Below are 56,855 nucleotides of genomic sequence, written 5' to 3'. Positions count from 1 at the left end.
CACGTTTTCAATCATGTTGGTGTCGATGACCGTACCAAAGCTGTGCATAAAGTAGTTGGCGGCGGCGCTGGCGAGAATCAGCACAATCAGCAGCGGTTTGCGTATCCACGGCCAGGCCAGCAGCGAGAAGATCAGATAAAACGCCGCAACCAGCACCACTGGCATGCTGGCGGCGAACAGGTAATCATGCACGCGGGTGTAGGGGATAATTTCCCACGCGCGCAGTAAAAACAGGGCATTGAGGACAAAAGCAAAGAACAACGCGGCCAGTAAATTAAAGCTGTTGTCGTGACACTGTAACTTAGAGATCAGTTTCATGGAGACTCATCGGAATAACGGAATATGACAATCGTATGAATTGAAGATGAGGAAAACCTTAACCGCGTCTCCTTACCTGATTGATTCCCTGACTATTGCCACGGTGTCGCAAGCTGGCGTGGTTGTCGCCGTGTACAGTACCAGTAATAACGGTTTATGCCTTGCACTATGTCACTAAGCTGTTATCAATAAGAGTGGATAGGTTCATTGCGGAGGTGATGTGGCTGAGCAATTAGAGTTTTTTCCGGTTCCGAGCCCCTGTCGCGGTATCTGCCAGAGCGATGCGCGCGGCTATTGCCGTGGCTGTCTGCGCAGCCGGGAGGAGCGCTTCAACTGGATGAAATTCAGCGATGCGCAAAAACGCGAGGTGCTGCGCCTGTGTCGCCAGCGCCTGTTGCGCCTGCAGCGTCAGCAAAAAGTGGATGAAAATCCTGATCCACAGCAACCGGAGCTGTTTTAAGAAAACGCGCCGTACGCATTTGGTTATACTCGCGCTTTCGCTATTGCGCAGAAGGGAGTTTAACCATGTTACAACCGCAACCTATTGCCCCGCAGGGACCCGCTTTTTCGCCGCTGATCGCCGGTTACTGGCGGCTGATGGAGTGGGGCATGACGCCGCAGCAGCTGGTGCAGTTTATTGAGCATCATCTGGCATTGGGCATCACCACCGTTGACCACGCCGACATCTATGGCGACTATCGCTGTGAAGCCGCGTTCGGCGAAGCGCTGCGCCTGGCACCGCAGCTGCGTCAGCAACTGCAAATCGTCACCAAGTGCGGCATTGCTACCCGCGCGAAACCGGAACATAAAATCGGTCACTACATCACCGAAGCCAGCCACATCCTGCACAGTGCGGAAAACTCGCTGCGCCACTTTGCCACCGATTATCTCGATCTGCTGTTGATTCACCGTCCGGATCCGTTAATGGATGCGGATGAAATCGCCGACGCCTTCCTGCAGCTGCATCAGAGTGGCAAGGTGCGTTATTTTGGCGTGTCCAACTTTACCGCTGCGCAGTTCACGCTCTTGCAATCCCGTCTGCCGTTTAGCCTGGTCACCAATCAGCTGGAAATCTCACCGCTGGAGCAGTCGGCGCTGCTCGACGGCACGCTCGACCAGTGCCAGCAGACGCGTATGCGCCCGATGGCGTGGTCGTGCCTCGGTGGCGGCCGCCTGTTTAACGATCCGCACTACCAGCCGCTGCGCGATGAGCTGGAACAGGTGCGTCAGGAGATTGGTGCCAGCAATATCGAGCAGGTGGTGTATGCCTGGGTAATGAAGCTGCCCAGTCGTCCGCTGCCGATTATCGGTTCCGGTAAAACGGCGCGCGTCAGCGACGCGGTGAAAGCCTGTGAACTGACGCTGGATCGCCAGCAGTGGTTCCGTATTCGCAAGGCGGCACTCGGCTACGATGTGCCCTGAAGCGTAAATCTGCGTCAAACTACGGCAGCCTGGGCAAAAGCGGTCCAGGCTTAGAGGGAATCTGAACCGTAAGGAGACGTTATGAAAAAAACCATTATGGCCGTGCTGACGCTGGTGTGTGCTGCCGGTGCACACGCGGCGTCAGAAGACGTGACGCTGCATCAGGTGACGGCGCAGGGTATCGGTGAGTCGATCGGTAAGGTGACCATCAGCGAAACCCCGTATGGTCTGCAGTTCGCGCCGGCGCTGAGCGGGCTGAAACCCGGCATTCACGGCTTTCACGTCCACGCCAAAGGCAGCTGTGAGCCCGGCGAATCCGCCGGCAAAACCGTGGCGGCCGGCGCGGCGGGTGGTCACCTCGATCCGCACAACAGCGGCAAGCACCTCGGTCCGTACGCTGACGGTCACCTCGGCGATTTGCCCGCGCTGTATGTCACCGACGACGGTAAAGCCAGCTATCCCGTGGTGGCGCCCCGTCTGAAATCCCTAAGCGAGATCAAAGGCAAAGCGTTGATGGTGCACGTCGGCGGCGATAACCATGCTGACCATCCGCAACCGCTTGGCGGTGGCGGGGCACGTCTGGCCTGCGGCGTGATCTGACCACCGGGCGGCGACGGGCCTGACCCGCCGCCGCCGCGCAGAAAAATTCTGACCCATTTTCCTGCTACTCAGCGGCAACATTCCATCCTATGATGTTGATTCAGGAACGGAACCGCTCAGGGGCAGGCATGAAAACGCGTGGGATTTTGCTGTTGTGTTTAGCGCTGGTGGGCTGCGATCGCCCGAATGATACCCAGCTGCGACTGGAGGCCAGCCGTCAGCTGCAGCGAGATATAGATACCAATCCGCTGCGCGCCAGTTGTGAAAATATTGCCCGCGGCCGCGAATGGCTGACGCAGCATACCCTGCAGCGGCTGCAAGCCAAAGGCTGTCAGAACGTCCTTCGCAGCGCCACCGAAACCAATTTCACTCATACCGAAATCCGCCGTCACAGCATCACCGTGGTGTGCGGCGGCATTCAGGGCACCAGTTTTACCGGCAGCACGCTGGCACGGCGCTTTATCTACTCGTCGGACGAGAAAGCGCTGGTGATCGAGCCGATGTCCGAGCAGGATAAAACCCGCTTTGAAGGGCAGAAGACCCTGCAACAGCTGCACGATGACTTTGATCGGCAGTTTACCCAGTACTGTGAATGATCAATCCGGCACTGCCTGACGCAGCTGCGCCAGCGAACAGCGCAGGCGCCACAAAATACCCGCCAGGGTATTCGCGTCGCTCTCCGGCTGCCCCTGAAGCTGATCAATGGCCTGCTGCAGCGTATCCAGCGCAGTCTGCAGCGAGTCGTGACGCACACCGCGCAAACTCATAATGCGCTGCAAATCCTGCAGACTGCTGTCGCGCAGCTGCGCCAGAGCCGGTGAGCGGGGTTGCCAGACGCGCAGCTGCCAGACAATGTGCGAACAGTTCAGCAGTACCACGCCCCAGCGCAGCAGCCACAGGCGCGCCTGCTCATCACGGCTGTGGCTCAGCTGGCTGATGTAATGATAAATCTGCGATTCAAACCGGCTTTCACTCAGACGCGGCTGGCGACGTAGCTGATCGAGAAAAGCGTGGCGCAGCGCCCGGATATGGCGTCGGCTGCGGCGCGCATCAGAACCCGGCTGTAACACCTGAAACGCCAGCCACGCCAGCAGGACGCCACACACTTTTGCCAGGTTATCGTTAAGGAAGCTCTGGAAATCCCAGTCTGGCGGATTACTTACCGCGATAAACGATCCCATAAACACAATAAATTGGCCCCACAGCGCGGCGCGTTGCTTCTGTTGCAGCTTAAACAGTTGCAGCGTCAGCAGCAGCGGGAACAGCAGCAGCAAAAACTGCCACAGCGCGCTGATTTGCACCATCAGACCAAACTGCAGCACAAAGCTGAACAGCGACAGCCACAGCAGCGTTTTCAGCAGCAGCGACACGCTGCCGCCGGGCGAAGGCGATGACGAGTAGAGCACGCAGGCAATAGCGGTAAGCGTCAGCGCGGCGGCGCCAGCGTCCCACTGGGTCCCGATCCAGAACGCGCAGCCCAGCATGATCACGCTAAACGTGCGCAGCGCACTCCAGCCAGCTTCGGCACTGTCGCTGGCACGTGCCAGTGCTGGCGCGTACGGTGGCTGGAAACGGGTGTCAGCGTCGGCGCGCTCGATCAGGCGAATCCAGCGCTCCACATTCAGCCACACCCAGCAGAAGTAGCGCAGCCGCTGGACAAAAGCACGCTGGCGGAAATCACCGTGCACGTCCGGTGTGATGCTGCGCAGAATCTGCGCCAGCCGGTATTTATCACACTGCGGCTGCGCCAGTTCGTGCAGCAGCTGTTGCATTGCGCTGTACAGCGCCGGCGGCGCGTCGGGCCAGTTAAGCAGCATGCGCCGCAGGCTGGAGAGCACGCTGGTCAGGCGCAACTGCTGATGCAGCACGTAATTAAGCACGTTATTTTGCCGGCGGAAGCGATAGTGGCTCCAGAAGGCCTGAATGCGCAGCAGATTCATGGTGAGGATTTGGCTGATCACCGTTTCGTGGGCGGTGCGCACATTTTCCGTGCTGCTCTGCTGCAACAGCAGCACCGCGTGGTCGAGCAGGCGGGTGTGCATCTGGCGCAGCGATAGCATCAGTGCGCTGCCGTCCGAGGTGCTGGGCAGGATCATCATCATCAGCCCGGCGCAGAGAATCCCGACGATCACTTCGCACACGCGCGCCTGGGTGATGTCCCACAGCTGGCTGACGTCGCTAACGTTAACGCTGCTGAAGGCGATAATCGCGGCGGTGTAACCGGCCAGTGAAAAGGCGTAGGCCACATTGTTCTGAAAATGGCTGGCGACCCAGGTGCAGAGCGCCAGCCAGCCGGCCATGAAAAAGGCAAACAGCCACGGTTCGTTGAGCGTATGACCGGCAATCAGCAGCGCGGCGCTGGCACCGAGCAGGCTGCCGACGATGCGGCCCAGGCTTTTGCTGATGGCGCCGCCGACGGTGGGGAAACTCACCACCGCGGCGGACGTCATGGCCCAGTAAGGCTGATCCAGCTGCAGCGCATACGCCAGGGTGAGCGCCAGACACATCGCGATTGCATTACGTAACGCATAGCGCCACTCGCCGCCGGTTGCCTTTATCCACGGCAGATTGTGCCAGGCCAGCCACTGCAGATTCATGCCGGCCTCAGTGCGCGACAGAGATGGTGCAGGTGGTACCGGCCACCAGCGGCACATTATCCGGTACCGCGTTTAGCCGGATACGCACCGGGACGCGCTGCGCCAGCCTGACCCAGGGCACGTTGGGTTTGATATCAGGCACCAGACCGCCGTCGCTGGCGATGCTTTGATCGTAAATGGCGCGCCCGATGCTCTCCACCTGGCCCTGCAGTCGTGCGCCGTTGCTATACAGCACGATTTGCGCCGCCGCGCCGGGCTGGATATGGCGCAGTTTGGTCTCTTCGAAATAGCCCATCACATAGTAAGAGTGGCTGTCGACCAGCGCGAACAGTGGCGTACCAGCGGTCGCGTAATTGCCGGCACGCAGCGTCAGGTTACTGACCCAGCCGTCGGTCGGTGCCGTCACCGTGGTTTGCTGCAGGTTCCAGCGCGCCTGATCGAGCATCGCCTGTGCGGCTTTCGCTGTGGCGGCCGCCGCATTCGCGTTGAGGCGCGCAGCGTCCATATCTTCAGCGGAGATCACGTTACGCGGCAGGCTGGCACGGCGATCCGCCTCATGCTGCGCTTTGGCGAGGTCGGCCTGCGCCTTCGCCAGCTGGGCCTGCGCATTGGCCAGCGCAATCTGCCACGGCACCGGATCCAGCATCAGCAGCACCTCGCCTTTATGCACGAACTGATTGTCGCGCACGGCCAGCGTGCTGATACGGCCGGAGACCTCGGGCGTCACGTCCACCAGTTCAGCGCGCACTTTGCCATCGCGCGTCCATGGGGCCTGCATGTAGTAGTTCCACATCCACCAGCCTGCGAGCAGCGCCAGGGTAAACACCACAAGGGTAGAAAAGTACTTAAAGGGGTTGAATTTCATGGTGATTTATCCGAGGCTCAGTATCCACAGTGCGCCGCTCACGCACAGAACAAACAGTGAGAGATCCATTAAGGTGGGGTGCCAGACATCGCCGGAGTAGATCCAGCCGCGCAGCAGCGGATGAATCAGCAGCCAGAAAAAGAAGCCCAGCAGCACCGCTTTGAACAGCGGCGGGAAGAACAGTGAGGCACCGAATACCAGATCGGTCAGCGGCGCTGTCGCGGTGAGCGCGAAGATTGACACGTGGCATCATCCTTTTTACCCGGGCACGGTTAAATCAAGTGTAGACAGCGGGCGTGCCGTCTGGCCCGGGATTTGTAATTTGTCCTGTAAACTCGCAGAATAGTGTAAAATCTGGCTTGATAGCTAGCAAGCTAATTATAAGGAGATGAAATGGATACGCCGCTTGGAACAGATCTGTCTCGCCTGGTGCGCATCTGGCGCGCGTTGATCGACCAGCGTCTGAAGCCGCTTGAGTTGACACAAACCCACTGGGTGACGTTGCACAATATTCATCAACTCCCGCCAGAGCAGTCGCAGATTCAGCTGGCGAAAGCCATCGGTATTGAGCAGCCGTCGCTGGTGCGTACGCTGGATCAGCTGGAAGAGAAGGGGCTCATCACCCGCGCCACCTGCGCTAACGATCGCCGCGCCAAGCGCATCAAGCTGACCCGTCAGGCTGAGCCGATCATTGAGCAGGTCGAAAACGTGATCGACGCGACGCGTGACGACATCCTCTCCGGCATCAGCCTCGAAGAGATCAATCAGATGGTGACGCTGATTGCCCGGCTGGAAAAAAACATTCTCGAGTTGCAGAACCGCGAGAAATAAAAAAACCGACGCACTGGCGTCGGTTTTTTTTATCTGCGTGCTTAGCGCGGAGAGACGGTGACCTGGCTGCCGTTGGAAGCCATCACTACGCGCTGGCCGACCGAGTAACGGCTGGCGGACTGCTTCTGCACCACCATAATGGTATTGCCGTCATCCTTACGGATCTCCAGCTCTACGCCGTCAGATTTGTTGAGCGCACCCTGCACGCCCTGACCGGCTACGCCGCCCAGTACCGCACCGCCGGCCGTTGCCAGACTGCGCCCCGCGCCGCCGCCAATGGTATTACCGAGGAAACCACCCAGCACCGCACCACCAATAGCACCGATCACATTACTGTCATCGCCGCCCTGAATTTTTACCGGACGCACGGAGACCAGCGTACCGTATGAGACGCTTTGAACCTGCTTGGCTTCGCTGGCGCTGTAAACATCGCCGGAAAGGGTATCGTTATTAACACAGCCAGCCAGCGTGATACCCGCCAGGGCTACGGCTACGAAACGCTTAATCATGAGAAAGCTCCTTAATGCAAAAAAACGCCATATTCTCGTCCTGTACTGCAACAGTATAAGTCAGAAAATGGTCAATTGACGCGATGTCCGAACAATATGCGGCTGGGCCGAAGCATAGACCACCGCCCATCAACAAAAATTCAATTGCCGGATGAAAATAGTTTGCTGCCGGAATGCGTGTCGCAGCGCAGTTGAAAAGCGGAAATTTATCATAGAATTAGCCCCGGTAATTTGCCAGGCTAAACACAGATGCATTGCAGGCCCGCAAACGGGTAAGGAAGCGCTATGAAATCAGGACGCTATATCGGCGTGATGTCCGGCACCAGCCTGGACGGCGTAGACGTCGTGCTGGCCGCGATCGACCAGCATATGGTGGCGCAACAGGCCAGCTACTGCCATCCCATCCCGCTGGCGCTGCGTCAGCAGGTGCTGGAAATTTGTCAGGGACAGACGCTGACGCTGTCGCAGCTCGGTCAGCTTGATACCCGGCTCGGCCAGCTGTTTGCGGAAGCCGTGCTGACGCTGATGCAGCAGCAGGCGCTGGAGGCCAGCGATATCATGGCGATTGGCTGCCACGGCCAGACGGTGTGGCACGAGCCGCAGTCGGCGGCACCGAATACGCTGCAAATTGGCGACAATAACCAGATTGCTGCCGCGACCGGCGTCACGGTGGTTGGCGATTTTCGCCGCCGCGACATGGCGCTGGGCGGCCAGGGCGCACCGCTGGTACCGGCTTTTCACCAGGCGCTGCTGATGGACAGCGTTGAACGGCGCATGGTGCTGAATATTGGCGGCATCGCCAATCTGTCGCTGCTGATCCCCGGTCAGCCGGTGCGCGGCTTTGATACCGGACCAGGTAATATGCTGATGGATGCGTGGATCTGGCGCCACAAAGGCCTGCCGTTTGATAAAGATGCCGGCTGGGCGCGCAGTGGCCAGGTCGTGCCCGCGCTGCTGGAGCAGATGCTCGGCGATCCGTGGTTTGCGCTGCCGCCACCCAAAAGCACCGGTCGGGAATACTTCAACCTGGGCTGGGTGGAACAGCAGCTGCAGCGCTTCCCGGCGCTGGCCCCGCAGGATGTGCAGGCAACGCTGTGCGAGCTGACCGCGCTGACCATCGCCCATCAGGTACAGCTCAACGATGGCTGCGATCGTCTGCTGGTGTGCGGCGGCGGCAGTCGCAATCCGCTGCTGATGGCGCGGCTGGCCGCGCATCTGTCTGGCACCGAGGTGGGCACCACCGATCAGGCCGGTATCAGCGGAGATGATATGGAGGCGCTGGCCTTTGCCTGGCTGGCGTTCCGCACCCTGTCCGGGCTGCCGGGCAATCTGCCGGCGGTAACCGGCGCGCGCGAAATGAGCGTGCTGGGTGCCATCTATCCCGCCAATCCCCACGCAATACGTTAAGGAGCAAACATGAAAAAGATGATCGTGCTGGCCGGCACCCTGACCTTACTCAGCGGCTGTGGTATCTGGCATAAACCTGCACCCGCGCCAGAGACGTTACATTACCAGTGTGGCACGCTGCCGCTGACGGTCACGCTGGACAACGCGAAGCAGCAGGTAAGCTTTATTCTGGACGGCAAACCACTCACGCTGACCCAGACGGTGTCTGCCTCCGGCGCGCGCTACAGCGATGGGACCTACGTTATCTGGTCAAAAGGCAATGGCGCCTTTGTTGAACGCAACGATAAAATCGTGATTAATGATTGTGAACTGCAGAACGCGGATGCCTCCGCACAGTAAGAGAGAACCGGGATACCAGCATGAGCGACAGTGACAGCTTGCAACAAATTGCCCACCTGCGTCGGGAGTACACGCGCGGCGGGCTGCGGCGCAAAGATTTGCCAGATACTCCTCTGGCGCTGTTTGAGCAGTGGCTGCAGCAGGCGTGCGCCGCGCAGCTGCCCGATCCCACCGCCATGACGGTGGCGACGGTGGATAGCAGCGGCCAGCCCTATCAGCGCATCGTCCTGCTTAAACACTACGATGAGCAGGGCATGGTGTTTTACACCAACCTCGGCAGCCGTAAAGCGCTGCAGCTGGCGGACAATCCGCGTATTTCCCTGCATTTCCCCTGGCACTTCCTTGAGCGTCAGGTAATGGTGCTGGGCGAAGTGGAGAAACTGTCGCCGCTGGAAGTGCTGAAGTACTTCCACAGCCGTCCGCGCGACAGCCAGATTGGCGCCTGGGTATCAAAACAGTCGAGCCGGATTTCCGCGCGCGGCGTGCTCGAGGGCAAATTCCTTGAGCTCAAGCAGAAGTTTCAGCAGGGGGAAGTGCCGCTGCCGAGTTTCTGGGGCGGATTCCGCGTCAGATTCCACACCATGGAGTTCTGGCAGGGCGGCGAACATCGCCTGCATGACCGCTTCCTTTATCAGCGTGATGGCAGCGGCTGGACAATCGACCGTTTAGCACCGTAAAACTGCGTTTTATCCCCTTTCAGCGCTGGCGCACGGCTCGTCAGCGCTTTATGCTATAGCCCTCATTTTTTTCGTATCCGCACGTCAGCGGACAGCTGTGTACCAGCATAGGTGCAGTCTGATCAATTTGGAGTCAGTGATGACCAGCAGTAACCTGATACAACAATTGCAAGAGAGAGGCTTAGTAGCCCAGGTAACGGACGAGGAAGCGTTAGCAGAGCGGCTGGCGCAAGGGCCAATTGCACTCTATTGCGGCTTTGATCCCACCGCTGATAGCTTGCACTTGGGCCATCTGGTGCCGCTGCTGTGCCTGAAACGTTTCCAGGATGCCGGCCACAAGCCGGTGGCCCTGGTCGGCGGTGCCACCGGCCTGATTGGCGATCCCAGCTTTAAAGCGGCCGAACGTAAACTCAACACCACGGAAACCGTCAACGAGTGGGTAGAGAAGATCCGCAAACAGGTTGCGCCTTTCCTCGATTTTGACTGCGGCGACAACAGCGCCATCGCGGCCAACAACTATGACTGGTTTGGCGGCATGAACGTGCTGACCTTCCTGCGCGATATCGGTAAGCACTTCTCGGTCAACCAGATGATCAACCGTGAAGCGGTGAAAATGCGCCTGAACCGTGAAGATCAGGGCATCTCCTACACCGAGTTTTCCTACAACCTGCTGCAGGGTTACGACTTTGCCGAACTGAACAAGCGCTACGACGTGGTGCTGCAGATTGGCGGCTCCGACCAGTGGGGGAACATCACCTCCGGCATCGATCTGACGCGTCGTCTGCATCAGCAGCAGGCGTGGGGACTGACTGTGCCGCTGATCACCAAGTCGGACGGCACCAAATTTGGTAAAACCGAAGGTGGCGCAGTATGGCTGGATGCGAAGAAAACCAGTCCATACAAGTTCTACCAGTTCTGGATCAACACCGCCGACGCGGACGTCTATCGCTTCCTGAAGTTCTTCACCTTCATGAGCATTGAAGAGATCAATGCGCTGGAAGAAGAAGACAAAACCAGTGGCAAAGCGCCGCGCGCGCAGTATGTGCTGGCAGAGCAGGTGACGCGTCTGGTGCACGGCGAAAGCGGGCTGAGCGCGGCGAAGCGCATCACCGACAGCCTGTTCTCCGGCAGTCTGAGCGACATGACCGAAGCGGACTTTGAGCAGCTGGCGCAGGATGGCATGCCGACCATTAGCCTGAAGGCGGACGACGATCTGCAACAGGCGCTGGTGGCGGCGGAACTGGTGCCGTCACGCGGCCAGGCGCGCACCATGATTGGCTCCAACGCGGTGTCTGTCAACGGTGAGAAACAGTCTGATGCCGAGTATCGTTTCAGCGACAGCGACAAACTGTTTGGTCGTTACACGCTGCTGCGTCGCGGCAAAAAACACTACTGCCTGATTAGCTGGCAGTAAGGTGCAAGGGCCGGTCTCCGGCCCTTTTTTATGGCAAGCAGTACAGGGCAATAATGAAAAATATCCTCGCAATCCAGTCTCACGTGGTTTATGGCCACGCCGGTAACAGCGCGGCTGAATTCCCGATGCGACGCATGGGCGCCAACGTCTGGCCGTTAAACACCGTGCAGTTTTCCAATCACACCCAGTATGGTCACTGGACCGGCACCGTGATGCCCGCCACCCATCTGACCGATATCGTCAGCGGGATCGCCGCCATCGATCGTCTGAAAACCTGCGATGCGGTGCTGAGCGGCTATCTCGGCTCGGCGGAGCAGGGCGAACAGATCCTGGAAATCGTGCGTATGGTGAAGGCGGCGAATCCTGACGCCTGGTATTTCTGTGACCCGGTGATGGGCCATCCGGAAAAAGGCTGCATCGTTGCGCCCGGCGTAGCGGAGTTTCACTGCAAGCAGGCGATGCCGGCCAGCGATCTTATCGCGCCGAACCTGCTGGAGCTGGAGATGCTCAGTGGCCAGACGGTTGCAAACGTGGAGCAGGCGGTGGTAGCCGCTCGCGCATTGATTGCGCAGGGGCCGCGCGTGGTGCTGGTGAAACACCTGGCGCGCGCCGGACGCCGTAGCGATCGCTTCGAAATGCTGCTGGTCACCGCCGATCAGTGCTGGCACATCAGCCGTCCGCTGGTGGATTTTGGTGTGCGTCAGCCGGTGGGGGTTGGCGATCTGACCAGTGGCCTGTTGCTGGTTGACCTGCTGCACGGCAAATCGCTGCAGGATGCGCTGGAACATGTCACGGCGGCGGTGTATGAAGTGATGCTGAAAACCCACGAAATGGGCGAGTATGAACTGCAACTGGTGGCGGCGCAGGATGCGATTGCGCAACCCACGCAGCACTTTGCGGCAGAACAGCTGTAATCGCTACTAAGCCACAGGCCGGCCAGCACGCCGGCCTGTGGCGTCAGACCAGACCTTCAGCCTTCAGTGCGGCCTGAACCGCCGGCCGCGCGGCCACCCGCGCAAACCATGCCTCCAGCGCGCTCAAACCTTCCAGATTCAGTTTGATGGCTTTTGCCCAGCGCGTAACCACAAACAGATAGACATCGGCGACGGTAAAGCGTAACCCCATCAGCCACTGTTTATCCTGCAGCGCGTCGTTAACGCGCTGAAATTTTTGCTCCAGCTGTGCACGCACTATGGCTTTGTACTCTTCCGGCGTATCCGGACGGAACAGCGGGGAAAAGGTTTTGTGCAATTCGCTGCTGATGTAGCTCAGCCACTCCAGCGTGTGGTAGCGCGTCAGGCTGCCGGTCGGTGCCAGCAGGTTGCGATCCGGCTTGAGATCCGCCAGATACTGCACAATCGCCACGCCTTCCGTCAGTATGCTGCCGTCATCAAACTGCAGCGCGGGAACCTGTCCTTTGGGGTTTATCTGCCAGTAATCTTCTCCGCGCTCGGTGACTTTCTTCTGCAGATCGACATTGACCTGCGTAAAATCCAGCCCGCATTCGCGCGCAACGATATGCGGCGAGAGCGAACAGGCACCGGGCTTACAATAGAGTTTCATCATGGCCTCTCCTGATGAGTTGTTGTGATGACAGCAGCATAAAACTGCCAGAAATTTTTACCAGTGACAGCGATCAGGAATTGCGGGCGGGCGCGGGAAATTCAGCGGCCGCCTGCAGTCGCGGCGGCAGTGCCGTGAGCGCGAAATCCCAGAAACAGCGTACCTTGGGCGCCATGTTTTTCACACGCTGCGCCACCAGATGCACCGGCAGCGGTGCCGGCTCCCACTCGCTCAGCAGGCGGATCAGCGTGCCAGCCTGCAGTTCATCTATCACCTGATAAGACAACAGACGGCCAATGCCCTGGCCACTGCGCAATGCATCCAGCTGGCTGGCGATGTCATTGACGCGCAGACGTGGGGTGATACGCACGCGCAGGTCGTGCGCGAAGCGCCACTCACGGGTATGGCGCACGCCAGCCACCAGCGCATGCATGCTGAGCTCAGCCGGATGGGCCGGTATTCCGGCGTGGCGAAGGTAGTCCGGGCTGGCGACCAGCATCGAGCGTACGCTGCCGACGTTGCGCGCCACCATCGACGAATCCTGCAGCTCGCCAATGCGCACCGCAATATCCAGCCCGTTTTCAATCAGGTCCTGATAGCTGTCGCTTAGAATCAGTTCGATTTGCATTTCCGGATGCTGTTGCAGAAAGGCATTGACCAGCGGCATCACGTGGCGACGGCCACACATCACCGGGGCGGTAATGCGCAGCAGGCCGTGCAGTCCGCTGTGGTGGGCGCTGTCGAGCGCGCTCTGGTAATCGTTAAGCAAGCGCTGCGCCTGCTCAAACAGCTGCCAGCCGCTCTCGGTGGGAGCCAGCTGGCGCGTGGTGCGCTCAATCAGGGTGGTGCCAAAACGTGCTTCCAGCGCATTCAGCGTGCGGGTAATGACCGGCGGCGAACGCTGCAATACGCGCGCCGCGCCAGCCAGGCTGCCCTGCTGAATCACCGCAACAAACACCTGCAGCTCGTCAAATCTGTCCATGAGCCATTCCCGATCTCAGCCGTGCAAGGCGAGCATAAAAAGCGTGTTGCTTAAACTACAGCGGAAAGCGGGGGTTGTGAAGGGGGATAAAAAAAGCCGGGCTTAGCCCGGCTCAGAAACGATTACTGGTTAGCGCTAGCGCGCTTCAGTTCTGCCTGCGCATCATCCTGCGTCATGCGGTTGAGCAGCGGGGCGGTAATCAGCATCAGCAGCGCGATTACGCCAGTGGCGATACCAATCTGCTGGAACACCTGGCTATACACGGCCAGTGAGGCGTGAGGATCGGTGACGTTTTCCGGCACCGCCATCAGGTTCGCTACCTTACCGGCAATCATCGCGGCACCGGCGGTGGTGAGGAACCAGGAGCCCATAATAAAGCCCATCAGACGTTGCGGCACCAGCTGCGCCACCATCGCCAGGCCGAGACCGGAGATCATCAGCTCACCGATACTTTGCAGCGCATAGCTCAGAATCAGCCAGTTCACCGAAACGATACCCGCCTGGTTCGCGAATTTCGCGCCAAACGGCAGCACCAGGAACGCTGCAGAGCACAGCACCATGCCAATGGCAAACTTGTGCGGCATCGGCAGCTTATCGCCAAGCTTGTTATAGACTGCCGCCAGAATCGGGCTGGCCACCATGATCCAGAACGGATTGAGCGCCTGGAACTGTTCCGGCTCAAAGGTGATACCGAGAATCGCGTGCTCGACGTTACGGATGGCGAAGAAGTTCAGCGAGGTTGGCATCTGCATGTACAGCACGAAGAACACAATGGCTTCGACCATCAGCAGGAATGCAACAATCATTTTGCGGCGTGCCGCACCGTGCAGCGCAAAGGCTTCTTTGGCAAACACCAGCACGATACCGATCGCGATCACGCCCAGCGTCATGCGGGCAATGCTCTGATGATGCAGCAGCCAGGTGGCCAGCGCGATCAGCGCAACCACGCCGACAAGGGTCATCAGCAGCTTACCGACCTGCAGCGGCGCAAAGTCTGGTTTAGAGCCGTAATTCTTCACCAGGCGCTGGCAGAACAGGAAGTTCAGCAGGGTGATCACCAGGCCCACCACCGACAGCGAAAACGCCGCGCCCCAGCCATATTTGGCCGCCAGCCACGGAGTCAGCATCATGGAGAACAGCGAACCGATGTTGATCGACATGTAGAACATGGTGAAGGCACCGTCGATGCGCGGATCGTCTTTCTCGTAGCAGGTCGACAGCAGTGAAGAAGGGTTAGCCTTGAACAGCCCGCTACCCACGGCAATAGTCGCCATGCCGACATACACCATGGTGGTGTCATGACCGGAGAAGGCAATCATCGCATAGCCCAGCGCCAGCACAATGACGCCGAGAATAATCACGCGTTTGGTGCCGAGCACTTTGTCGCCCAGCCAGCCGCCAATGGCCACCAGGCCGTAAACCAGTGCGCTGAACGAGGTGAACAGGGTGATGGAGTCCGCTTCGGACATCCCCAGCTGTTTCACCAGATAGACCGCCATGATGGCTTGCAGACCGTAGTAGCCAAAACGCTCCCACAGTTCGATGGAGAAGATCAAATAGAACGCTTTCGGCTGACGGAAGGCGTTAAGGCTTACCGCCTCATCAGTGTGTTTGTTTGCAGTTGACACGTATACCTCAGTTTATACATCGCCTGTTTTACAACAGGAATTAAGTCTGCGTCGGGCTGGGTAATCCCGCGCAACATTGTTATTAGAAAGGAAAAACGGCGCCTAATTTGGCTGAATCAGGCCAACAGGGCAAGCATTTTCTGCACGCTGAAATACTTGTTACAGGCAGGGTTATAACCAGGATAATAACTTGTAAATCAGTGTTAAATATCACTGCGTGACATTATAGCAGGATAATTGTTCTTGTTGCAGATCGGTTGATGGATTTTCCTGAGATAAACTGCTTTTCCTGCTCCGGGCAGGACATAATATTATCCAGCCCATTCAGATGGATGAATCCCCTGATTTTTGCCGAAGAAGTAAGCGCAATTGTCTGATTGTTGAGCACAATAAGCGGCTGACAGTTCGCCGCAGGCTAATTTGTTGATCCTGCGCACAAAATTATCAATTAATTAGAAATGTAAAAAAAGAAAACGATTGCTGCTCTCCCGTTTGCCGACAATTTCACCACTTAATCGCGGCTTTCATTGTATAAGCTCTGCAACGTCCCCGGCGGCAGTGACCTGTTGCGCCAGGCAGGGGGAGGAGGGATAGCCGATCGCCAGCCCTTAGACAGCCTGAATAAATTGCTGTAACCTCGTTTTTTCCCTGCAAGGAACTCATCATGAAGCAGTCCGTTCGTGTCGCTCTCGTGGGCGATTACCGTGCCAGTGCTGTCGCGCACCAGGCTATTCCTCCCGCTGTTCAGCTTGCCGCAACCTCTCTCTCACTTAACGTAACCGCCGACTGGATCGCGACGCCGGAAATCGATCTGCCGCGTCTGCACGAATATGATGCCGTCTGGGTGGTGCCTGGCAGTCCCTTCCTGAATGATGCCGGCGTGTTCGACGTCATTCGCTGGGCGCGCGAAAGCGGTAAACCCTTTTTAGGCTCGTGCGCCGGCTTTCAGTATGCGGTGGTGGAGTACGCGCGCAACGTGCTGGGCTGGGAGGATGCTGGCCACGCCGAGACCGACCCTGACGCGCGTTGGGTGATTGCGCCACTGGCCTGCTCGCTGGTTGAGCAGCGCGGTGAGGTCACGTTTGAGCCGGGTTCGCGTATTGCTCAGGCCTACGGCGCGCTGCAGAGTAACGAAGGCTATCACTGCAACTTTGGCGTTAACGCTGAGTTCAGCGAGGCGCTGGCCACGCGCAATCTGCGTATTACCTCATGGGATCTGGAGGGGGATGTGCGCGGGGTAGAGCTGACCGATCATCCGTTCTTTGTCGCCACGCTGTTCCAGTCTGAACGCGCCGCGTTACAAAACCGGCTGTCACCGCTGGTCGTGGCGTGGCTGCAGGCGGCGCAATAACGGTTAATAAGCGATCTACGGCGCGCAGGGTCGCGCCGTTACCGATCAGTCGGTCTTTTCCGTGAACTCACACAAATCTTCAATCAGGCAGGAGCCGCAGCGCGGTTTACGCGCCACGCAGGTGTAGCGACCGTGCAGAATCAGCCAGTGATGGCAGTCAACCTTAAAGTCGGCCGGCACCACTTTGAGCAGCTTCTGCTCCACTTCCTCAACGTTTTTACCCGGCGCAAAACGGGTGCGATTGCTGACGCGGAAAATGTGGGTATCCACGGCAATGGTGGGCCAGCCAAAGGCGGTATTGAGCACCACGTTGGCGGTTTTGCGCCCGACGCCGGGCAGGGCTTCCAGTGCCGCGCGGTCTTCCGGCACCACACCGCCGTGCTGCTCCAGCAGGATGCGGCAGGTTTTGATGACGTTTTCCGCTTTGCTGTTAAACAGGCCAATGGTCTTGATGTACTCTTTAACGCCTTCCACGCCGAGCGCCAGCATTGCCGCTGGCGTATTGGCCACCGGATAGAGTCGGGCGGTGGCTTTATTGACGCTGACATCGGTTGCCTGTGCCGACAACAGCACAGCGATCAGCAGCTCAAACGGTGAGCTGAAATTCAGTTCGGTGGTCGGATGGGGATTGGCGTCACGCAGTCGCGTGAGGATCTGCAGGCGTTTATCCTTATTCACACAGCCTTCCCGGTTTCGCCCTGCGGCGCGGCAGCAGCAGCGTCCAGCTGACGTGCGGCGCGCTGCTTCATTTTCTGATCGATCAGGTATTTGCCGGCCAGCAGCATACCGAGGCCGATAAACGCACCCGGCGGCAGCATCGCCAGCAGCATCGGTGAATCAAAATGCACCACTTCAATGCGCAGCGCTTTAGCCCACGGCCCCAGCAGCTGGTCAGCGCCATTGAACAGCGTGCCGTTACCAATCAGTTCACGAATCGAACCCAGCGTCACCATTGCGCAGGTAGCGCCCATGCCGATGGCAAAGCCATCCAGCGCGGAGAGGGGGATGCTGCTTTTCGATGCCACCGCTTCCGCACGTCCCACCACAATGCAGTTGGTGACGATCAGCGGGATAAAGATGCCCAGCGACTGATACAGGCCATAGGCATAGGCGTTGATCAGCATCTGCACGCAGCTCACCACCGAGGCGATGATCATCACGTAGATCGGAATACGAATTTCACCCGGCACCCAGCGGCGCGAAGCGGAAATCGCACTGTTGGTGATGGTCAGTACCAGCGTGGTCGCCAGTCCAAGGCCCAGTGCGTTAGTGGCGGTTGAAGTCACCGCCAGCAGCGGACAGAGCCCCAGCAGCTGCACCAGCGCCGAGTTGTTCTTCCACAGTCCGCCAATCAGTAAATTTTTCGCTTCACTCATGGTGCATCTCCACATTCAGGCAGCGAAGCGAGCTTCGCTGGCAGCGTTTCAATCAGCAGCGCCGTGCGTTTGGTGGCGTTGACCACCGCGCGCGGCGTGATGGTCGCGCCGGTAAACTGGTCAAATTCGCCACCGTCTTTTTTCACGGCAAAGGCTTTATCGTCGGCACCGTGCACCACTTTGCCGTTAAAACTGTTGATCCAGTCGGAAATTCGCAGCTCGATTTTATCACCCAGACCCGGCGTCTCATGATGTTCAATTACGCGTACGCCCAGCACTTTGCCGTGGAAATCGGCGCCGACCAGCATCTGTATCGCGCCAGAATAGCCGTCAGGGGCGGTGGTCTCAAGTGCGGCGGCCACCGGTTGATCCCCTTTGCGCGCCACATACAGATGATGCGGTTTGTCGTTGCCGAGCGCGCGGGCATCGGTCACCAGCAGACACTCCTGCTGAATATTGTTGTCGTACAAATCGGTGGGCACCACCTGGTCGAGCAGGTTTTTCTGCTGCAGCGCAGTCTGGTGATCGACCGTCGGTTTGGTGACGTAGTTGACCACCGCCGTCACGCCGGTGGTGATCACGGCAAACATGCCCAGCGTGAACGCGTTTTTACGAATGGTTTCGATCATCATCAATCCCTGCGATGTCCATACACGCGCGGCTGCGTGTAGTAGTCAATCAGCGGCACGCAGATGTTGGCGAGCAGCACCGCGAAGGCGACGCCATCCGGATAGCCACCGAAGCTGCGAATCAGCCACACCAGCAGGCCAATCAGCGCACCGTAAATCAGCCGGCCACGGTTGGTGGTGGACGCGGTGACCGGATCGGTGGCAATAAAGAACGCACCGAGCATGGTCGCCCCGGAGAACAGATGCACCAGCGGCGAGTTCAGCGACTGCGGCGCGAACAGCCAGCCGAGCGTGGCGCACAGCGCCAGCGACAGCAGGAAGCTGAACGGGATATGCCAGCGAATGGCGTTCTTCGCCAGCAGCAGCATGCCGCCGAGCAGATAGCCGAGATTGACCCACTGCCAGCCGAGGCCGGCCAGTACGCCGCCGTAAATCGGCTGGGCCAGCAGCTGTTCGGCGCTGTGTCCGGCGCGCAGGCCGGTTTTAAAGGTATCGAGCGGCGTGGCCTGGCTCACGCCATCCACTCCCAGCTGCAACTGCTGCATGGTTTCACCGGCCAGCGTGTGGCCGGTAAAAATCATACTGAGTGAGTCCATCAGGCCAGGTTTAATGGCCTGCAGCACATCCGGCGGCAGCCAGCTGGTCATCTGCACCGGGAAGGAGATCAGCAGTACCACATAACCGACCATGGCCGGATTGAACGGATTCTGGCCGAGGCCGCCGTACAGTTGCTTGGCGATAACCACGGCAAATACGGTACCGAGCACCACCAGCCACCACGGTGCCAGCGGCGGCAGGCTGATGCCCAGCAGCAGCGCCGTCAGCAGGGCAGAGTTATCCGCCAGCGTCGGCACTACCGGCGCGTGACGCAGGCGCAGAATTACGCCTTCAGTGATCCATGCGGTAGCGACCGCCAGCAGCACCTGAATCAGGAAGCCGATGCCGAAGAAATACCACTGTGCCGCCATGCCGGGCAGCGCGGCCAGCACCACCAGCAGCATGATGTTGCCGGTGCTGCGGCGGTTATGGGTATAAGGCGAACTTGCAATACGAAAAGCCATTTAGTCCTCAGTCGTCGAAGGCTGCTGCTGCGCTTTACGCGCTTTGGCACGGGCGACCGCTGCGGCAATCGCCGCTTTGCGTGGGTCGGCGGAGTCAGGAGAGGCAGCGGCCTCCACTTCAGGGGATGCGGCGGGCGCGTCGGCTGTCTGCTGCGCTGCGGCCGCGGCTTTCTTCGCTTTGGCGCGGGCGATAGCGGCTTCGACCGCCGCTTTGCGCGGATCGACCTCAGCCGCTGGCGTTTCCGCTGCCGGTTCAGCATCAGCCGGAGTCTGCGCGGCCGCAGCTTTCTTCGCTTTGGCGCGTGCGATAGCGGCTTCAACCGCCGCTTTGCGCGGATCGACCTCAGCCGCTGGCGTTTCCGCTGCCGGCTCAGCATCGGTCGGCGTCTGCGCCGCCGCAGCTTTCTTTGCTTTGGCACGGGCAATCGCCGCTTCAACCGCCGCTTTGCGCGGATCGACCTCAGCCGCTGGCGTTTCCGCTACCGGCTCAGCGTCCGTCGACACCTGTGCTGCAGCGGCTTTCTTCGCTTTGGCGCGGGCAATAGCCGCTTCAACCGCCGCTTTGCGCGGATCGCTTTCTGCGGTCGTGGTGTCAGCGGCTGGCTGTGCCGGCGCGGCCACTTTTTTCGCTTTAGCACGCGCAATGGCGGCTTCTACGGCGGCCTTGCGCGGGTCAATGGCCTGGCGGCTTAGCGGTTCGGTTTCAGCCTGCTTCTCAGCCTGCTGCGCCAGCGCCTGCGCATGGCGCGCTTCGCGTTCGGCGGCTTCCTGTTCCGGCGTCTTCGCCTGACGCGCTTTCACGCGCCCGGTTGCCGCTTCCAGCTCGGCTTTATCGCTGCGCGCTACGCGCTGTTTGGCCTGCTCGTGGCGCGCTTCCCGCGCCAGTTTTTCCCGCTCAAGGCGTGCCTGACGCGCTTCAAAGCGTGCTTTGGCTTCGGCGGTGCGTTTGGCCTCCAGATCGATGGCGCGCAGTTCGGCTTTTTCCTGGCGGTAATACTGCACCAGCGGAATATTGCTGGGACAGACATACGCACAGGCACCGCACTCAATGCAGTCATCAATGTGATGGGCGCGCGCTTTGTCATGATCGCCACCCTGGCTGTACCAGTACAGCTGCTGCGGCAGCAGTTTTGCCGGGCAGGCGTCAGCGCAGGCGCTGCAGCGGATGCAGGACTGTTCTTCCTGCGGTTGCCCCATCTCGCTGGCCGACGGCGCCAGAATACAGTTGGTGATCTTCACCACCGGCACGTTGAGGGACGGCAGGGTAAAGCCCATCAGCGGCCCGCCCATGATCACCATCTGGCGCGCACCCGGCGTGAAACCGACCTGTTGCAACAGATGGCTTACCGGGGTACCGAGACGGCCCCAGACATTACGCGGTCGGGCAATGGCCTCGCCGGTCAGCGTCACCACGCGCTCCGTAATCGGTTCGCCATCGATAATGGCGCGCTTTACCGCCCAGGCGGTGCCGACGTTCTGCATCAGCACGCCAATGTCGGTGGAGCGTCCGCCGTGCGGCACTTCCCGCCCGGTGAGAATTTTGGTCAGCTGTTTGGCACCGCCGGAAGGGTATTTGGTTGGGATCACCCGCAGCTGCAGCTCGCGGTCACCGGCCAGCGCCTGTTTCAGCGCGGCAATCGCCTCCGGCTTATTGTCTTCAATGCCAATCAGCACGCGCTCCGCCTGCAGCACCCAGGCGAGGATGCGGCAGCCTTCCAGCACTTCCGCCGCACAATCCTGCATCAGGCGGTCGTCCGCCGTGATGTAAGGTTCGCACTCGGCGGCGTTGATGATCAGCGTGTTGACGCCGCGCAGTCCGCCGCGCAGTTTGGTGGCGGTTGGGAAGCCCGCGCCGCCGAGGCCTGCAATACCGGCTTCGTGGATGCGTTTCACCACCGCATCCCGACCCAGCGCGCGATAGTCCGGCTGCGGATCGAGCGGCATCCAGCGGTCTTCACCATCGGCGCGCAGGAAAACGCACAGCTCGGACAGGCCGGACGGGTGTGCGGTCATGTGTGGCGCGATGGCTTCAATGGTGCCGGAAGTGGGCGCGTGCACCGGCAGCATCCGGCCGCTGCCAAAGGTCAGCGGCTGGCCGCGCAGCACCTTATCGCCCGGCGCCACACAGATTTCGCCTTCGTGGCCGATATGCTGTTTCAACGGAATAATGAACTGTTCAGGCAGCGGAAGCTGGCTGAGTGGCGTGCCGCTGGACTGGGTTTTCATTTCCGGCGGGTGAATCCCGCCTGCGAAATCCCACAGCTTCTCTTTGCGCAGCAGCGATAACAGATTAAGCATGATGTTCTACCGGGATCACCCGTACAGGTATGGTGTCGAGATCCCACTTCCAGTTGGCCGTGGTGGTGGCAACCGGGCGCATCTCAATACAGTCGGTGGGACAGGGCGCGACGCACAGGTCGCAGCCAGTGCAGACATCGCTCAGCACGGTATGCATGGCGCGCGTGGCACCGACGATGGCGTCAACCGGGCAGGCCTGAATACATTTGGTGCAGCCGATGCAGTTGGCTTCGTCAATCCACGCCACGGTGCGAACCGGCGTCAGCACTTCCGCGCCGCCGTCCAGCGGCTGCGGTTCAACGTTGAGCAGTTCGGCCAGCTTCAGCATGGTCTGTTCGCCGCCCGGCGCACATTTGTTAATGGCTTCACCGTTATTGCCCACCGCATCGGCGTACGGACGGCAGCCGGGATAGCCACACTGGCCGCACTGGCTCTGCGGCAGAATCGCATCGATCTGCTCAACAATCGGGTCTTCTTCTACTTCAAAGCGGCGCGAGGCGTAGCCCAGCAGGGCACCAAACACCAGTGCCAGCGCCGCCAGAACAGCAATAGCAATCCAAATCGCGGTCATATCAGAATTTCACCAGACCGGTAAAGCCCATGAACGCCAGCGCCATCAGGCCAGCGGTGATCAGGGCAATGGAGTTTCCTTTGAACGGTGCCGGCACGTTGGCCAGCACCAGACGTTCACGCATGCCAGCGAACAGCACCATCACCAGCGAAAAGCCGAGTGACGCACTGAAGCCGTACAGCGCCGCCTGCAGGAACGTGTGGTTGAGGTTGACGCTCAGCAGCGGCACGCCCAGCACCGCGCAGTTGGTGGTGATCAGCGGCAAAAAGATACCGAGCAGGCGATACAGCGACGGGCTGGTTTTACGCACCACCATTTCGGTGAACTGCACCACTACCGCAATCACCAGGATATAGGCCATGGTACGCAGGTACACCAGATCGAGCGGCAGCAGAATCAGGTGATTCACCAGCCAGGCACAAATCGACGCCAGCGTAATGACGAACGTGGTGGCAAGTCCCATGCCAATGGCCGTTTCCAGTTTTTTTGACACGCCCATAAAAGGGCAAAGGCCGAGGAATTTGACCAACACGAAGTTGTTCACCAGCACTGTGCCAATAAAGAGCAGTAAGTAATCGGTCATTTTTTAACCTGGGAAGCCGAAAGGCGTTTATTATCCGGAATTGAGAGGTGCATCTCAACCTTTGCGCGATTCGTGCGCTGGCTGAGAGCACTCAGAATTAAATTCCTGACGAAAAGAGCGTCATCAGGGCTGAATAAAGGTCTGTTTGACCCGCTGTGAGCGTTTGAAGTAGGGCACAAAGACTGCCGCCGAGAGCAGGGCCAGCAGCAGTGTCTGGATCGCTTTCCCATCGGCCACCGGCGTAAAAGCGAAGGTTTTCAGCGCCAGCAATACGGTCATCAGCAGCCAGAGAATGTAGTGACGTGGCAGACGGCGCGAGCGCTGACAAAAGATCCAGCACACCCAGATGCTGTACAGCCACACCGCGGCGGCGGTGAGTAAAGACACCAGCCACTGCGTCATTAAAATACTGGCGTGAGAAAACAGCGTGGTGCGCAGTTCCGTGTCAAACAGCGGCCGCAGATAGAGCGCCACCACCAGCGCGCTGGTCAGCATCGTCATAATCAGCCAGGCCAGCGGCAGCAGCAGCCAGCCGGCAATACGCGGCGGGTTTACCGATTCGGACATGTTATTCATCCTGATGTAAGCAAAAAAAGACGAGGCAGAGCGTACCATGTCCAAACGGGTCACGCCCGATTCGGACAGCGCACCAGGGGCAGAAACAGAGATAAGCGCGCTTTACACCACGTAGCGCCAGACGGATTTCGGCACACAGCCGAGGTCATACAGACGGCCACCTGAGGCGAGTTCAGCACGGCGGTGATCGGCGGCGCGGTACATATTGATGATCTCGTTATCATCAGTGAGCGAATAATTGAGGTGATCGTAGAGTTTTTCCAGACTCTCAAGATTATTCACTTTACGAAATTTCAGCAGGTAATCGAGCGCAGTCATGATTGCCATAAAAGATAGAGAACGGGGAAGTGCTCAAGTATAGGGAGCACGCGGCCAGAGTCCAGACACCGCGGTTAAAAAAATTCAAAATTCAGACAACGTGCGCTAATTCGCTCATCAAAAGGGACTTTTTTACGCTTTTATCTTTTTTAACGCGCATTTTCCTGCGCGTCAGGCGCGTTTTTGGCCCCGTTAACCGGGGGTTGGTGAGAAAATTTAACAGCTGCCTTAAACGGTATTCCAGACGCTATTTTCGCACTTTTGTTGCGCTTATTTTGAAACGCAGCAGGCGCGAAAAAGCGATTTATCTGTAACCGGTGACGCACAAGGGTGCAGCTGTGATGAAACGTCAAATCGCAAGTGTGCGAATTATCACAAAACAGAACATTGCCTGCCGCCCGCATGAATAACCATTCTTTACGTGTCCGTTGTAATCGTTTCCAGTGTCTGCGGTCATAACCGCTTCTGTTTATTACAGTTATTTAACCTCCGCTGACATAAAGTTCAGGCGTTTTGTCCATAAGCTGAGTCAGCTGTCTGACACGCTGATACGCGTAACCCCTTTAATTCATTCTGTTTTGTGAGGTGTGTCGCGCTTGTTTTAGCGCAATTGCGCCAGGCTTGAAGCGCGTTTGTACCCCTACAGCACACTCCCTTCAGAGGAATGAAAATTATGTGGAAACGTTTACTCTTGACCACCATGGTCAGCGCCGCACTCAGCACATCGGTTCTGGCTGCCGACATGACGGTGGGCTTCTCGCAGGTCGGTTCTGAATCTGGCTGGCGTTCAGCCGAAACCAACGTGGCAAAAAGTGAAGCGCAAAAGCGCGGTATCACCCTGAAAATTGCCGATGGTCAGCAGAAGCAGGAGAACCAGATCAAAGCGGTGCGCTCGTTTATCGCTCAGGGCGTTGACGCCATCTTTATCGCGCCAGTGGTCCAGACTGGCTGGGAACCGGTGCTGGAAGAGGCCAAAGACGCCAAAATCCCGGTGTTCCTGCTGGACCGCGCCATCGTGGTGAAAGATAAATCGCTGTACATGGCGGTGGTGACGGCCGACAACGTGCTGGAAGGCAAACTGATTGGTGACTGGCTGGTGAAAACCGTCGGTGACAAGCAGTGTAACGTGGTGGAACTGCAGGGTACCGTCGGTGCCAGCGTGGCGATCGACCGTAAGAAAGGCTTTGCCGAAGCCATCGCCGGCCACAACAACATCAAAGTGATTCGCTCGCAGTCCGGTGACTTTACCCGCAGTAAGGGTAAAGAGGTGATGGAGAGCTTCATCAAAGCCGAGAACAACGGCAAAAACATCTGCATGGTGTATGCGCATAACGACGACATGGCGATCGGCGCCATCCAGGCGATTAAAGAAGCCGGCCTGAAACCGGGCAAAGATATTCTTACCGGTTCGATTGATGGCGTGCCGGATATCTACAAAGCGATGCTGGCCGGTGAGGCCAACGCCAACGTTGAGCTGACGCCGGACATGGCCGGCCCGGCGTTTGACGCGCTGGAGAAATTCAAAAAAGACGGCACGCTGCCGCCGAAAATCATCAAAACCGAATCAAAACTGTTCTTACCGGCTGACGCTCAGGCGGAGCTGGATAAGAAAAAAGGCATGGGTTACTGATCCCCGCAACCGCCCTTCGGGGCGGTTTTTATGACGTAAGCGAGGCAGAATCTGATGAGCAGCTACGATGAAACACCCCTGCTGAGCCTCAACGGCATCAGCAAAGGCTTTCCCGGCGTCAAAGCGCTGGATAACGTGTCGTTCAGCATCCGCAAGGGCGAAATTATGGCGCTGCTGGGTGAGAACGGCGCGGGGAAATCGACCCTGATTAAAGTGCTGACCGGCGTCTACACGCGGGATGCCGGCACCATTACCCTCAACGGCGCGGTGATTGCGCCGCAAAGTACCGCCGATGCGCAGCAGATGGGCATTGGCACCGTTTATCAGGAAGTGAATCTGCTGCCGAATATGTCGGTGGCGGATAACCTCTACATTGGCCGCGAGCCGCGCCGCTTCGGCATGATCGATCGCAAGCGCATGGTGCGCGACGCCGATGCGCTGATGCGCAACTACGGCTTCGCGCTGGATGTGACGCGTCCGCTCGGCCATTACTCAGTGGCGATGCAGCAGATCATTGCGATCTGCCGCGCGGTCGATCTCTCCGCGCAGGTACTGATTCTGGATGAACCGACTGCCAGCCTCGATGCCAGCGAAGTGGAGATGCTGTTTACCCTGATGGCGCAGCTGAAAGCCAAAGGCATGAGCCTGATTTTCGTCACCCACTTTCTCGACCAGGTGTACCGCATTACCGACCGGATTACCGTACTGCGCAACGGCCAGTTTATCGCCACGCGGGACACCGCTACGCTGCCGCAGATTGAGCTGATCAAGCTGATGCTGGGGCGAGAGCTGCTGGAAACTGCACTGCAGCGTCAGGGCAGCACGTTACGCAGCAATCAGCCGGTGGTGTCGTTTGAGGATTACGGCAAGAAAGGCACCATTGAACCGTTCAGCCTGCAGGTACGGCCGGGCGAAGTGGTGGGGCTGGCCGGGCTGCTCGGCTCCGGGCGCACTGAGACCGCCGAGGTGCTGTTTGGCATCCGCCGCGCCGATCGCGGTACCGCCACCATCAAAGGCAAAGTGCAGCATATCCGCACGCCGGCCAAAGCCTCGCGTCTCGGCATGGGCTTCTGCCCGGAAGATCGTAAAACTGACGGCATCATCGGCGCGGCCTCGGTGCGGGAAAACATCATTCTGGCGCTGCAGGCGCAGCGTGGCTGGCTGCGGCCGATCAAACGTCGTGAGCAGCAGGCGATAGCCGAGCGTTTTATCAAGAGCCTGGGTATTCGTACGCCGCACGCCGACCAGCCGGTGGAGCTGCTGTCGGGTGGCAACCAGCAGAAGGTGCTGCTGTCACGCTGGCTGGTGACTAAACCACAGTTTCTGATTCTGGATGAGCCGACGCGCGGTATCGACGTGGGCGCCCACGCCGAGATCATTCGGCTGATTGAATCCCTGTGCGCCGACGGACTGGCGCTGCTGGTCATCTCCTCTGAACTGGAAGAGCTGGTGGGCTATGCCGATCGCGTGCTGATCATGCGCGATCTGAAGCAGGTCGCCGAAATTCCGCTGGAGCAGCTGTCGGTGGCGTCGATCGTCAACGCCATCGCGGACGGAGGAGCACAACATGCTTGAATCGCCTATGACACACGAAAAACCGGAACGGCGGAAGCCGAAGCTGCCGCCGGGCATGCCGCAAATCGTCGCGCTGATTCTGGTGCTGCTGATCGACAGCCTGGTGGCGAATAACTTTTTTGCTATTCACATTCAGGACGGGCGGTTATTCGGCAGCCCGATTGACATTCTCAACCGCGCCGCGCCGGTGGCGCTGCTGGCGATTGGTATGACGCTGGTGATCGCCACCGGCGGGATCGATTTGTCGGTGGGCGCGGTAATGGCGATTGCCGGCGCGACGGCGGCGACGCTGACGGTGGCGGGGCACAGCCTGAGTTTTATTATTCTGGCCACGCTCGGCACCGGGCTGCTGTGCGGCCTGTGGAACGGCGTGCTGGTGGCCCTGCTGAAGATTCAGCCGTTTGTCGCCACGCTGATTCTGATGGTGGCCGGGCGCGGCATCGCGCAGCTGATCACCCAGGGACAGATCGTCACCTTTAACAGTGACAGCCTCGCGTGGTTTGGCAGCGGTTCGCTGTGGCTGCTGCCGGTACCGGTGTGGATTACCCTGCTGGTGGCCGCGGCGGTGTGGCTGCTGACGCGCAAAACCGCGCTTGGCCTGTTCATCGAAGCGGTAGGCATCAACCTGCGTGCGGCGCGCAATGCCGGGGTGACCGGCTGGCTGGTGGTAATGTCCACCTACGCCATCAGCGGCGTGTGTGCGGCGGTAGCCGGGCTGATTGTCGCCGCCGATATTCGCGGTGCCGATGCCAATAATGCCGGGTTGTGGCTGGAGCTGGACGCCATTCTGGCGGTGGTGATTGGTGGCGCCTCGCTGATGGGCGGGCGTTTTAACCTGGTGCTGTCGCTGGTTGGCGCGCTGATAATCCAGTCAATGAATACCGGAATACTGCTGTCAGGTTTTCCGCCGGAGCTGAACCAGGTGGTGAAAGCGGTGGTGGTGATGTGCGTTCTGCTGCTGCAGTCGCCGCGCTTTATCGCCATGCTGAAGGGGAGACGTAAACCATGATCAAGCGTCATTTACCGTTAATGATTACCCTGCTGGTGTTTGTCGCGGGTTACCTGTTCTGCCTCAGCCAGTTTCCCGGCTTTGCCTCAACGCGGGTGATTTGCAACATCCTCACGGATAATGCGTTTCTCGGCATCATCGCCGTCGGCATGACGTTTGTGATTTTGTCCGGCGGCATCGATCTGTCCGTTGGCGCGGTGATCGCCTTCACCGGCGTGTTCCTGGCGCGCATCATCGGCGACTACCATGTCGATCCGCTGCTGGCCTTTGCCCTGATTCTGGCGGCAGGCGCACTGTTTGGTGCCATGATGGGCTGGCTGATTGATGCGTTAAAAATCCCGGCCTTTATCATTACGCTCGCCGGGATGTTTTTCCTGCGCGGCTGCAGCTATCTGGTGTCGGAGAACTCGATTCCTATCGATCATCCGCTGTATACCACGTTGTCTAGCCTGGCGTGGAAAATTCCCGGCGGCGGACGTCTCAGCCTGCTGGCGGTGATTATGCTGGTGGTGGTAGCGGGGGGCATTCTGCTGGCGCACCGTACGCGCTTCGGTAATCAGGTGTACGCCATTGGCGGCAATCTGACGTCGGCTCAGCTGATGGGCGTGTCAACGCGTGCCACCACGATTAAGATTTATATGCTGTCGACCACGCTGGCGACCCTGGCAGGCATCGTATTTTCCATTTACACCTCGGCCGGCTACGCGCTGGCCGGGCTGGGCGTCGAGCTGGATGCCATTGCTTCGGTGGTGATTGGCGGCACGCTGCTGTCGGGTGGCGTCGGTACGGTGCTGGGCACGCTGTTTGGGGTGCTGATTCAGGGGTTGATTCAGACATGGATTAACTTCGACGGCACGCTGAGTTCGTGGTGGACCAAAATCGCCATCGGTATCCTGCTGTTTGCCTTTATTGCGCTGCAGCGTCTGCTGACAGTGATGTGGGACCGCCAGCAGAACGCGCCGGTTAAGCGTTTAACGTCTTAGTTGTGATCGCATGTGTGTTAAGAGGTGCGCAAACTGGCGCACCTTTTTTTATGCTCAGATTCGTGGATGTTGGGTGGGGTTTGCAGTTTTAGCGCTCAGAGTCGTGAAAGTTTGGTGGAGTTGCTGTTAATTGGGTGCCCGGCCCCATCAAGGCCAGCCCGATCGCAAAGAAACCCCGCATCCATGCCGATCGTCCGCGCCATCCCTGGCGCGGACGCTTTGCTATTCGGGCTGGTCTTGATGGGGCAAGTGAGATTGTCATTGCTGTCGTCAGTACGACGCTTGATGGCTGATGCAAATTCGGCTCCGGTAAAAGCGCAACCAACCTGCATTAAGGAAACCAGGGCGGCCGGGGCGACAGGGAGGTATTCACGCCGGCTTTACGTAACGCCTGCCTTTGTTGACTGGACCGCACGTTTTAAGCCATAAAAAAAGCCGCGATACACTCGCGGCTTGCTTCAACATTTCAGGCTATTACCGTTTCAGGCGGTAGTACGCGTCGTTCCAGCGCAGCGCATCTTTAAAGGCCGGCAGGCGCGTCTCGTCATCAATCACCAGCACTTCGATGCCGTGCAGTTCGCCGTACAGGTACATGTCCTCGACATCCAGCGCCTGGCTGAACACCGTATGGTGTGCGCCGCCCGCCAGTATCCACGCTTCAGAAGCGGTGGCCAGCGATGGCTGTGCGCGCCACAGCGCACGTGCCACCGGCAGCTTTGGCAGCGCCTGCGGTTGTTCAATGGTATCGACCACGTTGACCAGCAGACGGAAGCGGTCGCCCATATCGATGACGCTGGCGTTCACCGCGCGACCCGCCGGCGTCGAGAAAATCAGACGCGCCGGATCGGCTTTGCCGCCAATGCCGAGGAACTGCACATCAATCAGCGGCTTCTCCTCTTTGGCGATCGACGGGCACACTTCCAGCATGTGCGAGCCCAGCACCAGCTCGTTGCCCGGCGCGAAGTGGTAGGTGTAATCCTCCATAAACGAGGTACCACCGGCGCGCGTGCCGGCCTGCACTTTCAGGATGTGCAGCAGCGCGGCGGTTTTCCAGTCGCCTTCACCGGCGAAACCGTAGCCCTGAGCCATCAGGCGCTGAACCGCCAGACCGGGCAGCTGGGTCATACCGTGCAGCGTCTGGAAATTGGTGGTAAAGGCTTTACAGCCTTCGCTATCGAGGAAGCGCTTCAGGCCCAGCTCAATGCGTGCGGCATCCAGCACATTCTGCCGCTTGTCGCCGTTTACAGACGCCGCCGCGCTGAACAGATACTGGCTCTCGTATTCGTCGACCAGCGCGTTGACATCACCGTCGCTGACGCTGTTCACCACCTCAACCAGATCGCCGACGCCCCAGCCGTTAACCGCATAGCCAAACTGAATCTGCGCTGCCACTTTATCGCCTTCGGTGACCGCCACTTCGCGCATATTGTCACCGAAGCGCGCCACTTTCAGCTGCTGGCTGGCCTGCTTCGCCAGGGCAGCATTGATCCAGCGCGCAATACGCTGCTGGCTGGTTTTATCCTGCCAGTGACCGGTCACCACGCTGTGCTGCAGACCCATGCGCGCGCCAATGAAGCCGAACTCACGGCCGCCGTGCGCGGTCTGGTTCAGGTTCATAAAGTCCATGTCCATGCTGTCCCACGGAATTTCCGCATTGAACTGGGTGTGAAACTGCAGCAGCGGTTTATGCAAAATACTCAGTCCGCCAATCCACATTTTTGCCGGCGAAAAGGTATGCAGCCAGGTAATGATACCGACGCACTGGCTGTCGTGATTGGCCTCGCGGCACAGCGCCAGCGCTTCATCCGGTGATTTCACCAGCGGCTTCAGCTCAAGCGGCACCGGCAGCGTACCGGCCTGGTTGAGGCCGTCCATCACCTGGCGCGCATGCTGCTCAACCTGGCGCAGGGTTTCCGCTCCGTAGAGATGCTGTGTACCAATCACAAACCAGACTTTCTGTTCCATTCATCGCTCCTTTACTTAGCGGATGCGGCGCGCGCGGCGTACTGCGGTTCAGCCGCCCGGCACCAGTGTTGATAACGTTGATAAAGCTGCTGATAAGTCGCCACGCGCGCGCTGTCCGGCTGCAGGGTGACGGCAATCGGACTGGCCATCACCTGCTGCGCCGCCGGCACATCGGGGTAAACGCCGGCGGCAACGGCGGCAAAAATCGCCGCGCCCAGCGCGCAGCACTCATCGGAAGCGACAATGTCCAGCGGCCGGTTCATCACATCGCAGCAGGCCTGCATGATGGCAGGGGATTTGCGCGCAATGCCGCCGAGCGTCAGGATGTTCTGCACCGGAATCTGCTGCTGCTCGAAGCACTCCATGATGGCGCGCGCGCCAAAGGCGGTGGCGGCAATCAGGCCACCGAACAGCGCCGGCGCATCGGTGCCGAGGTTGAGGTCGGTAATCACGCCTTTCAGGCGCTGGTTGGCGTCCGGCGTGCGGCGACCGTTAAACCAGTCCAGCACCACCGGCAGGTGATCGAGTTGCGGATTTGCCGCCCAGGCGTCGGTCAGCTGGCGGATCAGATCCTGCTGCAGCGCGGCCAGCTGCGGCTGTAATTCTGGATGGCGCTGCGCCGCCTGCTGTAAAGGCCAGCCGAGCAGGCGACTGAACCAGGCATAGATGTCGCCGAACGCCGATTGCCCGGCTTCACAGCCGATGGCGCCCGGCATTACGCTGCCGTCGACCTGACCGCAGATGCCTTTGATCGCGCGATCGCCAACCTGTTCGCTGTCGGCGATCAGGATGTCGCAGGTCGAGGTGCCGATGACTTTCACCAGCGTGTACGGCTGTGCGCCCGCGCCAACCGCGCCCATGTGGCAGTCAAAGGCGCCACCGGACAGCACCACCTGTTCTGACAGGCCAAGACGCTGCGCCCATTCGCCCGACAGCGTGCCGACCGGCACATCGGCGGTAAAAGTATCGCTGAACAGCGGCGAATCGAGCTGTTCCACCAGCATGGGATCGAGCGCGCGAAAGAACGCCGCCGGCGGTAAACCCTGCCACTCCGGATGCCACAATGATTTGTGCCCGGCGGCGCAGCGTCCGCGGCGCAGTTCGGCCGGTGCGGTGGTACCGCTCAGCAGCGCGGGCACCCAGTCGCACAGCTCTACCCACGACACCGCCGCCTCACGCACTGCGGCATCGGCACGCGACACGTGCAAAATTTTGGCCCAGAACCATTCGGAGGAGTAAACGCCGCCGATGTAGCGGGTATAGTCGGTGAACTGGCCGCTGCGGCACAGGCGGTTGATCTCTTCGGCTTCTTCTATGGCGGTGTGATCTTTCCACAGCACAAACATAGCGTTGGGATTGCTGGCAAATTCCGGACGCAGCGCCAGAACGTTGCCGTCGCGATCGATGGGGGCCGGCGTCGAGCCGGTAGAATCGACGCCAATACCCACCACCACGGCGCGCTGCGCCGGACTTAACGCCTGCACCACGCTGACGATGGCCTGCTCCAGCGCATCAATATAATCCTGAGGATGATGACGAAAGCGGTTGGCGTGTGCATCGCAGAATTCACCCTTTGCCCAGCGCGGATAGTTGACCACCGCCTTTTCCAGCTCTTTACCGCTGTGGCACTCCACGGCCAGCGCCCGTACCGAGTCACTGCCGAAATCCAGCCCAATTGTTATGGCACCCGCGCTCATCGGGATTCTCCTGTGTGAGTTGTCTCGCTCTATCCTGGAATGGGGCGCGGGCGGCGGTTAGTCATCAGCGGCTGAGAATATGCACTTTTCTGTCATCGGCGGGGTTGTGTGATCGACAGCAAAAGTTAATGTCCGGTTAATTTTGCTGAATATATGGAGGATTTAGTCATCGTTTTGGGATGTGATACCGCTCTACATTTTTCCGCGCTTTTCCCGCTACAACTAGCCCAGCGTTTGCACAGCCTTTGTACAACCTTTGAGCTAACGCGCTGATTTTGCGCTGTACCCGAACGTGAAATCTGATTGGTAGCGTTTACACCGATTCGTTGATAACAGCGATAAAACACCATTGTGCCGGAGAGCATCATGCATAAATTCACTAAAGCACTGGCGGCCGCAGGCCTCGCCGCGCTTATGTCACAATCCGCTATCGCCGAGACCATGAAGCTCGGTTTTCTCGTCAAACAGCCGGAGGAACCCTGGTTCCAGACCGAGTGGAAATTCGCCGATAAGGCCGGCAAAGATCTCGGCTTTGAAGTGATCAAAATTGCCGTGCCGGACGGTGAAAAAACCCTGAACGCTATCGATAGCCTGGCGGCGAGCGGCGCCAAAGGCTTTGTCATCTGTACCCCGGATCCCAAGCTGGGCTCGGCCATCGTCGCCAAAGCACGCAGCTATGACCTGAAAGTGATTGCCGTGGATGACCAGTTTGTCACCGCCAAAGGCAAGCCGATGGATACCGTACCGCTGGTGATGATGGCGGCGACCAAAATCGGCGAGCGTCAGGGCCAGGAGCTGTACAAAGAGATGCAGAAACGCGGCTGGGATGTGAAGCAAACCGCCGTGATGGCGATTACCGCTAACGAACTGGATACCGCGCGCCGCCGCACCGGTGGTTCGATGGCCGCGCTGAAAGCCGCCGGCTTCCCGGAGAAGCAGATTTATCAGGTGCCGACCAAATCTAACGATATCCCGGGCGCGTTTGACGCCGGTAACTCGCTGCTGGTGCAGCATCCGGAAGTGAAGCACTGGCTGATTGTCGGCATGAACGACAACACCGTGCTGGGCGGCGTGCGCGCCACCGAAGGCCAGGGCTTCAAGGCACCGGACGTGATCGGCATCGGCATCAACGGCGTGGATGCGGTAAGCGAGCTGTCAAAAGGCGCGCCAACCGGCTTCTACGGTTCACTGCTGCCGAGCCCGGACGTGCACGGCTATAAGAGCAGCGAAATGCTCTACAACTGGGTGACCAAAGGGCAGGAGCCAGCGAAATTCACCGAAGTGACCGACGTGGTGCTGATCACCCGCGACAATTTCAAAACCGAGCTGGCGAAGAAAGGGCTGATGTAAGTCGGTTTTAAGCCGTCCTCAATGTGATGTTAATTAACAGGCAGCCGGCATAGTTCGTGCTGTAGCAAGGCGGCAAACACGTTTATCCCCGGGAGCTTACTGAGGTCAGTGACCGGGGTAATGTGCGCAGCCAACGCCGCTACGGTGCGAAATATAGAGGCTCAGGAGTTCCCATGAACACGGATCCAGCATTTCTGTCATTTCATGGCATCAGCAAAACCTTCCCTGGCGTGAAAGCGCTGCAGGATATCTCTTTTCAGTGCCGCGCCGGGGAAGTGCACGCGCTGATGGGAGAAAACGGCGCGGGCAAATCCACGCTACTGAAAATCCTCAGCGGCAGCTATCAGCCCAGCGGCGGCGAAATCCGCATCAAAGGCACAGCGAAAAGCTTCAGCAATACTGTTGATGCGCTGGATGCCGGCGTGGCGATCATTTACCAGGAGCTGCATCTGGTACCGGAAATGAGCGTGGCGGAGAACATCTATCTTGGCCACCTGCCGCACAAGCGCGGGCTGGTTAACCGCAAGCTGCTGCGCTACGAAGCCGGTCTGCAGCTGAAAAATCTTGGCATGGATATCGACCCCGACATGCCGCTGAAATACCTGTCGCTCGGTCAGTGGCAGATGGTCGAAATCGCCAAAGCGCTGGCGCGCAACGCGCGCATCATCGCCTTTGATGAACCGACCAGTTCGCTGTCGGCGCGCGAAATTGAGCATCTGTTCCGCGTGATTCGCCAGCTGCGCGAGCAGGGCCGGGTGGTGCTGTACGTGTCGCATCGCATGGAAGAAATTTTCGCGCTGAGCGATGCCATCACCGTGTTTAAGGATGGGCGCTACGTGCGCACCTTCACGGATATGGCCAATACCCACCATGACGATCTGGTGGAGGCGATGGTCGGACGCAATCTCGGAGATATCTATGGCTACGCGCCACGTGAGCTGGGCCCCGTGCGTCTGCAGCTGGACAAGGTGGAAGCGAAAGGCGTGCGGATGCCGATATCGCTGACGGTGCGAGCCGGAGAAATTGTCGGTCTGTTTGGACTGGTCGGTGCCGGCCGCAGCGAACTGATGAAAGGGCTGTTTGGTGCCACCCGGCTGCGCGCAGGCACGGTCACGCTGGACGGTAAGCAGCTCAACATCCGCGAACCGATTGATGCCATCCGCGCCGGTATCATGCTGTGCCCGGAAGATCGCAAAGCCGAAGGTATCATTCCGGTGCACTCGGTGCGCGAAAACATCAATATCAGCGCGCGCCGCCACAACCTGAATGCCGGCTGTCTGATCAAGCCGGGCTGGGAAGCGAAAAATGCGGACCACCACATTCGCTCGCTGAACATCAAAACGCCGGGCGCGCATCAGCTGATCATGAATCTGTCCGGTGGCAACCAGCAGAAGGCAATTCTGGGCCGCTGGCTGTCGGAGGAGATGAACGTGATCCTGCTCGACGAACCGACGCGCGGCATTGATGTCGGCGCCAAACATGAAATCTACAACCTGATTTATCAGCTGGCGAACAAAGGGATCGCGGTGCTGTTTGCCTCCAGCGATCTGCCCGAAGTGATGGGACTGGCCGACCGCATCGTGGTGATGCGCGAAGGTGAGATTGCCGGTGAACTGCCCCACGACGCCGCCACGGAGCAGCTGACGCTGAGCCTGGCCATGCCGAAAACCACTCAAGCGGCCGCCGTGGCCTGAGGTAAAGGAGAGTAAAAATGGCTTCATCTACCACGTCCAATACGCCACCGGTGCAGCGCAGTGGCCTGCAGCTCGGGCGCATCTGGGACAACTTCGGCATGCTGGTGGTGTTTGCGCTGCTGTTTATCGTCTGCGCCATCTTCGTGCCTAATTTTGGCACCTTTATCAACATGAAAGGGCTGGGCCTGGCGATGTCGATGTCCGGCATGGTGGCGTGCGGCATGCTGTTCTGCCTCGCCTCCGGCGATTTCGACCTGTCGGTGGCGTCGGTGATTGCCTGCGCTGGCGTCGTCACCGCCGTGGTGATCAACATGACCGAAAGCCTGTGGATCGGCGTCGCCGCCGGCCTGCTGCTCGGTATGGCCACCGGCTTCGTTAACGGCTTCGTGATTGCGCGTCTCAAAATTAACGCGCTGATCACCACGCTGGCGACCATGCAGATTGTGCGCGGCCTGGCCTATATCTTCTCCGACGGTAAAGCGGTGGGGATTGAGGATGAGCGCTTTTTCACCCTCGGCTACGCCAACTGGCTGGGCGTGCCGGCACCGATCTGGCTGACCATCGCCACCATGATCGTGTTCGGTTTCCTGCTGAACAAAACCACCTTTGGCCGCAACACGCTGGCGATTGGTGGCAACGAGGAAGCGGCGCGGCTGGCCGGGGTGCCGGTGGTGCGCACGCGCATCATCATCTTTATCCTTTCCGGGCTGGTGTCAGCGGCAGCCGGCATTATCCTGGCTTCGCGCATGACCAGTGGTCAGCCGATGACCTCGCTCGGTTATGAGCTGATCGTTATCTCCGCCTGCGTGCTGGGGGGCGTGTCGCTGAAGGGCGGTATTGGCAAGATCTCCTACGTGGTCGCCGGGGTGTTGATTCTGGGTACCGTCGAGAATGCGATGAATTTATTGAATATCTCGCCATTCTCACAGTATGTGGTGCGCGGTTTGATACTGTTAGCGGCGGTGATCTTTGACCGCTACAAACAAAAAAGCAGAACCGCCTGATCCCGCGGGCGCAGCCGCAACGCTGCGCCCCAACGTCACGCGAACCGGGAGATCCATATGTACCACCGCGAAGCGCCGAGTGAACAGCAAAATCCGTTACTGCCGGGCTATCCGTTTAACGCCTGGCTGGTGGCCGGCCTGACGCCGATCAACGCCGGCGATCAGCTCGATTTTTTTATCGATCGCCCGCACGGCATGAAAGGTTACATCCTCAATCTGACCATTAAAGGTCAGGGACGGGTGTTTGACGGGGCGTCAGCGTTTGACTGCGAGCCGGGCGACCTGCTGCTGTTTCAGCCGAAAACGCCGCACTACTATGGCCGTGCGCCGGACAGTCCGTGCTGGCACCATCGCTGGGTCTATTTCCGTCCGCGCGCCTACTGGACCGACTGGCTGCAGTGGCAGGATCAGAACCAGGGCGTTGGCCGGCTGCGGCTGCCGGATGCGCTGCGCGCCGAATTTGACCGCCTGTTTGCCAGCATCGAACAGACGCACAACTCCGGACGTCGCTTTGCCGAGGAGCTGGCGATGAATCTGCTGGAACGCCTGCTGCTGCGTGCGGTGGAAGAGGATCCGCGCAGCCATCAGCAAATTCGCGATCCGCGTGTGATTGAAGCCTGCCAGTACGTCACCAATCATCTGGCCAGCGAGGTGAAAATCGAGGAAGTGGCGCGCCACGTCTGTCTGTCGCCGTCGCGTCTGGCCCACCTGTTCCGCGAGCAGATGGGAATCAACCTGCTGCGCTGGCGCGAAGATCAGCGGGTGATCCGCGCCAAGCTGCTGCTGCAAACCACTCAGGAACCGATCGCCTCGGTGGGGCGCGAGGTCGGCTACGACGACCAGCTCTACTTTTCGCGCGTGTTCCGCAAGCGGGTGGGCGTCAGTCCGAGCGATTTCCGCCGCCGCAGTCAGGATGCGCACGACGCGCTGGTGGCCCAGGAGAGCTGGCAACCGGCACGGAGTGCGATCTCCTGAGCTTTCAGGTGATTCCGCCTTGTTCTTACTGACTGATTCGTCTTAAATCAGTCAGGTCACGAACAAGAGGAATGAGAATGAGCGATAAACTACGTGTCGGCCTGATCGGCTACGGATTTGCCAGCAAAACCTTCCATGCGCCGCTGATCGCCGGTACGCCAGACGTTGAGCTGGCGGCGATCTCCAGCAGCGATGCCAGTAAAGTGCACGCTGACTGGCCGTCGGTGCAGGTGGTGGCCGATCCTCAGGCGCTGCTGGATGACCCGACGCTGCACCTGATTGTAATTCCTACCCCGAACGACACCCATTTCCCGCTCGCCAAAGCGGCACTCAATGCCGGCAAGCATGTGGTGGTCGATAAACCGTTTACCGTGACACTGTCACAGGCACGTGAGCTCGATCAGCTGGCCAAAGCCAAAGGGCTGCTGCTGTCGGTGTTCCATAACCGCCGCTGGGACAGCGATTTCCTGACGCTGAAAACGCTGCTGAACGACGGCACGCTGGGCGAGGTGCGCTATCTGGAGTCGCACTTTGACCGTTTCCGTCCGGAAGTGCGTCAGCGCTGGCGCGAAATGAAAGGCCCGGGCAGCGGAATCTGGTTCGATCTTGGACCGCACGTGCTGGACCAGGCGTTGCAGCTGTTTGGACCGCCGGTGGCGATCAACGTCGACATGGCTGAACTGCGTCCCGGCGCGCAAACCACCGATTACTTCCACGCGGTGCTGACTTATCCCACCCGGCGCGTGGTGCTGCACGCCAGCATGCTGGTAGCGGCGGAATCGGCGCGTTTTGTGGTGCACGGCACGCGCGGCAGCTACGTTAAGTATGGGCTCGATCCGCAGGAGGACCGTCTGAAAGCCGGTGAACGTCCGCCGCGTGAAGAGTGGGGCTACGATATGCGCAACGGCACGCTGACGCTGGCCGAGGGCGAAGTGATGGTGGAGAAAGAGCTGCTGACTCTGCCGGGCAACTATCCGGCCTATTATGCGGCGATCCGCGACGCCATTGCCGGTAACGGTGCCAACCCGGTTACAGCGGAAGAGGCGATTCAGGTGATGGAGCTGATTGAGCTTGGCCTGCAGTCGGCGGAGAAACGCCAGACCCTGTCACTGAAGTAAACCGGACGGCGTTATCGCCAGCCGATCAACAAGGAGCGCAATCTGCGCTCCTTTTTTATGGCTCAGGCTGCAACGCGCTGGCGCAGCGCGGCTTTCTCCGCCTCGGTTAAAAAGGCGATGGCAATACCATTTTCCTGCGCCTGACGGATCTCGGTGGCGCTCAGGCCCGCCTGTGGCGCAGCGACCTCATATTCATGCGCCAGCTCAATGCCCTGTACCGCCGGGTCGTCAGTGTTGATGGTTGCCAGAATGCCATGCTGCAGGAACGCCTTCAGCGGATGGCTGGCCAGCGAGGCCACGGTGCTGGTCTGAATGTTCGACGTCAGGCAGGATTCAACGCCAATGCGCTGTTCGGCGAGGAAATCCATCAGCGCGCGGTCTTCAATTGCTTTGACACCGTGACCGATGCGCTCAGCGCCCAGCTCGCGGATCGCCTGCCAGATGCTCTCCGGTCCGGCGGCTTCACCGGCATGTACGGTGATGCGGAATCCGGCATCGCGGGCGCGGTTGAAGTGGCTGAGGAACTCGCTGCCCGGGAAGCCCAGTTCATCGCCGGCCAGATCGACGGCGGTGATGCCGTCGCGGTGCGCCAGCAGACCTTCCAGCTCGCGCAGGCAGGCTTCTTCGCCGAAGGTGCGGCTCATGATGCCAATCAGCTTCACATCAACGCCGTACTGCTGCACGCCCGCGCGCACACCATCAATCACCGCTTCCACCACGCCAGCGATCGGCAGCTGATGGTTCATCGCCATGTAGCCCGGTGAGAAGCGCAGCTCAGCATAATGGATACCGGCCTGCGCGGCGTCAGCGACGTTTTCCAGCGCAATGCGGCGGCAGGCGTCGAGATCGCCCAGCACTTTGACGCCCCAGTCAAGCTTCTGCAGGAAGCTCACCAGGTCCGGCTGGTTGGCGGTCACCTGCACGTGTGGACGCAGCGTATCCAGCGTATCGGCGGGCAGCGCAAGATTGAACTGACGACCTAAATCAAGGATGGTCTGGGCGCGGATATTGCCATCGAGGTGGCGGTGAAGGTCGGTGAGGGGAAGTTTCGCATCAATCATGTCGCACTCGCTGAATTAACGTAAAGTGCAGACCATTATAAAAACATCTTGCGCAACCGCGCCAGTGATTTGCGCAAAGCGGGCAGCGGATGCTGAATTAATCAGCATCCGCTGTGGTTCAGAACGATTGCAGTGCGGCAATCAGCCGGTCCAGCCCGTCATCCAGCTTGCTGCGCGGGCAGCCAGCGTTGAGACGCAGATAGCTGCGGCTGGCGCTGCCGTAAGTGCTGCCTGGCATAATCGCCACCTTATGCTGCTGGATCAGCCGCTGCTGCAGCGCGACGTCATCAATCGCCAGCGGCGCGGTGTCAATCCATGCCAGATAAGTGGCCTGCGGCGGTTGCCAGTTGAGCCCAGCAAACGCCGCGTTGAGCCGTTGCGCAATGTGCTGCATATTGGCACGCAGATAATCGCGCAGCGCGTCGAGCCAGGGGGCGCCGTGACGGTAGGCGGCAATAGTGGCAGCCAGCGCCATCACCGCCGGTGACGACAGCCCGTCCTGCTGCTTCAGCGCGTGAAACCACGCCCGGCGATCGTCCGCGTCCGGAATAATGCCCCAGGCACCGGTCAGCGCCGGAATATTGAAGCTCTTCGAGGCCGAGGTAAACAGCGCCCAGCGGCCTTGTGCCACCTCGCACCACGGCGTGTGGCGCGCCTCGCTCAGCACCATATCCATATGGATTTCATCGCTGATCACGCTCACGCCATGCCGTTCACACAGTGCCGCCATCTGCTGCAGCTCTGCGCGCTGCCACACTTTGCCGGTGGGATTGTGCGGGCTGCACAATAACATCACCTTACAGCGCGGCCGCGCCAGCAGGGTTTCCAGCTCAGCCATATCACAGCGCCATGTGTCGCCAGCGCGCTGCAACGGTAACTCCAGCACCCTGCGCTGATTCCCGATGATTGTCTGGTAAAACGCATCATAGGCGGGCGTGTGAATCAGCACTTCATCCTCCGCCTGCGTCCAGTGGCGCAGCAGCTGCGCCACCATATAAATCACCGACGGGCCGTACACCAGCGACTCTGCCGCGACCTCGCTGGCAAAGCGGCTGCGCATCCAGTGCTGCAGGGCGGAGAGGAAATCCTCGTGCTGCCAGCGGCTGTAGCCCAGCACGCCGTGATTCAGCCGCTGCTGCAACGCGTCAATGATGCAGGGAGCGGTGGCGAAATCCATGTCCGAGATGGTGAAAGGCAGCAGATCTGGCACGCCAAAGCGGTCGGCGACAAAGTCCCACTGCGTGCACCAGCTGCCGTGGCGATCCACTACCCGATCAAAATTAAACGCATGCATGTTTACACCGTCGCGCTCATCAGATGGGCCATTTCATCTTTAACCGACTGCACCTGCGGGCCAATGACTACCTGCAGATTGGTCTGGTTGAGGTGCACCACGCCGATGGCGCCGTTGGCTTTCAGCGCGGCATCGTCGACCTTGCTCATGTCGGCCACCGACAGGCGCAGGCGCGTCAGACAGTTATCCAGCGAGGTGATGTTGTCAACGCCACCCAGCGCCGCGAGAATCGCTGGCGTGTTGTAGCCGGATTTGCCCACGCCGGCGCGGCTGACCTGCTGCTCAACGCGGCTGGTTTCTGCTTCGCGGCCCGGTGTTTTGATGTTGAAGCGGGTGATGGCGAAACGGAAGATGGCGTAGTAACCCACAAACCACACGGCGGCAATCACCGGCACCCAGTACCATTTGGTCGAAAGGCCGTGCAGCACGCCAAACACTAAGAAGTCGATCACGTTACCGTCGGTATTACCGATGGTCACGCCAAGCATTGCCATCACGGTGAAGCCGAGACCGGTCAGCAGCGCGTGGATCAGATACAGTACCGGTGCGACAAACAGGAACAGGAATTCGATCGGTTCGGTGGTGCCGCCGACCACGCAGGCAACCACGCCCGAAATCAGCAGGCCTTTAATTTTGTGACGGTTTTCCGGGCGCGCGCAGTGATAAATCGCCAGCGCTGCCCCTGGCAGGCCGCCAAGGAATGCCGGCATTTTACCCTGCGACAGGAAGCGGGTGGCGCTTTCCGCGAAGCCGTGAGTTTCCGGACACGCCAGCTGCGCCTGGAAGATGGTCAGCGCGCCGCTGACGCTGTGACCACACACCTCCATGGTGCCACCGGCATCGGTAAAGCGAATAATCGCCACCAGAATATGCTGCAGGCCAAACGGCAGCAGCAGACGTTCACCGGTGCCGAAGATCATCGGGCCGAATTCGCCCGCGCTGTTGATCATCCAGCCAAGACCGGTGATCGCGCGCGCAAAAAAAGGCCAGATCAGCGGTACTACCAGCCCCAGCAGGCCCATCACCACGGTGGTGATAATCGGCACAAAGCGCGTGCCGCCGAAGAATGCCAGCGCATCCGGCAGGCGAATATTGTGAAAACGCTCGTGCAGCCAGAACACCACAATGCCGACAATCACCGCGCCGAGAATACCGGTGTCGATGGACTGAATGCCGAGAATGTTCTGCACGTTATTGGCTTTCAGCACCGCCGCATCGGTAGTCGGCAGGATCCCATTGATGTTCAGCCAGAAGTTAACGCTGAGATTGAGCACCGCAAAGCCGACGAAGCCGGCAAACGCTGCCACGCCTTTGTTTTCCCGCGCCATGCCCAGCGGAATGGCGATGGCAAACATCACCGGCAAATAGCTAAAGGCAAAGGAGCCGATTTTCGCCATCCAGATAAACAGGTATTGCAGGAACGGCTGGTCGAGCAGCGGAATCAGCGTCAGCACATCATGGCTGCTGAGTGAACTGCCGATCCCTAGCATGATGCCGCAAAACGACAGCAGCGCCACGGGTAGCATGAAGGTTTTCCCCAGGCTCTGGAAAAATTCCCAGAGCGACATTTTGGGTTGGCTGTGAGGCATAGTCTCTCCTGGCTAAAAAGTAACAAGCGGGTAAAGTGGTGGGGGATGATAAAACGTTTTATCACGGCTTTTTGTGGTGATAATCACAAAGCCTGACGAGCATCAGGCTTTATTTTTATGCGAATCAGTGTAACGTTTTACCTCTTTGAATTTTCCGGCAACGAAAAGCGTCACACTATGTCCCAGCAGAAAATCACCATCCATGATGTCGCGCAGGCCGCTGGCGTATCGGTCAGCACGGTATCGCTGGTGCTGTCCGGCAAAGGGCGCATTTCACCCGCCACCGCCACGCGGGTGAATCAGGCGATTGAGCAACTCGGCTATGTGCGTAACCGCTCGGCCTCCATGCTGCGCGGCGGTGAAAGCGGGGTGATTGGCCTGATCGTGCGCGATCTCAGCCAGCCCTTTTATGCGGCAATGACGGCGGGACTGAGTGAGGTGCTGGAGCAGCAGGGCAAAGTGCTGGTGCTGACGCAGAGTGGCCAGCACGGCCAGCATCTGCAGCGCTGTTTTGATTCGCTGGCGGCGCAGGGTGCCGATGGCATTGTGCTGGGCGGCGCGGTGGCGCAGGCGGAATCGCTGCGGCTGCAGGCGCAGGAGCAAAATATTGCGCTGATCTGCGCCGCGCGCGCCAGCAGTCTGGAGAAAGTCGATTCGCTGCGTCCGGATAACAGCCAGGCGGCGCGGATGGCCACCGAGTATCTGATCAAACAGGGACATCAGCGCATTGCCTGGGTGGGCGGTCTGGGTTCGTCACTGACGCGCGCCGAACGTATCGGCGGCTATTGCGCCACGCTGCTGCAGTACGGTTTGCCGTTTCGCCCGGACTGGATTATCGAATGTGACGATCGCCAGCAGAGCGTCTCCGCGCTGACGCAGGCGCTGCTGCATCAGCATCCGCGTATTACTGCTATCCTGGCCCACAATGCCAGCACCACGCTCGGCTGCTATTTCGGCGCGCTGCGCAGCGGCCGCACCCTCGGGGAAGATGCCGTGGACAGTTACTACACCCAGCAGCTGGCGCTGGTCGGCTTCAACGACGATCCGCAGCCTGAGCTGAACGATCCGGCATTGACGTTTGTCAGCAGTGAAGCGCGCATCGTCGGGCGGCGCGCGGCAGAACGCATATTACAGCGCCTGGCGCAGCCACAGGCCGATGTGCAGACGTTAATCGTGCCGCCGCAGCTGGTGCAGGGCCGCTAAGCCTGTCGCCCGCCCGGCGTCAGGTCATTATTCGCCACGTTTCTGTTACCGCTGCTTACCGGTTGTCAGCCGGCCTGTGATCATCGTTCTGCTTATGCATTGCGGGCCAGCAGAAAATAAAGATTAAGCTTTAGCATCAAATATTGACACGAAACTGTCATAATATGGCCAGCGTTAAATGAAAATCAACGCGTTAGCCATTTTTCTGAATTCCGCGAATTTTGTATTGATTAATATTCTTTACCGGCCGCGCCTGTATTTTATTCAGGCTGGCTGATGTTATTACCTGTCACAAAATGTGTATTTTCTTATTGTTTAGCGCGGGTTTACTTGCTCGCTGGATTTGTGACTGGCGAGGAATATACTGCCAGCTATGCTTATTTTTCCTGTGCCGGGGCACGTATGAAAATAATCGTAAATGGGAAAGGTTATCCGGAAAAGAGAAATATCATCGTCAACGATTCACACCATTATCTCAATCTGAAATATAAAAATATCTGGTTTTATCGTAACGCCGTCAGGCAGAAAATCCGCAAAGCCAATAAGTTGTTTATTTTCGCGCCGCTACCGTTCTCGGTGCCGGACGATGCGCAAATCATCCATCTTTTTAATGAAGTGGCCTGCACAAAAAAACGCTGGATGGCGACATTTGAAACCGAAATTCCGCGCGTGCTGCCGGTGCCGGGCATGGCCAAACTGCATAATCCACAATTGCAGAAACAACTCAAACTGATCGCGGCACCGCAGTGTACGGCGCTGCTGGCCATTTCCGACGCAACGAAAAAGATTCAAATCAAGCTGTTACAGGCGTTTCCGCAGCAGGCTGCAGCCATTTTGCCTAAACTGCATACGCTGCATCCGCCGCAGGCAATTATCTGTGATCGGGTCAGGCCGGTGAATCAGGCGAAGCTGACGTTCAGCTTTGTCGGCAATGAGTTTTATCGTAAAGGTGGGGCGGAAGTGGTGCTGGCCTTTAGCGAGTTGCTGGCAGAAGGCATCATTCACCCCGACAGCGTGCAGGTGAATTTAACGGGCAACCTGAAGCATCGCTATAATATCGCGCACGGCGCGCAGCAGGATGACGCACAATTTCATCAGCGGATTGAATACCTGATTAATCAGCAGGCAATCTTCAGGCATGAAACATTTTTGCAAAATGATCGGCTGATGAAAATGCTCGAACAGACCGATGTGGGATTATTACCGACCTGGCAGGATACCTACGGCTTTTCAGTGCTGGAAATGCAGGCGTGCGGCTGTCCGGTCATTACCACTAATGTGCGGGCACTGCCGGAAATAAACCCGGCTTCGGCCGGCTGGCTTATTGATTGTCCGCTGAATGATATGTTTGAAATCGCCATTGGTTCAGCGCAGGAGAAACTGGCGATCAGGGACAGGATTATTGCGCAGCTCAAACAGATCATCACGCAGATAATGGCGCAGCGCGAGGCGATCAGCACCCGCTCGGCGCGGGCGCTGCAAAGAATTAAAGACCAGCACGATCCGGCGCGCTTTCGCGCCCGTCTCGACGCCTTTTATCAGCAGACAGCACAGGTGAATCGTGCCCCGGGCGTCAGCGCTAAAGAGATTTGACCCATGAATCACGCCGGGTGGAGGAAGCGGATCCCCGGTTATCGCCGGTGGCGCTGACGCGACGGCCAGCGCGCACGGCATTAGCGGGCTCTGGCCGTCAGACTAAAATAGGGATGTTTTCCTGCCAGCAGCAGCAAAAACTCATATTCTCCCTGACTGAGCGGCGACGGTTTTGCTGCGGACTCCTTCATCTGCCAGACCCGCAGGCTAAGGTCGAAGCGTTCAGCCGCGTGCAGTTGGGTCATGCCCGTGGCGATGCGTAAGTCACGCACATCAGTCTGAACCGGAACGATGTGCTGCAATGATTGATGGCTCATAAGTTCTTCTCTTTCTGTGGCCTGTCCCTGGCGGTATGGTTATCGGCTGCGAGCTATGCCGGGTCAGAGACGGCAAGCTTTTCTGCCGCGAAGCTGTCAATGGCTGAAACGGGGCGCTGACCGGCCAGCAGCGCGCTGTGCTGCGGGCTGTCAGAAAAGTTAAAATGACTGATCACCGCAGCCAGCGTTCCGGTACGGCCATTCAGGCTGCCGGCCGAGGTGGCGATCTCTTTCACCAGAGCGGCATTCTGCTGGGTGACGCGATCCAGATCGGTCACGGCCAGCGTAACCTGGGCAATGCCTTTGCTCTGTTCGTCTGACGCCAGCGCAATCTGGCCAATCAGCGACGTAACGGCGGAAACGCTTTGCGTGGCGCTGTCCATGATGGCGCCGGCGCGCTGCGCGGTCTGCGCGCCCTCACCAACGCGCGTCACGGTGCCATTAATCAGCCCTTCGATCTCCTTCGCGGCGCTGGCGCTGCGTTGTGCCAGCGTGCGCACTTCAGCTGCCACCACGGCAAAGCCGCGTCCCTGCTCACCGGCGCGAGCGGCTTCAACAGCCGCGTTCAGTGCCAGAATATTGGTCTGAAATGCGATGCTGTTAACCGTGGCGGTGAACTGACGGATTTTATCGGCCTCGGCGGCGATATCGGCCATCATCGCTGACACGCTTTTGACCAGCGCTTCGCCGTCGCGCGTGGTGCGCGCCGCATCCTCAGCCAGCTCGCGCGCTTCGCCCGCGCTGTGGGCATTTTTCTCTACGGTGGCGCTGAGCTGCTCCATGCTGGCCGAGGTCTGCTCGAGCGCAGCCGCCTGGCGCGTGGTGCGATCGGACAGATCGGCATTGCCGCTGGCGATATCCGCAGACTCCTTGCGCAGCACGTCGGTGTTGTCATGCACGGCGCGCACCGTGGTCAGCAGGCTCTGCTGCATCAGCCTGACCAGCGGAATCAGCTGACCCACACAGTTGCGGCCAAAATCCTGCGGTTCCCGCGTAAGATCGCCAGCGGCAATGCCGCGGAAATGTTCCCGCAGCGCCCCCAGCGGCCGTACCAGATGCGTGACCAGAAACCGGTCACAGAACAGCAGCAGCGCGAGCATCAGCAGTGCAGCAATGCCAAAGGCCATTTGCAGACGCTGGCGATCGGACTGGTCGGCATGGTTATTCGCTGCGATGTCGCGCTGCAGCAACTGCAGGCGCTCAGCCGCAGGCACCGCAAAGTCAGCCGGCGATGCGGTGAGGGCGGTACGCAGCGGCGCCCAGTCGCTATCGACCGGCGCATCGGCCGCTACGGCCGCTTTTGCCGCCGTGGTTCCCGATGCCATCACTAAACTGGCGCGATTGAGAAACAGCAGCTGGCTGGTCAGGGTAGCGTTATGCAGTTCGCGCTGATGCATGTCGCGCAGCACCGTGCTGCCATAGATCCCGGCCAGCGCCACAATCAGCAGCGCCGCGACCAGGATGCACTGCACAACCCGGCGAATGGTGAAGTTTTTAAGAAATTGCATGGTGAGTTTCCCCGGTGTCGTTTAAGACACAATGGTGTCGAGCGTTATTATTTATTGTTCGCGATAATATCGCGTACTATGGTTTAGCGTTTTAAGCATGGCAGGGAATTCTGAAAAAGAAAATGAATCGTCGATAAAATATTTCTTTCCCGAAGACACGCCAGATTAATTTATAAAAGGGTTATTTCGCCGGGCCGCGGCAGTCAGGCTCGCCGGCGGATAAATAAACATTCATTGTTTTTGCCGTTTGCTGAAATTGAGCGTTCAGTGCCGGTTAATTTAGCTTAAGTCACGCCGTAATGATTAACAGCACTCCGCCTGCAACACGCTGGGCGTCAACAAATAATAAACGCTGCCGCGTTAACGCTAATTTCACCCGTGACCATCACCGATTATAAATTCACACTGTAAAGCACCGGACCCGTTGGACGTCCGGTTGGCGAACCGCCGTGCGGCTCGAGACTAATCGCCAGCGTCGCCTTAACCAGCGACTGCTGTTTCTCAATCGGATACTGCTGCGGCGCACTGCCGGTGACCAGACCGAGTGAAACGGGCGCCCGGCCAGGCGGAATCAGCCACAGTTCCAGACTCTGATCCGCCCTGACCGCGCTGACCTGCAGCGGCGCCAGACTAATCACGTCCTGCCGGCGGCTGGCGCTCACCACCCATTGCTGACTGTGTTGCGCATCGGTCAGCACCGCCAGCGGTGTCATCACCGGCTCGCGCAGCCAGTAAGCCGACAGCGCGAAGCCCAGCGCAACGCAGGCGGCAGCCAGCCACGGTAGCGTCCGGCGTGCGGGCGCGACGCGCTTGTCGGGCGGCAGGGAAAGGGCAATTTTTTTCCACAGCGTTTCCGGCGGCGTGACGGGCGGCTGAACCTGGTCGAGACCCGCCAGCAGCGTCTGCCAGCGGGCGACCTGCGCCGCCAGCGCCGGCTCGGCCTGCAGTCTGCGCTGAAAGCGCAATCGCGCGCTGCCGCGCAGCGTGCCGAGGGCGTACTCCGCCGCCAGGGCGTCATCCCGCTGCACTTTGTCACTCATCGTCCTACACACTCCCGCAGATGGTCCAGGCCACGTCGAATCCAGCTTTTAACCGAGCCGACCGGCTGCTGCAGCCACCCGGCAATGTCGCTATGTGATAAGCCCTGATAATAGGCCAGCGCGATCGACTGGCGCTGTTCACTGCTCAAATGCTGCAGACAGTGGTGCAGGCGGGCAACCTGGCGATCGTGCTGCTCATCCAGACTGACGTCACCCGGCGTGCTGCTTAAATCGTCGAGCCAGGCTTCATCGGCATGGAATTGTCTGGCATAGCCGCTGCGCAGCCAGTCAATGCAGCGGTTGCGTACAATGTGCGTCATCCAGGTCAGGGGAGAACTGAGCGCGCTATTAAATGACGCGGCGTTGTGCCAGACCGTGATGTAGCATTCGTGCAGAACCTCTTCCGCCCACGCCCGCTGGCGTAACATGCGCAGCGCTACCGCAAACAGATACGGAGAAGTCAGCCGGTACAGCTGTTCAAAAGCCAGGCGATCGCGCTTCGCGACCGCCTGTATTAAGGCTATTTGTTGCTCAGCCTGAGAGGCGTCCATAATACTCCTGGCCGGTTTGTTTAACCTTACCGAGTATAGACAGTTATTCAGGCATTAAGACGGTATCAATAACGTCAATGACGCCATTTTTCTGGTTTACATCATAAGTGCTGATATTGGCCACATTACCCTGACCATCTTTCAGCTGAATATTATGTGGCCCGTTGCTCATAATCCACAGCGGCTGACCATTCACCGTTTTCAATTCGGCTTTACCGCCACCCTGTTTAATTTTTTGCTCCAGCGCTTTCATATCATATTTACCGGCGACCACATGGTAGGTCAGCACGCTGGTGAGTTTGGCTTTGTTTTCTGGTTTAAGTAGTGCATCAACGGTGCCGGCAGGCAGTTTGGCAAAGGCGGCGTTAGTCGGCGCAAACACCGTAAACGGGCCTTTGCCCTGTAAGGTATCGACCAGACCCGCGGCTTTAACGGCAGCGACCAGCGTAGTGTGATCCTTCGAGTTCAGGGCATTTTCAATAATGTTTTTTTGTGGATACATTGCCGCGCCGCCTACCATCACCGAATCGGCGTGCATGGCCGCCATCGCAGCGTTCGCGCCCAGCAGGGCGGCAGACAGGACGGCATAACTGATTAACTTTTTCATCATATATCCTCATTGAAGGAGCAGAAGGGTGCTCACAAAGGGATATACGTGCGGTGCGGCTGAACGGATGCAGAAAAGGGTGAAATTTTTTTGCCGGGGGAAAACGGCAGCCCGGAGCGGGCTGCCGCGGGGATTACTCTGGCATGCCTTCGCTGGTTGGCGCGCCTAACATGTAGCGCGACAGGAACTGCTCCAGCGTCATTTTGTCGCCATTCATGGTGACCTGACCGTTAGCGTATTGCAGGCTGGTGGTGATGTTATCGTCCTGCTGCTGCGTCAGACGGAACATCTGGCCCATCGCCGCCAGACCTTTCACCTGCTGATCGGCCAGCTTCTGCGCATCATCACCCTGATAACCTTCCGCCAGCCCGACGTGACGCATCACTTCGGTCGCCATCGGCATATTGATGCTCAGCTTGCCGTCGAGCGTTTTCAGCACGCGATCCACAGCGGCACCCAGACTCTGCGGTTCACCGGTGACGGTCGCCGGATCGTTAAAACCGACGTTAAGGTTGAACGTGCTCTCGCCTTTGTCATTTTTCCAGCTCAGCGGCGCCACGCTTACGGTCGGCGAACCTTTCAGCAGGGTCGGCAGGTTATTTCTCAAAATGGTCTGCACGCTGGCCTGGTAGCGGATAGGATCGTCCACCACGCCAGGCTGGTTCAGCAGATCCTGCATCTGCGCATTGTACTGGTCAGAGAAGGTTTTCACCGCCTGAGCATCAAACTGCGCAAATTTCATCGCCAGTTTGGCTTCGCCGAACGGCTGTTTTTGCAGGCTGATATTGTCGACCTGATAATCAATCTGGCCGCCAATCTTACCGTCTTTGTTGTCGAACGAGGACTTCCCGTCCAGCTTCTCCAGCGTCAGGCCTTCCTGACCGTTGATGCTGGCGTCGAGCTTATCCAGCGTGATGGTCTGGTCGCCGACGCGCACGCCTTCCGGACTCAGGTGGGTGTCACCGCCCAGCTTCAGACCGTTAAGGGTAAACAGCACCGGCTGCTGCAGCTGGTTTTTGCTGGTGACGGCGATGCTCGAGAAGTCGCCCTGCAGACTCACTTTGTCGCCTTTGCTGTCCGCGCTGACGTTGAGCGTGCCGCCGTTAGTGGCGAGGCGATCACCGGTCTGCGCATTGCTGTAATCCACCGGCAGCAGGTGTAGCGCGGTATCGGTCGCGCCGCTGTAACCAACGCGGGTATCGGCATTAACCAGCGATTTGCCCTGAGTCAGTTCAAACAGTTTCTTCACTGCATCGGTGTTTTCCAGTTCGGTGTGCACCGAGGCCATGCTGGGGATCAGGTTGCCGCGCTTCAGCTGAGCAAACGGGAAAGGACCGTGGTCGATGGTTTCGTTGAGCACGATGCTTTGACCCGGCTTCAGCAGCGGATTGTCTTCGGTCTGCGAACTGGCCTGAATCACCAGTTTGGTTTTGCTGCTGAATACGCCACGCTGGTAATCCTGATAGCTGAGCGTCAGACGGCTATTCGGCGCGTACGCGTTGATCTGGCTGTTGGCATTTTGCAGCATCTCATCCATGTGGCTTTCCAGCTGTTTACCGGTAAACCACGCTGCGCCAGTCCAGATTACGCCGAGCGCCACAATCACACCTACGGCAACCTTGGTCTTTTTCATCGCTGAGTCGTCCTTATCCTTGCGTGCGCATACCGTTGGGCCGCGCGACGGGTGAAGAAAAACGCCCGCAGGCGTTTTTAATTAATAGTTTGAAATAATAGCAGTTAATGCTGCAGGCGTCAGCCGCCTCACGTCAGCGCGTTGTACACCCGCGCCAGACGCCCGGTCCCCGCCGCGCTCACCGGCGACTCACTGGCTGCGATAAAGCAGGATTCGCCCGGTTGCAGTACCAGCTGCTGCCCGGCCTTTTCAATCACCGCCTGGCCTTCGATGCAGAACAGCAGGGCGGCACTGTGCTGTGCCAGCGTTTGCGGCGTGGCCGAAAGCGTATGGATGGCGAAGGCAAAATCCTCTACCGGAATCGGGAAGTTGAGGCTGTCGCCCTGCGTCTGCGGCTGTGTGAGCAGCGTCGCCGCCGGTTTGGCCTCGAACTTCAGGTTGGCCAGCAGTTCCGGGATATCAATGAATTTCGGCGTCAGGCCGGCGCGCAGCACGTTATCCGAATTGGCCATCACTTCCAGCGCCACGCCTTTCAGATAGGCATGCGGCGTTTCGGCGAACAGGAACATCGCCTCACCCGGTTGCAGGGTGATGACATTCAGCAGCAGCGGTGAGAACAGGCCATTATCGTCCGGATAGTCGCTGGCGATGGTTTTGATGGTCTGCCACGGTTCGCCTTCGCGCGCGTTCAGCGCGGATTTCAGCACGCCGAGCGCGCGAGTTTTGCTCTCGTCTTTCAGCGACAGCAGGGTAGCGAACAGTTTAGCCAGCGCGGCTTCGCTGGCGTTTTCAAGGAAATGGGCGATCTGCGGATGCGCGCCCGCGACCGGCTCCAGCAGCGAGACAATCTCAGGCAGTTCGCGAAAGCCGTTCATCGCCTGGAACGGCGTCAGGGCATACACCAGTTCGGGCTTGTGGTTAGCATCTTTATAGTTGCGCTCGGCGGCGCTGAGCGGAATGCCCGCCGCGTTTTCACGCGCGAAACCGGCTTCAGCGGCAGTTTTACTGGGATGCACCTGAATCGATAACGGCTGATCGGCGCACAGCACTTTAAACAGAAACGGCAGCTCACCGAAACGCTGCGCTACCGCTGCGCCCAGCGCCGCGAGCGGATCGTCGTTGATCACGTCACGCAGCGAGCGCGCCACGCCGTCCACGTCCACGGTGGAGGGGCTTTTGGGGTGCGCGCCCATCCATAATTCCGCCATCGGCAATCCCTGCGGGTTTTCGATGCCGTAGAGTTCGGTCAGCGCGGTTTTGCTGCCCCATGCATAATTTTGCAGCGAATTGTTCAATTTTTGCATCGTTTACCCTTAATAACGGTAAGTAAATAAGCGTATTAAAGCAGAAAGTGCCATAGAAAATACACGAACAAGTGCAATAAACGCGATGGGCTCGCATAATGTTAATTTCTTGTATGTGACAATCTTGCTCGCTCTAAGGCGTCGCGGGAAGACGACTTAGGCGGAAACCTCAAAATCTGAGCTAAGGAGACGTAGTCATGGCAGCCAACCGCATTGAAAAAGATTCAATGGGTCCGATCGAAGTTCCGGCAGATAAGTTGTGGGGCGCACAAACGCAGCGTTCGCTGGAGCACTTCCGTATCTCCACCGAGAAGATGCCCGTGGCGCTGGTGCACGCGCTGGCGCTGACCAAGCGCGCCGCCGCCCAGGTTAACCGCGATCTGGGGCTGCTGCCGGCTGAACGGGCCGGGGCGATTATCGACGCCGCTGACGAGGTGCTGGCCGACCAGCACAGCGACGAGTTCCCGCTGGCCATCTGGCAGACCGGCTCCGGCACCCAGACCAACATGAACATGAATGAAGTGCTGGCTAACCGCGCCAGCGAACTGCTGGGCGGCGAGCGCGGCATGTCGCGCAAAGTGCATCCGAATGATGATGTTAACAAGAGCCAGAGCTCCAACGATGTGTTCCCGACGGCGATGCACGTTGCCGCGGTGATTGCGCTGCGCGAACAGCTGATTCCGCAAATTGAAGTGCTGAAAAATACCCTGAGCGAGAAGTCCGCCGCGTTTAAAGACATCGTTAAAATTGGTCGTACCCACCTGCAGGACGCCACACCGCTGACGCTCGGCCAGGAAATTTCCGGCTGGGTTGCCATGCTGGAGCACAATCTGAAGCACATTGAACACAGTATTCCGCACGTCGCCGAGCTGGCGCTGGGCGGTACCGCAGTCGGTACTGGCCTGAATACCCATCCGGAATATGCGGTGCGAGTGGCAAAAGCGCTGGCCGACCTGACGCAGCAACCCTTTGTCACTGCGCCCAACAAATTTGAAGCGCTGGCGACCTGCGATGCGCTGGTGCATGCGCACGGCGCGCTGAAAGGCCTGGCCGCCTCGCTGATGAAAATCGCTAACGACGTGCGCTGGCTGTCGTCCGGTCCGCGCTGCGGCATCGGTGAAATCAGCATCCCGGAAAATGAGCCCGGCAGCTCGATCATGCCAGGCAAAGTCAATCCTACCCAGTGTGAAGCGCTGACCATGCTGTGCTGCCAGGTGATGGGCAATGACGTGGCGGTGAACATGGGCGGTGCATCCGGTAACTTCGAACTCAACGTCTACCGGCCAATGGTGATCCACAACTTCCTGCAGTCGGTACGGCTGCTGGCCGACGGCATGGACAGCTTCAATCACCATTGCGCGGTGGGCATTGAGCCCAACCGCGAGCGCATCGAGCAGCTGCTCAACGAGTCGCTGATGCTGGTTACCGCGCTGAATACCCATATCGGCTATGACAAAGCGGCGGAAATTGCCAAGCAGGCGCACAAACAGGGGCTGACGCTGAAGGCCTCGGCGCTGCAGCTCGGCTACCTGACCGAAGCGCAGTTTGACGAATGGGTGCGGCCGGAAGAGATGGTTGGCAGCATGAAGCAATAGCTTTGCTTTACTGCCGGACACTACAGCGCGACCTGTCGCGCTGTTTTTTTGCCTTACAGACGGTCACTCCATAAATGCAGCCGCGGGATGATCAGGTGCAGCGGCTGCGCCAGCGGCTTGTAGCGGTGCGCGATGTTTTCGGCATCGTAATCCAGCAGTTCACCCAGCGTCGGCACCTGCGTACGATCGCGGCACAGCACCAGCAGCGGCGAAGGGCAGGCCAGCTGCAGCTGTTTTTTCTCGCTGGCGCGCCACAGCCGCGCGATAGGTTGCACTTTGACCGGCCGCTTGATCTTCAGCTGCGCGCCGTCGGGTAATGACTGCACCCGCTCCAGCTCCTGCTGCACTTTCTCTGCCCACTGTTCGCGCGTCCACGGCGCCTGCGCGCGGTTCGCCTTCAGGCTGCGCTCCAGCTGCCCGACGATGGCCTCGCGCGTCACCTTCTTGATGATGTTTTTATTCGCCCAGCCAAAACGCAGCGTATCCGGCGCCTGCAGTAGCGTGACGCTGCGGTAGGCGTTGAGGGTGATCAGGCCACGCAGATGCTGGTGCACAAACTCAAAACGCGCCTCGCTCGGCAGGCCGGAGTCGACGGTGATCAATTGCTCCAGCCGCTGTTTAAGGGTGTTGATGGTCGTGACCTGTTGCTCCAGTCGCAGGCTGGCCGCCTCATCCGCCTCAATGCAGAGGGCGCCAGGCAGACGCACCGCCGCTTTGGTGCTGAGTTTTTCCGACTGATGCTGCATAAACAGGCGACAATAGTGGGCGAGGGCCATTTCGCGCGCGCGTTTACCGAGATGCTGGGTCACCGCGATGCGGTTGATTTCATCATGCTCTTTGCCTTTCTCGATCTCCGGCAGGCTGAATACGCGCGCCAGCAACAGCGGCTGCTGTTCAACCGACGCTCGCAGCGCAGTGAGTTCGCGCTCCAGCGTGTTCACGCATTCGTGTAAATCAGCCACCAAATCGTAGCGAGCCATTACAGTTCTCCATAGTTACAACATACCAAAGGGTGGCACTGAATGACGCGGCGAGCAAGCAGGCATACTAGTTACAACATACTATAATAGAGTTTATCCATCCAGTCGCTGAAACCCCGGCGTGGAATTCGGCTCAACAGGACGCGCGGGCATTTTTCCTGCCGGATGAACATGTTATAACCGTGATTTACCTGTTAACGGATATCAGCTGTGGAGTATCAGCCAAAACCGGGCGCGCCCGCTATCGTCACGCTCGGCGCCGTGCAGATCCTGTCATGGGGCGGATCATTTTATCTGATGGCCGTGATGGCTAACCCAATCATCGCGGAAACCGGCTGGTCGCAGCAGTGGGTGTATGGCGCACTTTCGCTTGGCATTCTGGTCTCCGGCCTGCTGGCACCGCTGTGCGGCCGGCTGATTGCCCGCGCACAGGGTCGCCGACTGCTGGCGGCGAGCGGGGCGGTGATGGCGCTCGGGCTGGTGATCATGGCGCTGAGCCACAGTTTGCCGCTGTTTCTGTTCGCCTGGCTGATTATCGGCGCGGGCATGGCGATGGGCCTGTATGACGCGCTGTTCGCCACGCTGGGCACCTTATATGGCGGCCAGGCGCGTGGCGCGATTACCGGTATTACGCTGATTTCAGGATTCTGTACCTCGCTGGTGTGGCCCGGCATCGCGTTGCTGATCCACTGGCTGGAGTGGCGCGGTGCCTGTCTGGCCATTGCCGCGCTGCTGTGCCTGGCGGTGCTGCCGGCTTACCTGTATGCGCTGCCGGCGCCGCGCACGCCATCCAGACCAAAAGCCACGCAACAGCATACCGCACAGAATTCGCTGGCCCCCACGCTGTTCTGGCTGCTGTGCAGCATCTTTACCCTCGCGTCGGTGATCATGACGGCGATATCTGTGCAGTTGATTACCCTGCTGCAGGCGAGCGGGCATTCGCTGAGCGCCGCGCTGGCGATCAGCACGCTGCTGGGGCCGTGCCAGGTGGCGTCGCGCATTGTCGATATGGCGTTTAAGCGCGGCCATCCCATCTGGACCACTTTCTTCTCGGTCGGGCTGGTGGCGCTGGGATTACTGCTGCTGGCCTGTTATCCCGCGTGGGCGCTGGTGAGTATGGTGCTGTACGGTGCAGGGAATGGCTTGCGGGCTATCGTGCGCGGAACCCTGCCGCTGGCGATGGTGAAACCGGAAGAGTACGCCATTGTGGTTGGCCGCATGGCGCGACCGGCGCTGATTGGTCAGGCGCTCACACCGCTGATTGGCGGCTATATTTTCCAGCATTCCGGCGCGCAGGCTACGCTGTGGCTGTTATGTGCGCTGGCGCTGATCAACGTGCTTTTGGTGGTGGTGCTGAAGCGGAAATTGCCGGCAGGCGCTCCGGAATCCGCAGGTTGAAATCACCACTGACGGCTAACGGGCAGAGATGGCCGCTGCTGCGCTTTAGTGGCGATCCGTCAGATATTGCAGCAGGCAACACAACGCGCTTAACAGCAGAGTGCAGCCAGCCGAGACAACGAAAGGCAGCGGTGCCATCCGCACGCATTGCCATAAGGTTGGCGCGTTCAGGCAGCTGGTTGCCGCCGTGATGATGCCCACCGTCAGCGGGAGAACGGTCAGCAATAATGCGCCGACGACCGGGGATAATACAGACATTATTTCGCG

At 59.0% G+C, this 56,855-nt stretch carries 55 protein-coding genes (1 of these 55 running past the window's edge); 24 read left to right on the top strand and 31 right to left on the bottom strand.

What is annotated here, in order from left to right; translation table 11 throughout:
- Window positions 1-318, bottom strand: partial view of a phosphoethanolamine transferase EptA gene (eptA, locus tag CBW22_RS01690; RefSeq protein ID WP_088515855.1) — the start only. Its footprint begins 1,320 nt before the window's first position; 318 of the gene's 1,638 nt are visible here — the first part of the coding sequence; its start codon is at window positions 316-318; its stop codon lies off the left edge, out of view.
- A gap of 220 nt (window positions 319-538) precedes the next feature.
- Between eptA and CBW22_RS01685 the strand changes: the two genes are divergently transcribed.
- The 4 genes from CBW22_RS01685 to CBW22_RS01670 all read left to right on the top strand — a co-directional run bounded on the left by CBW22_RS01685 (window position 539) and on the right by CBW22_RS01670 (window position 2,936).
- Window positions 539-778 carry a DUF1289 domain-containing protein gene (locus CBW22_RS01685; RefSeq protein ID WP_021506211.1) on the top strand — a complete coding sequence of 80 codons (240 nt, stop codon included), beginning with the start codon at window positions 539-541 and terminating at the stop codon, window positions 776-778.
- A gap of 65 nt (window positions 779-843) precedes the next feature.
- Window positions 844-1,740: an aldo/keto reductase gene (locus tag CBW22_RS01680; RefSeq protein WP_088515854.1), complete on the top strand. Its 897-nt coding sequence runs from the start codon at window positions 844-846 to the stop codon at window positions 1,738-1,740.
- A gap of 81 nt (window positions 1,741-1,821) precedes the next feature.
- Window positions 1,822-2,340 carry a superoxide dismutase family protein gene (gene sodC / locus CBW22_RS01675; protein WP_021506209.1) on the top strand — a complete coding sequence of 173 codons (519 nt, stop codon included), beginning with the start codon at window positions 1,822-1,824 and terminating at the stop codon, window positions 2,338-2,340.
- 128 nt (window positions 2,341-2,468) lie between these two features.
- Entirely contained in the window at window positions 2,469-2,936 is a 468-nt protein-coding gene (locus CBW22_RS01670) for a hypothetical protein (RefSeq protein WP_021506208.1), read from the top strand.
- Here CBW22_RS01670 and CBW22_RS01665 read toward each other — a convergent pair whose 3' ends face one another.
- The 3 genes from CBW22_RS01665 to CBW22_RS01655 are packed head-to-tail and all read right to left on the bottom strand — an operon-like array spanning window position 2,937 to window position 6,045.
- On the bottom strand, window positions 2,937-4,937 hold the full coding sequence (locus tag CBW22_RS01665) for an FUSC family protein (RefSeq protein WP_088515853.1): 2,001 nt from the start codon (window positions 4,935-4,937) through the stop codon (window positions 2,937-2,939).
- Window positions 4,938-4,944: 7 nt separating this feature from the next.
- Entirely contained in the window at window positions 4,945-5,802 is an 858-nt protein-coding gene (locus CBW22_RS01660; RefSeq protein WP_088515852.1) for an efflux RND transporter periplasmic adaptor subunit, read from the bottom strand.
- Window positions 5,803-5,808: 6 nt separating this feature from the next.
- On the bottom strand, window positions 5,809-6,045 hold the full coding sequence (locus tag CBW22_RS01655) for a DUF1656 domain-containing protein (RefSeq protein ID WP_021506205.1): 237 nt from the start codon (window positions 6,043-6,045) through the stop codon (window positions 5,809-5,811).
- 150 nt (window positions 6,046-6,195) lie between these two features.
- On the opposite strand from CBW22_RS01655, the gene slyA reads away from it, so the two are divergent.
- Window positions 6,196-6,633 carry a transcriptional regulator SlyA gene (slyA, locus tag CBW22_RS01650; protein ID WP_010618966.1) on the top strand — a complete coding sequence of 146 codons (438 nt, stop codon included), beginning with the start codon at window positions 6,196-6,198 and terminating at the stop codon, window positions 6,631-6,633.
- 41 nt (window positions 6,634-6,674) lie between these two features.
- Here the strand turns inward: slyA and slyB are convergent, their stop codons facing one another.
- A complete protein-coding gene (gene slyB / locus CBW22_RS01645; RefSeq protein WP_021506204.1) occupies window positions 6,675-7,142 on the bottom strand; it encodes an outer membrane lipoprotein SlyB in 468 nt (155 codons plus the stop codon).
- 285 nt (window positions 7,143-7,427) lie between these two features.
- On the opposite strand from slyB, the gene anmK reads away from it, so the two are divergent.
- The 5 genes from anmK (at window position 7,428) to pdxY (ending at window position 11,893) form a co-directional block, all read left to right on the top strand.
- Entirely contained in the window at window positions 7,428-8,549 is a 1,122-nt protein-coding gene (gene anmK, locus CBW22_RS01640) for an anhydro-N-acetylmuramic acid kinase (protein WP_088515851.1), read from the top strand.
- A gap of 9 nt (window positions 8,550-8,558) precedes the next feature.
- Window positions 8,559-8,888, top strand: a complete 330-nt coding sequence (locus CBW22_RS01635; RefSeq protein WP_088515850.1) for an MliC family protein — start codon at window positions 8,559-8,561, stop codon at window positions 8,886-8,888.
- A 20-nt stretch (window positions 8,889-8,908) separates the two neighbouring features.
- Window positions 8,909-9,565 (top strand): pyridoxamine 5'-phosphate oxidase, encoded by a 657-nt coding sequence (pdxH, locus tag CBW22_RS01630; protein ID WP_058769709.1) that lies wholly within the window; start codon window positions 8,909-8,911, stop codon window positions 9,563-9,565.
- A 139-nt stretch (window positions 9,566-9,704) separates the two neighbouring features.
- A complete protein-coding gene (gene tyrS, locus CBW22_RS01625; protein ID WP_059011053.1) occupies window positions 9,705-10,979 on the top strand; it encodes a tyrosine--tRNA ligase in 1,275 nt (424 codons plus the stop codon).
- A gap of 53 nt (window positions 10,980-11,032) precedes the next feature.
- A complete protein-coding gene (gene pdxY, locus CBW22_RS01620) occupies window positions 11,033-11,893 on the top strand; it encodes a pyridoxal kinase PdxY (protein WP_058776274.1) in 861 nt (286 codons plus the stop codon).
- Window positions 11,894-11,936: 43 nt separating this feature from the next.
- Here the strand turns inward: pdxY and gstA are convergent, their stop codons facing one another.
- The 3 genes from gstA to dtpA form a co-directional block, all read right to left on the bottom strand.
- Window positions 11,937-12,542 carry a glutathione transferase GstA gene (gene gstA / locus CBW22_RS01615; protein WP_031279159.1) on the bottom strand — a complete coding sequence of 202 codons (606 nt, stop codon included), beginning with the start codon at window positions 12,540-12,542 and terminating at the stop codon, window positions 11,937-11,939.
- A 73-nt stretch (window positions 12,543-12,615) separates the two neighbouring features.
- Complete coding sequence (locus tag CBW22_RS01610; RefSeq protein ID WP_088515849.1) at window positions 12,616-13,524, bottom strand: LysR family transcriptional regulator; 909 nt, start codon at window positions 13,522-13,524, stop codon at window positions 12,616-12,618.
- A 122-nt stretch (window positions 13,525-13,646) separates the two neighbouring features.
- Complete coding sequence (gene dtpA, locus CBW22_RS01605) at window positions 13,647-15,152, bottom strand: dipeptide/tripeptide permease DtpA (protein ID WP_058757699.1); 1,506 nt, start codon at window positions 15,150-15,152, stop codon at window positions 13,647-13,649.
- Window positions 15,153-15,816: 664 nt separating this feature from the next.
- On the opposite strand from dtpA, the gene CBW22_RS01600 reads away from it, so the two are divergent.
- Entirely contained in the window at window positions 15,817-16,503 is a 687-nt protein-coding gene (locus CBW22_RS01600; protein ID WP_088515848.1) for a CTP synthase C-terminal region-related (seleno)protein, read from the top strand.
- Between the two features lie 45 nt (window positions 16,504-16,548).
- Here the strand turns inward: CBW22_RS01600 and nth are convergent, their stop codons facing one another.
- From nth to ydgT, 9 genes are all read right to left on the bottom strand, one after another.
- Window positions 16,549-17,181: an endonuclease III gene (gene nth / locus CBW22_RS01595; RefSeq protein WP_021506194.1), complete on the bottom strand. Its 633-nt coding sequence runs from the start codon at window positions 17,179-17,181 to the stop codon at window positions 16,549-16,551.
- Window positions 17,178-17,879: an electron transport complex subunit E gene (locus tag CBW22_RS01590; RefSeq protein ID WP_058757701.1), complete on the bottom strand. Its 702-nt coding sequence runs from the start codon at window positions 17,877-17,879 to the stop codon at window positions 17,178-17,180. Before CBW22_RS01590 ends, nth begins: the two co-directional genes overlap by 4 nt.
- Window positions 17,876-18,508: an electron transport complex subunit RsxG gene (gene rsxG / locus CBW22_RS01585; protein ID WP_031279157.1), complete on the bottom strand. Its 633-nt coding sequence runs from the start codon at window positions 18,506-18,508 to the stop codon at window positions 17,876-17,878. The genes CBW22_RS01590 and rsxG overlap by 4 nt, the downstream gene beginning before the upstream one ends.
- A 2-nt stretch (window positions 18,509-18,510) precedes the next feature.
- Window positions 18,511-19,569, bottom strand: coding sequence for an electron transport complex subunit RsxD (rsxD, locus tag CBW22_RS01580; RefSeq protein ID WP_088515847.1), 1,059 nt, complete (start codon window positions 19,567-19,569; stop codon window positions 18,511-18,513).
- Window positions 19,570-21,867, bottom strand: a complete 2,298-nt coding sequence (gene rsxC / locus CBW22_RS01575) for an electron transport complex subunit RsxC (RefSeq protein ID WP_088515846.1) — start codon at window positions 21,865-21,867, stop codon at window positions 19,570-19,572. It abuts the gene before it with no gap.
- Window positions 21,860-22,438 (bottom strand): electron transport complex subunit RsxB, encoded by a 579-nt coding sequence (gene rsxB / locus CBW22_RS01570; RefSeq protein WP_021506189.1) that lies wholly within the window; start codon window positions 22,436-22,438, stop codon window positions 21,860-21,862. Before rsxB ends, rsxC begins: the two co-directional genes overlap by 8 nt.
- 1 nt (window position 22,439) lies before the next feature.
- Entirely contained in the window at window positions 22,440-23,021 is a 582-nt protein-coding gene (gene rsxA, locus CBW22_RS01565; RefSeq protein WP_010618951.1) for an electron transport complex subunit RsxA, read from the bottom strand.
- Window positions 23,022-23,144: 123 nt separating this feature from the next.
- Entirely contained in the window at window positions 23,145-23,588 is a 444-nt protein-coding gene (locus tag CBW22_RS01560; RefSeq protein WP_058758460.1) for a DUF2569 domain-containing protein, read from the bottom strand.
- A gap of 111 nt (window positions 23,589-23,699) precedes the next feature.
- A complete protein-coding gene (ydgT, locus tag CBW22_RS01555) occupies window positions 23,700-23,915 on the bottom strand; it encodes a transcription modulator YdgT (RefSeq protein WP_010618950.1) in 216 nt (71 codons plus the stop codon).
- 673 nt (window positions 23,916-24,588) lie between these two features.
- Here ydgT and ytfQ point away from each other — a divergent pair.
- The 4 genes from ytfQ to yjfF are packed head-to-tail and all read left to right on the top strand — an operon-like array spanning window position 24,589 to window position 29,112.
- A complete protein-coding gene (gene ytfQ / locus CBW22_RS01550; RefSeq protein ID WP_021506185.1) occupies window positions 24,589-25,545 on the top strand; it encodes a galactofuranose ABC transporter, galactofuranose-binding protein YtfQ in 957 nt (318 codons plus the stop codon).
- Between the two features lie 54 nt (window positions 25,546-25,599).
- Window positions 25,600-27,120: a sugar ABC transporter ATP-binding protein gene (locus CBW22_RS01545; RefSeq protein WP_088515845.1), complete on the top strand. Its 1,521-nt coding sequence runs from the start codon at window positions 25,600-25,602 to the stop codon at window positions 27,118-27,120.
- Window positions 27,113-28,129, top strand: coding sequence for a galactofuranose ABC transporter, ATP-binding protein YtfT (gene ytfT, locus CBW22_RS01540; RefSeq protein ID WP_088515844.1), 1,017 nt, complete (start codon window positions 27,113-27,115; stop codon window positions 28,127-28,129). The genes CBW22_RS01545 and ytfT overlap by 8 nt, the downstream gene beginning before the upstream one ends.
- Entirely contained in the window at window positions 28,126-29,112 is a 987-nt protein-coding gene (gene yjfF / locus CBW22_RS01535; protein ID WP_021506182.1) for a galactofuranose ABC transporter, permease protein YjfF, read from the top strand. Before ytfT ends, yjfF begins: the two co-directional genes overlap by 4 nt.
- Before the next feature lie 474 nt (window positions 29,113-29,586).
- Here yjfF and araA read toward each other — a convergent pair whose 3' ends face one another.
- Both araA and CBW22_RS01525 read right to left on the bottom strand, forming a co-directional pair.
- Entirely contained in the window at window positions 29,587-31,077 is a 1,491-nt protein-coding gene (gene araA / locus CBW22_RS01530; RefSeq protein WP_021506181.1) for an L-arabinose isomerase, read from the bottom strand.
- An 11-nt stretch (window positions 31,078-31,088) separates the two neighbouring features.
- Window positions 31,089-32,774, bottom strand: coding sequence for a ribulokinase (locus tag CBW22_RS01525; RefSeq protein ID WP_088515843.1), 1,686 nt, complete (start codon window positions 32,772-32,774; stop codon window positions 31,089-31,091).
- 366 nt (window positions 32,775-33,140) lie between these two features.
- On the opposite strand from CBW22_RS01525, the gene CBW22_RS01520 reads away from it, so the two are divergent.
- The 5 genes from CBW22_RS01520 (at window position 33,141) to CBW22_RS01500 (ending at window position 38,915) form a co-directional block, all read left to right on the top strand.
- Window positions 33,141-34,124 (top strand): arabinose ABC transporter substrate-binding protein, encoded by a 984-nt coding sequence (locus CBW22_RS01520; RefSeq protein WP_021506179.1) that lies wholly within the window; start codon window positions 33,141-33,143, stop codon window positions 34,122-34,124.
- A 173-nt stretch (window positions 34,125-34,297) separates the two neighbouring features.
- Complete coding sequence (gene araG, locus CBW22_RS01515; RefSeq protein WP_088515842.1) at window positions 34,298-35,818, top strand: L-arabinose ABC transporter ATP-binding protein AraG; 1,521 nt, start codon at window positions 34,298-34,300, stop codon at window positions 35,816-35,818.
- A gap of 17 nt (window positions 35,819-35,835) precedes the next feature.
- Window positions 35,836-36,822 carry an L-arabinose ABC transporter permease AraH gene (gene araH / locus CBW22_RS01510; RefSeq protein WP_021506177.1) on the top strand — a complete coding sequence of 329 codons (987 nt, stop codon included), beginning with the start codon at window positions 35,836-35,838 and terminating at the stop codon, window positions 36,820-36,822.
- Window positions 36,823-36,879: 57 nt separating this feature from the next.
- On the top strand, window positions 36,880-37,797 hold the full coding sequence (araC, locus tag CBW22_RS01505) for an arabinose operon transcriptional regulator AraC (RefSeq protein ID WP_021506176.1): 918 nt from the start codon (window positions 36,880-36,882) through the stop codon (window positions 37,795-37,797).
- Window positions 37,798-37,874: 77 nt separating this feature from the next.
- Window positions 37,875-38,915, top strand: a complete 1,041-nt coding sequence (locus CBW22_RS01500; RefSeq protein ID WP_058780626.1) for an oxidoreductase — start codon at window positions 37,875-37,877, stop codon at window positions 38,913-38,915.
- Window positions 38,916-38,977: 62 nt separating this feature from the next.
- On the opposite strand, the gene add is transcribed toward CBW22_RS01500, so the two are convergent.
- From add to malX, 3 genes are all read right to left on the bottom strand, one after another.
- Window positions 38,978-39,976, bottom strand: coding sequence for an adenosine deaminase (gene add, locus CBW22_RS01495; protein WP_088515841.1), 999 nt, complete (start codon window positions 39,974-39,976; stop codon window positions 38,978-38,980).
- A 118-nt stretch (window positions 39,977-40,094) separates the two neighbouring features.
- Window positions 40,095-41,270, bottom strand: a complete 1,176-nt coding sequence (locus CBW22_RS01490; protein ID WP_088515840.1) for a MalY/PatB family protein — start codon at window positions 41,268-41,270, stop codon at window positions 40,095-40,097.
- 2 nt (window positions 41,271-41,272) lie between these two features.
- Entirely contained in the window at window positions 41,273-42,859 is a 1,587-nt protein-coding gene (malX, locus tag CBW22_RS01485) for a maltose/glucose-specific PTS transporter subunit IIBC (protein ID WP_088515839.1), read from the bottom strand.
- Window positions 42,860-43,036: 177 nt separating this feature from the next.
- Between malX and malI the strand changes: the two genes are divergently transcribed.
- Together malI and CBW22_RS01475 are read left to right on the top strand one after the other, a co-directional pair.
- Window positions 43,037-44,062 (top strand): Mal regulon transcriptional regulator MalI, encoded by a 1,026-nt coding sequence (gene malI / locus CBW22_RS01480; RefSeq protein ID WP_088515902.1) that lies wholly within the window; start codon window positions 43,037-43,039, stop codon window positions 44,060-44,062.
- A 402-nt stretch (window positions 44,063-44,464) separates the two neighbouring features.
- Window positions 44,465-45,655 carry a glycosyltransferase gene (locus tag CBW22_RS01475; RefSeq protein ID WP_088515838.1) on the top strand — a complete coding sequence of 397 codons (1,191 nt, stop codon included), beginning with the start codon at window positions 44,465-44,467 and terminating at the stop codon, window positions 45,653-45,655.
- An 80-nt stretch (window positions 45,656-45,735) separates the two neighbouring features.
- Here the strand turns inward: CBW22_RS01475 and CBW22_RS01470 are convergent, their stop codons facing one another.
- The 7 genes from CBW22_RS01470 to manA form a co-directional block, all read right to left on the bottom strand.
- The gene (locus CBW22_RS01470) at window positions 45,736-45,972 is read right to left on the bottom strand and encodes a hypothetical protein (protein ID WP_021506169.1); all 237 of its coding nucleotides are present in this window, start codon (window positions 45,970-45,972) and stop codon (window positions 45,736-45,738) included.
- Window positions 45,973-46,025: 53 nt separating this feature from the next.
- Window positions 46,026-47,480, bottom strand: coding sequence for a methyl-accepting chemotaxis protein (locus tag CBW22_RS01465; RefSeq protein WP_254919457.1), 1,455 nt, complete (start codon window positions 47,478-47,480; stop codon window positions 46,026-46,028).
- 392 nt (window positions 47,481-47,872) lie between these two features.
- Entirely contained in the window at window positions 47,873-48,520 is a 648-nt protein-coding gene (locus CBW22_RS01460) for an anti-sigma factor (protein ID WP_058758468.1), read from the bottom strand.
- The gene (locus CBW22_RS01455; RefSeq protein ID WP_088515837.1) at window positions 48,517-49,071 is read right to left on the bottom strand and encodes a sigma-70 family RNA polymerase sigma factor; all 555 of its coding nucleotides are present in this window, start codon (window positions 49,069-49,071) and stop codon (window positions 48,517-48,519) included. Before CBW22_RS01455 ends, CBW22_RS01460 begins: the two co-directional genes overlap by 4 nt.
- Window positions 49,072-49,114: 43 nt before the next feature.
- Window positions 49,115-49,678, bottom strand: a complete 564-nt coding sequence (locus CBW22_RS01450) for a fasciclin domain-containing protein (RefSeq protein WP_031279149.1) — start codon at window positions 49,676-49,678, stop codon at window positions 49,115-49,117.
- A 133-nt stretch (window positions 49,679-49,811) separates the two neighbouring features.
- A complete protein-coding gene (locus tag CBW22_RS01445; protein WP_021506164.1) occupies window positions 49,812-51,311 on the bottom strand; it encodes a YdgA family protein in 1,500 nt (499 codons plus the stop codon).
- Window positions 51,312-51,439: 128 nt separating this feature from the next.
- Window positions 51,440-52,615, bottom strand: a complete 1,176-nt coding sequence (manA, locus tag CBW22_RS01440; protein ID WP_088515836.1) for a mannose-6-phosphate isomerase — start codon at window positions 52,613-52,615, stop codon at window positions 51,440-51,442.
- Between the two features lie 197 nt (window positions 52,616-52,812).
- Between manA and fumC the strand changes: the two genes are divergently transcribed.
- Entirely contained in the window at window positions 52,813-54,210 is a 1,398-nt protein-coding gene (gene fumC, locus CBW22_RS01435; RefSeq protein WP_088515835.1) for a class II fumarate hydratase, read from the top strand.
- A 53-nt stretch (window positions 54,211-54,263) separates the two neighbouring features.
- On the opposite strand, the gene tus is transcribed toward fumC, so the two are convergent.
- Window positions 54,264-55,190 (bottom strand): DNA replication terminus site-binding protein, encoded by a 927-nt coding sequence (gene tus, locus CBW22_RS01430; RefSeq protein WP_088515834.1) that lies wholly within the window; start codon window positions 55,188-55,190, stop codon window positions 54,264-54,266.
- Between the two features lie 210 nt (window positions 55,191-55,400).
- Here tus and CBW22_RS01425 point away from each other — a divergent pair, with 210 nt between their 5' ends.
- Window positions 55,401-56,588, top strand: a complete 1,188-nt coding sequence (locus CBW22_RS01425; RefSeq protein WP_058769731.1) for an MFS transporter — start codon at window positions 55,401-55,403, stop codon at window positions 56,586-56,588.
- Window positions 56,589-56,633: 45 nt separating this feature from the next.
- Here the strand turns inward: CBW22_RS01425 and CBW22_RS01420 are convergent, their stop codons facing one another.
- Entirely contained in the window at window positions 56,634-56,846 is a 213-nt protein-coding gene (locus CBW22_RS01420) for a hypothetical protein (protein WP_088515833.1), read from the bottom strand.
- Between the last annotated feature and the right edge of the window lie 9 nt (window positions 56,847-56,855).

The sequence above is a fragment of the Pantoea sp. VS1 genome, assembly GCF_002207995.1.
In the GTDB taxonomy this organism is placed as follows: Bacteria; Pseudomonadota; Gammaproteobacteria; order Enterobacterales; family Enterobacteriaceae; genus Pantoea; species Pantoea dispersa.
Note: the sequence above shows the minus strand (reverse complement) of the source record. Positions and strands in the feature narration are given on the sequence as shown.

Coding starts and splice junctions, on each gene's coding strand:
- CBW22_RS01450 (WP_031279149.1), bottom strand. CDS start 49,678: ATGAAAAAGTTAATCAGTTATGCCGTCCTGTCTGCCGCCCTGCTGGGC.
- CBW22_RS01635 (WP_088515850.1), top strand. CDS start 8,559: ATGAAAAAGATGATCGTGCTGGCCGGCACCCTGACCTTACTCAGCGGC.
- tus (WP_088515834.1), bottom strand. CDS start 55,190: ATGGCTCGCTACGATTTGGTGGCTGATTTACACGAATGCGTGAACACG.
- CBW22_RS01590 (WP_058757701.1), bottom strand. CDS start 17,879: ATGAGTGAAGCGAAAAATTTACTGATTGGCGGACTGTGGAAGAACAAC.
- rsxD (WP_088515847.1), bottom strand. CDS start 19,569: ATGGCTTTTCGTATTGCAAGTTCGCCTTATACCCATAACCGCCGCAGC.
- araC (WP_021506176.1), top strand. CDS start 36,880: ATGTACCACCGCGAAGCGCCGAGTGAACAGCAAAATCCGTTACTGCCG.
- CBW22_RS01445 (WP_021506164.1), bottom strand. CDS start 51,311: ATGAAAAAGACCAAGGTTGCCGTAGGTGTGATTGTGGCGCTCGGCGTA.
- rsxC (WP_088515846.1), bottom strand. CDS start 21,867: ATGCTTAATCTGTTATCGCTGCTGCGCAAAGAGAAGCTGTGGGATTTC.
- malX (WP_088515839.1), bottom strand. CDS start 42,859: ATGCCTCACAGCCAACCCAAAATGTCGCTCTGGGAATTTTTCCAGAGC.
- malI (WP_088515902.1), top strand. CDS start 43,037: ATGTCCCAGCAGAAAATCACCATCCATGATGTCGCGCAGGCCGCTGGC.
- araA (WP_021506181.1), bottom strand. CDS start 31,077: ATGGAACAGAAAGTCTGGTTTGTGATTGGTACACAGCATCTCTACGGA.
- CBW22_RS01500 (WP_058780626.1), top strand. CDS start 37,875: ATGAGCGATAAACTACGTGTCGGCCTGATCGGCTACGGATTTGCCAGC.
- CBW22_RS01460 (WP_058758468.1), bottom strand. CDS start 48,520: ATGAGTGACAAAGTGCAGCGGGATGACGCCCTGGCGGCGGAGTACGCC.
- fumC (WP_088515835.1), top strand. CDS start 52,813: ATGGCAGCCAACCGCATTGAAAAAGATTCAATGGGTCCGATCGAAGTT.
- CBW22_RS01600 (WP_088515848.1), top strand. CDS start 15,817: ATGAAGCAGTCCGTTCGTGTCGCTCTCGTGGGCGATTACCGTGCCAGT.
- rsxG (WP_031279157.1), bottom strand. CDS start 18,508: ATGATCGAAACCATTCGTAAAAACGCGTTCACGCTGGGCATGTTTGCC.
- gstA (WP_031279159.1), bottom strand. CDS start 12,542: ATGAAACTCTATTGTAAGCCCGGTGCCTGTTCGCTCTCGCCGCATATC.
- pdxH (WP_058769709.1), top strand. CDS start 8,909: ATGAGCGACAGTGACAGCTTGCAACAAATTGCCCACCTGCGTCGGGAG.
- add (WP_088515841.1), bottom strand. CDS start 39,976: ATGATTGATGCGAAACTTCCCCTCACCGACCTTCACCGCCACCTCGAT.
- rsxB (WP_021506189.1), bottom strand. CDS start 22,438: ATGACCGCGATTTGGATTGCTATTGCTGTTCTGGCGGCGCTGGCACTG.
- CBW22_RS01680 (WP_088515854.1), top strand. CDS start 844: ATGTTACAACCGCAACCTATTGCCCCGCAGGGACCCGCTTTTTCGCCG.
- anmK (WP_088515851.1), top strand. CDS start 7,428: ATGAAATCAGGACGCTATATCGGCGTGATGTCCGGCACCAGCCTGGAC.
- ydgT (WP_010618950.1), bottom strand. CDS start 23,915: ATGACTGCGCTCGATTACCTGCTGAAATTTCGTAAAGTGAATAATCTT.
- araG (WP_088515842.1), top strand. CDS start 34,298: ATGAACACGGATCCAGCATTTCTGTCATTTCATGGCATCAGCAAAACC.
- CBW22_RS01455 (WP_088515837.1), bottom strand. CDS start 49,071: ATGGACGCCTCTCAGGCTGAGCAACAAATAGCCTTAATACAGGCGGTC.
- pdxY (WP_058776274.1), top strand. CDS start 11,033: ATGAAAAATATCCTCGCAATCCAGTCTCACGTGGTTTATGGCCACGCC.
- CBW22_RS01545 (WP_088515845.1), top strand. CDS start 25,600: ATGAGCAGCTACGATGAAACACCCCTGCTGAGCCTCAACGGCATCAGC.
- araH (WP_021506177.1), top strand. CDS start 35,836: ATGGCTTCATCTACCACGTCCAATACGCCACCGGTGCAGCGCAGTGGC.
- CBW22_RS01660 (WP_088515852.1), bottom strand. CDS start 5,802: ATGAAATTCAACCCCTTTAAGTACTTTTCTACCCTTGTGGTGTTTACC.
- CBW22_RS01475 (WP_088515838.1), top strand. CDS start 44,465: ATGAAAATAATCGTAAATGGGAAAGGTTATCCGGAAAAGAGAAATATC.
- CBW22_RS01665 (WP_088515853.1), bottom strand. CDS start 4,937: ATGAATCTGCAGTGGCTGGCCTGGCACAATCTGCCGTGGATAAAGGCA.
- rsxA (WP_010618951.1), bottom strand. CDS start 23,021: ATGACCGATTACTTACTGCTCTTTATTGGCACAGTGCTGGTGAACAAC.
- yjfF (WP_021506182.1), top strand. CDS start 28,126: ATGATCAAGCGTCATTTACCGTTAATGATTACCCTGCTGGTGTTTGTC.
- CBW22_RS01465 (WP_254919457.1), bottom strand. CDS start 47,480: ATGCAATTTCTTAAAAACTTCACCATTCGCCGGGTTGTGCAGTGCATC.
- CBW22_RS01525 (WP_088515843.1), bottom strand. CDS start 32,774: ATGAGCGCGGGTGCCATAACAATTGGGCTGGATTTCGGCAGTGACTCG.
- CBW22_RS01490 (WP_088515840.1), bottom strand. CDS start 41,270: ATGCATGCGTTTAATTTTGATCGGGTAGTGGATCGCCACGGCAGCTGG.
- CBW22_RS01470 (WP_021506169.1), bottom strand. CDS start 45,972: ATGAGCCATCAATCATTGCAGCACATCGTTCCGGTTCAGACTGATGTG.
- ytfT (WP_088515844.1), top strand. CDS start 27,113: ATGCTTGAATCGCCTATGACACACGAAAAACCGGAACGGCGGAAGCCG.
- CBW22_RS01670 (WP_021506208.1), top strand. CDS start 2,469: ATGAAAACGCGTGGGATTTTGCTGTTGTGTTTAGCGCTGGTGGGCTGC.
- manA (WP_088515836.1), bottom strand. CDS start 52,615: ATGCAAAAATTGAACAATTCGCTGCAAAATTATGCATGGGGCAGCAAA.
- sodC (WP_021506209.1), top strand. CDS start 1,822: ATGAAAAAAACCATTATGGCCGTGCTGACGCTGGTGTGTGCTGCCGGT.
- tyrS (WP_059011053.1), top strand. CDS start 9,705: ATGACCAGCAGTAACCTGATACAACAATTGCAAGAGAGAGGCTTAGTA.
- CBW22_RS01420 (WP_088515833.1), bottom strand. CDS start 56,846: ATGTCTGTATTATCCCCGGTCGTCGGCGCATTATTGCTGACCGTTCTC.
- slyB (WP_021506204.1), bottom strand. CDS start 7,142: ATGATTAAGCGTTTCGTAGCCGTAGCCCTGGCGGGTATCACGCTGGCT.
- slyA (WP_010618966.1), top strand. CDS start 6,196: ATGGATACGCCGCTTGGAACAGATCTGTCTCGCCTGGTGCGCATCTGG.
- CBW22_RS01610 (WP_088515849.1), bottom strand. CDS start 13,524: ATGGACAGATTTGACGAGCTGCAGGTGTTTGTTGCGGTGATTCAGCAG.
- CBW22_RS01560 (WP_058758460.1), bottom strand. CDS start 23,588: ATGTCCGAATCGGTAAACCCGCCGCGTATTGCCGGCTGGCTGCTGCTG.
- ytfQ (WP_021506185.1), top strand. CDS start 24,589: ATGTGGAAACGTTTACTCTTGACCACCATGGTCAGCGCCGCACTCAGC.
- CBW22_RS01520 (WP_021506179.1), top strand. CDS start 33,141: ATGCATAAATTCACTAAAGCACTGGCGGCCGCAGGCCTCGCCGCGCTT.